The organism is Streptomyces sp. NPDC025793 (assembly GCF_055558375.1).
Genome location: NZ_JBVHMR010000018.1, coordinates 1 through 56,026, shown reverse-complemented (window position 1 = coordinate 56,026; position 56,026 = coordinate 1). Strand labels below are relative to the sequence as shown.

Here is a 56,026-nt window from a genome sequence, read left to right as displayed (position 1 = left end):
CGGGGAGGGTAGGTGCCCCCGACCACCGCCGGGACAGGCCACGGGGTCGGCAGTGGATCACAGAGATCCACAAGAACCACTCCTACGGTGCCTCGGCGGAAGTCGGCAGCGAGGGGGAGCACGGTGGATCGTTCACGTCGTCTGGGCGGACGCCACCGTTTGGAACACGTTCTGGGTCGCCGGGGGGGTGGCGGAAGTATGGCTGGCGTACGATCTGCTGCTGTTCCGCCCGGTCGCCGTGAAGACGCTCCGGTCGGAGCTGGCGGCCGATGCCGAACACTGGACGCGTTTTCGCCGTGAGGTCGTCTCGGCGCCCCTGCTGGGCCACGACATCGGCGGTCTGGATGCACTGTGACGGCGGGCTGCGCGTCGAGCTTCTTCTGCGCCGCGTCCTTGTCCCGCTGGGCCTCGTTGATCCACTGGGTGACGACGGCGGGGTCGGCTCCGGCGTTCACCGGACAGCGCATCGAGCTCGCCGGTGACGCCCCCACGCCCGGTGACATGGCCGCCACGTTGAGCACGGCGCTCGGTCGGACCGTTCGCCACGACGAAGTGCAGCTCGACGAGATCGGCAACGACGACATGCGGGCGATGTGGGCGTTCCTGCGTGGCCACGGCTACCGCGTCGACGTGCCGGCGCTGCACGCCGCCCATCCCGATCTGCCCTGGACGTCGTTCGCCGACTGGGCCGAGAGCACCTTCTCATCGGCACCATGACAGGCCGCCTCGCAGTTGACGATCACCGCCGCCACTGGACGCAGGTGCGCAGCCGCGGCCACCAGTCCTGATGGGCCGGATGTCGAAGCCCTCGAAGCCCTGGAGGACGTTGGCCCTCATGCGCCGTTGACCGGCAGGGATGCCGTGGCGCGCTCAGTCGAAGCGCAGATCGGAGAGCCGCTTCTTGGACCCGGTGAGGTCGTCCTCGGGCAGGGGATCGGCTGCTCTGGCAACCAGGATCGAGGCCATTTCCCGGCCCGCCCGGCGTATGCGCGCGGGCAGGCCTTCGGTGTGTGCGTCGCTGCCTGAACCCCAGTCCTCCGACGCCGCGTACACGCCGGTCGGGAGGACCACGGTCCGCAGGTAGGTGAAGAGCGGGCGCAGCGCGTGTTCCAGGACGAGAGAGTGGCGGGGAGTGCCACCCGTCGCTCCGATCAGGACCGGCTTGCCCGTGAGCGCGCCCGGATCGATCAGGTCGAAGAAGGACTTGAACAGCCCGCTGTACGAGGCGCTGAACACCGGTGTCACGGTGACCAGGCCGTCGGCGTCCGTCATCGCTTCGATCGCGCCGGCCAGCTGCGGCGGGGGGAATCCGGTGACGAGGTTGTTGGCGATGGCGACAGCCAGCGGACGCAACTCGATGACATCGACGTCCGCCTTGTGGCCTTGATCGGCGAGCTCGTCGCGGACCGTGTCGGTGAGACGGTCCGCCAGCAGGCGGGTGGCGGAGGGGGTGCTCAGACCTGCGGATACGGCGACGAGCTTCATGCGGCGGTCATCCCTTCCGAAGCGGCGTCCGAAGCGGCTTCCGGAGTGGCTGCCGCAGTCGCTGCGAGCAGGGACCGGTGGGTCGGCGCTTCCGGAGCGTCCGCCGGGCGTCCGACGGCGAACTCCTTGCGCAGTACTGGTACGACCTCCTCGCCCAGTAGGTCGAGCTGCTCCAGGACGGTCTTCAGTGGCAGCCCCGCGTGGTCCATGAGGAACAGCTGGCGCTGGTAGTCGCCGGCGTACTCGCGGAAGGTGAGCGTCTTCTCGATGACCTGCTGCGGGGAGCCGACGGTCAGCGGGGTCTGGTCGGTGAAGTCCTCCAGGGAGGGTCCGTGGCCGTAGACCGGCGCGTTGTCGAAGTACGGGCGGAACTCGCGCACCGCGTCCTGGGAGTTCCTCCGCATGAACACCTGGCCGCCGAGCCCGACGATCGCCTGCTCGGGCCTGCCGTGCCCGTGGTGGGCGTACCGGGTCCGGTACAGCTCGACCATGCGCTTGGTGTGGTCGGCGGGCCAGAAGATGTTGTTGTGGAAGAAGCCGTCGCCGTAGAAGGCCGCCTGCTCGGCGATCTCCGGGGAGCGGATCGAGCCGTGCCAGACGAACGGCGGTACGCCGTCCAGCGGGCGGGGAGTGGAGGTGAAGCCCTGCAGTGGGGTGCGGAACGTGCCCTCCCAGTCGACGACGTCCTCGCGCCACAGGCGGTGCAGCAGGGCGTAGTTCTCGATGGCGAGGTTGATGCCCTGGCGGATGTCCTGCCCGAACCAGGGGTAGACCGGGCCGGTGTTGCCGCGGCCCATCATCAGGTCGACGCGCCCGTCGGCCAGGTGCTGGAGCATCGCGTAGTCCTCGGCGATCTTCACCGGGTCGTTGGTGGTGATGAGGGTGGTGGCGGTGGAGAGGACCAGCTTGTCCGTCTTCGCCGCGATGTAGCCGAGCATCGTGGTCGGTGAGGACGGCACGAACGGCGGGTTGTGGTGCTCGCCGGTGGCGAAGACGTCCAGGCCGACCTCCTCGGCCTTCTGGGCGATGGCGGCCATGGCCTTGATGCGCTCGTGCTCGGTCGGGGTCCGTCCCGTGGTGGGGTCCGGTGTGACGTCGCCGACGCTGAAGATCCCGAACTGCAAGATTCCTCCAATTATCGGATGATTGAGTGGTGCTCGAACGGTAGGAGTTCACCGCGTGGCCGGGATGAACGTGCGTGCACGGGAAGTGGTCCCACAGCGTTCTTCTCGGGGTGCCCTGGTCATCGGGGAGGGGGTGCGGAGCCCCGAGCCGTCCCGCTGCCGTCAGGTGATGTGGCGCAGCAGCGCGGCGACCGCCGGTGGTGCCTCGCCGGGGGGCCGTACCACCATGATCTTCCAGTGCGGTGCGTGCCGGTCGAACCGGTACTGGGGCAGATCGGGGAAGCGGTCCGCGATCGACTTGGGCATGATGCAGACGCCCAGGTCACCCCGGACCAGTTCGGCCGCCGCGCCGATGTCGTTCACCTCGAACGTCGTGCTGCGATCGACGCCCGCGGCCCGGAAGGCCCGGTCGACCGCGTAGCGGATGGCCCAGCCGGGTGTGAAGTCCACCAGGGGCAACCGGGCGATGTCGGCGAGCCGGACCTCGCCGTGCGGTGTCGCCCCGGCGAGCACCCGCCGGGGCGCCGCCAGCAGCACCATGTCCTCGCGGGACAGCAGCCGGGTCGCGAGCCCGCGCTGCTGCTGGCGGTCCAGCGCGACCACGGCCAGGTCCACCGTGCCGTCGCGAAGTGCCTGCCGGATGTCGGCGACGGCCGCCTGCCGCAGGTGCACGACCACACCCGGATGCTCCGCACGCAGCGCGGCCAGGGCATGGTGGAGTCCCGCCCACACCCCCTGCATCGTGCCGACCGTCACCCGCCCGCGCAGCTGCCCCTGTACGGCATCGACGGCCTCCCGCGCCAGCTCGGCGGCCCGGAGCGTCGCGCGTGCGGCGGGGACGAACGCCTCGCCGGCCGGGGTGAGGGCGACGCGGTGTGTGGTGCGGTCGAACAACGGGGTGCCGAACTCGCGTTCGAGGGCGCGGACCGTGCTGGACACGGCGGACTGGACCACGTGCAGCCGCCGTGCCGCCGCCGTGAAACCGCCCGTGTCGGCCACCGCGACGACGACCTCCATCTGCCGCAGATCCATCATCCGCTCCCGGTCCAGCAGCGCCGGCTTCGATCTTCGCTGCATCGTATGCGGACGGCAGGGCTCACATCGGCGGGGACGGTGGGCGTAGGCCGACGGTCAGGCACGCACCAGCGGTGTGTCGACCAGATGTTCGGCCAGGAACCAGGACTGCCGTTCGCCGGTCCGGATCACCTGCGAGACCAGCAGGTCGATGGTGCCGTCGTCACCGCACTCGGCGGTCCGGGCGGTGGCGTCGTGCGCGTCGATGAGGATGGTCTCGTGGGCCTCCAGCAGCCGGGACAGCATGGCCGGCACCTCCTCCACCCCGTCCGGGGGCCGCGGGATCGACGTGATCTCGGCGACGTGCCGCGGATCTCCCACCGCCACGCCACCCAGCGACTGGACGCGTTCGGCGATGGTGTCGATGATCTCCAGCTGTTCACCCGCGTGCTTGTCCAGGACCAGGTGCAGTTGGTAGAAGGTGGCGCCGCGCATCAGCCAGTGGTGCTTCTTGTAGAGGCCGTAGAGGATCTGCGTGTCCGCGAGGACCTTGTTCAGGCGCTGGCAGGAGTACATCCGCGCCTCGTAGGACAGGGCGACCGGGAACTGCTTGACGGTTCCGAACTCCTGGATCACCTCGCCCTTCTGGTGCAGCCAGGGCTGGCTGCTGCGGGGGGATGGGAGATTGGTGGTCATGGTCCGCCTCCTGCGGTGCCGTGGTGTTCGTACTCCGGTGACGCTAGGCGCCTGGTCGAGGCGTGGCTTGACCCGCAGTGCATACGGTGCTGCCTGCCTGCGCACTGAGTCCGGTGCGCGTGCCGGGCGTTCGCTCTCGGACAAGCCTCCGTGCGCCGGCGGACTCGGGCGGTTCTCCGGCAGCTCTAGCGTCGTCGGGGCGGTCCATGGCCGCAGTGCCGGCGGAACGAGGAGAGGCATGAGTACGGACGAGCAGGCGGACGCGGTGGTCGGTGCGGGGTCGGCGGGCGGGGAGGTGTGTCATGGGCTGAACGTGACCGTCCGTGCGGAGGTACCCGTCGACCGGCTTCAGCGCATGATCTACGCCTGTCCCACCTCGCACCGGACGATCGAGGCGGCCCTGGGAGCCCTCCACTGAGCCGCGTCCCGGCCCTGCGCGCGGACCCGGGCGGCAGGCGGCGCAGCATGGCGGGCCGCGACCCCGGCGAGCCGCACCGGTCCGCCACCTCGCTGGAGCTGCTCTTCGACCTGTGCTTCGTGGTCGCCGTGGCGCAGACGTCCACGAGCCTGCGCGGGGCGCTGACGGAAGGGGACTACGCCGGGGGTGCCCTGCGCTTCTCGCTGGTGTTCTTCACCATCTGGTGGGCGTGGATGAACTTCACCTGGTTCGCCTCCGCCTACGACCCGGACGATGTCCCGTACCGGCTGACGGTGCTGGTGCAGATCACCGGATCGCTCGTCCTCGCCGCAGGCGTGCGCCGCGCGTTCGAGGACGGGGATCTGTACGTCATCACGCTCGGGTACGTCGTGCTGCGGACGGCGCTCGCCGCGCTGTGGTTGCGTGCCGCGCTGTCCGATCCCGCTCGGCGGAGCACCGCGCTACGCTTCGCCGCAGGGGTGACGGGATGTCAACTCGGGTGGGTGGGGCTGCTCTTCGTCCCGGCGTCGGCGCGGCTGGGCGGCATCGTGGTGATGATCGCGGTCGAGGTGGCCGTTCCCGTGTGGGCGCAGTCCGCCGGGATGACGCCCTGGCATCCGCGTCACATCGCCGAGCGCTATGAACTGTTCACCCTCATCGTCCTCGGCGAGTCCGTAGCGGCCGCCACCGTCGCCGTCCGCAGCGTCTTCGACCGGGATCACGGCACCGGTTCGCTGTATGTGCTGGCGGCCGGTGGCCTGCTCATGGCCTACGCCATGTGGTGGCTGTACTTCGCCCGGCCCGCGCACACGCTGCTCGCCACGACGCACCAGGTCGACCGCAGGAGATTCCCCTGGGCGTACGGTCACTACCTGATCTTCGCCTCGGCGACCGCCGAGGGCGCCGGCCTGGCCGCGTACGCGGATCAGGTCACGCGTCACACCGGGACCTCACCGACTGCCGCCGGCGCCGCGGTCACCGCTCCGGCGGCCGTTTTCCTGATCACGGTCTGGATGGTGCACCTGCGGCCACACCAACGGAGCGTGGCCGAACGCATCCTGTTTCCCCTCGCCGCGGTCGGTGTCCTGGCGGCCGCCTGGTCCCCGGCACCCGCGCTTGTCGCCGGTGTGGTTCTGGCGAGCCTGGTCGCGGTGGTCACGGTGCCGCGCCGGTGACCGGGGCCGGCGGCGGGGTCCCGCGCCGAGCCATGACGAAAGGGCCGCGCGGACGGACGCCGTGAAGGGAGTCCGTCCGCGCGGCCCCGCGTCGCACCCCTCGATGTGAGCGCGGAGCGCGCTGTCAGCCGGCGTGCAGCGCGCCGCGCAGGGTGCCGGTGGCCAGTGCGATGGCGGCCTCGGCGGCGTGGGTCTCGCGCAGCGCGTTGAGCATCACGAAGTCGTGGATGATGCCCTGGAAGCGGACGGCGGTGACCGGGACGCCGGCCGCGCGCAGCTTGTTGGCGTAGGCCTCGCCCTCGTCGCGGAGCACGTCGGCCTCACCGGTGATCACCAGGGCCGGAGGCAGGCCGGTGAGCTGCTCGGTGGTGGCGCGCAGCGGGGAGGCGGTGATCTGGGCGCGCTCGGCCCCGTCGGTCGTGTACTGGTCCCAGAACCACTGCATGCCGTCGCGGCGCAGGAAGTAGCCGGTGGCGAACTGGTGGTAGGAGCCGGTGTCGAAGTTCGCGTCGGTGACCGGGTAGAACAGCACCTGCTGCACCAGCGGGACGTCGCCGCGCTCCTTGGCCATCAGGGTCAGCGCCGCGGTCATGTTGCCGCCGACGGAGTCGCCGGCCACGGCCAGCCGGGAGCCGTCCAGGCCCTTGGCAGCGCCCTGCTCGACGACCCACTTCGCGACCGTGTAGTTCTGCTCGATGGCGACCGGGTAGCGGGCCTCGGGGGACAGGTCGTACTCGGGGAACACGACGGCGGCGTTCGCGCCCACGGCGAGTTCGCGCACCAGGCGGTCGTGCGTGTGGGCGTTGCCGAACACCCAGCCGGCGCCGTGGATGTAGAGGACCACCGGCAGGATCCCCTCGGCGCCGACGGGCTTGACGACGCGGGCCCGGACACTGCCCGTCGGACCGCCGGAGACGGTGATCCACTCCTCGTCGATCTGCGGCTTGGCGATCTCACCGGACTGCACCTCGTCGACCGCCTTGCGGCCCTCCGCCGGGGGCAGGTCGAAGAGGTAGGGCGGGTTGGCGGTGGCCTCGGCGAACGCGGCCGCGGCCGGCTCCAGGACCGGCTGCACCGGATCCACGGCGTCGGACATGTGTATCTCCCCAGTTTCATGTGGCGCGCCGGGCTCGCGGGCGCGGTGAGGCGACTTTCGCATCAGACGCGGGATCTGACGAGTCGTCGATCGCCACGCTAGGCCGCTCATGTGACGGCGAATGTCCCACGAGCGCACCGGAGTTGTCCTCGGAGCGCACGGACACGCAGTGCACTGTCGGAACGCATCCAGTGCACTGCCGGGACAAAGGGAGGCTTTGGCGCGAAATAGCCTGGCGGCCGCAGCAGTCGAGGTGCCGGGTACGGGCCTGTGCAGTGCACGGTAGCCCGCCCCGTGACGCGTCATGCGGACCCGCGACCGGCGCCGCACATGGAAGTCGATGCAGACGTATTCGACGTCGTTCATCCCGCAGGAGGTTGTCGAAAGGTGTCCACGATGCCCGTCGGTGGGCTGGTTCCCCGCGCCACCGACAACGCCGCGGACCTGGTCGTCCGCAACGCGAAGATCCACACCGCGGACCCGGTCCGCCCGCAGGCCGAGGCGATCGCCATCCGCGACGGTGTCATCACGGTCGTCGGCGGCGACAACGACGTCGCACCGCATGTCGGCCCGGACACGAAGGTGGTCGACGCCCTCGGCCGCCGGATGGTCCCCGGCCTCAACGACGCGCATCTGCATGTCATCCGGGGCGGTCTCAACTACGTACTGGAGCTGCGCTGGGACGGCGTCCCCACCCTGCGTCAGGGCCTGGCGATGCTGCGCGAGCAGGCCGCCCGCACCCCCAAGGGCCAGTGGGTACGGGTGGTGGGCGGATGGTCGGCCGAGCAGTTCGCCGAACGGCGGCTGCCGACCGTCGCCGAGCTGAACGCCGCCGCGCCGGACACCCCGGTGTTCGTCCTGCACCTGTATCAGGCGGCGGTGCTCAACCGGGCGGCGCTCAAGGCCGCCGGTTTCACCCGGGACACCCCCGACCCCAAGGGCGGACAGATCGTACGCGGCCGGGACGGTGAGCCGACGGGCATGCTGCTCGCCGCCCCCAGCGCCCTCATCCTCTACTCGACGCTGGCCAAGGCCCCGGTCCTGGAGGGCGAGGACAGGAAGACCTCCACCCGTCACTTCCTGCGCGAACTCAACAGGTTCGGCCTCACGTCGGCGATCGACGCGGCCGGAGGGTTCCAGAACTTCCCCGACAACTACAGCACGGTCACCGAACTGGCGAAGGCCGGTCAACTGTCGCTGCGCATCGCCTATCACCTCTTCCCGCAGACCGCCGGTCAGGAAATCGACGATCTCACCCGCTGGATCGAGATGGCCCGCCCCGAGGACGGCGACGAATGGCTGCGCCTCAACGGTGCGGGCGAGAATCTGACCTGGGCGGCGGCGGACTTCGAGAACTTCGCCGAACCACGGCCGGAACTGGGCGACTACGAGGCGGAGTTCGAGAAGGCCGTACGCCTGCTCATGGAAAACGGCTGGGGTTTCCGGCTGCACGCCACCTATGACGAGACCATCCGCCGGGATCTGGCGGTCTTCGAGAAGCTCGCCGCGGAAGGGCTCTTCCCGGCCGGCAACCGGTGGCTGTTCGACCATGCGGAGACGGTCTCCGCGGACAGCCTCGACCGAATCGCAGCCCTCGGCGGCGCCATGTCCGTACAGAACCGGCTGTCCTTCCAGGGCGAGGCGTTCGTACGCCGATACGGTCCCGGTGCCGCCGCGGACGCCCCGCCGATCCGGGCCATGCTGGAGCGCGGACTGACCGTCGGCGCCGGCACCGACGCGACCCGGGTCTCCACCTACAACCCGTGGGTCGCCCTGCACTGGCTCGTCACCGGCCGCACGGTTGGCGAATTGGTCGTCCGCCCGCCGCACAACCGGGTCGACCGGCGCACCGCGCTGGCCATGTTCACCGAGGCGGGTGCCGCGCTGACCGGGGAGACGAGCGTCAAGGGCGTCCTGCGTCCGGGCTTCCTCGGTGACCTGGCCGTCCTGTCCGAGGACTACTTCACCGTGCCCGAGCCGGACATCGCGCACATCGAGTCCCTGCTGACGGTCGTCGGCGGCCGGATCGTCTACGCCACCGCCGAGTACGCGGGCCTGGACGAACAACTGCCGCCGGTCAGCCCCGAGTGGAGCCCGGTGGCGCACTTCGGCGGCTACCAGGCCGCACCCGGTACGGGCCTGTCGGGCGCCCGCCAGGCCGAGCTGCTCGGCCAGGCCGTCGCCGAGTCGGAGCAGCACCGCCGGTGGCGTGCCCGCCACGGCCTCACCCCCGGGCCCGCGAGCACGTTCTTCGACCCCTGCTTCTCCCTCTGATCCGCAGTTCTCCCCCTGACCTCCCGGGAGGGGCCCGGTCACGAACCGCCCCTCCCGGGACGCCGCCCCAACTCGCGCCGTCCACCGCGCGGTTGCGCTGGACAGCGGACGCCCGTCCGCGATCACCACACACATGGAAAGGCCACTGTCATGGTCAACGTCTCCGAGGTCACCGCGGCCCCCAGCCCTGACCTGCTCACCCCCGACAACTGCGCGGTGCTGTTCATCGACCACCAGCCGCAGATGTTCTTCGGCACCGGTAGCGGTGACCGCACCGCGATCATCAACTCGACCGTCGGCCTGGCGAAGGCCGCCAGGGCGTTCGACGTGCCGGTCGTGCTGAGCACCGTGGCCGCCGAGTCCTTCTCCGGCCCGATCCTGCCGCAGCTGTCCGAGGTCTTCCCCGACCAGAAGATCATCGACCGCACCACGATGAACGCCTGGGAGGACGTCGACTTCGTCGAGGCGGTCAAGGCCACCGGCCGTAAGAAGCTGGTCATCGCCGGCCTGTGGACCGAGGTCTGTGTCGTCCTGCCCGTGCTCTCCGCCCTCGCGCAGGGCTACGAGGTCTACGTGGTCACCGACGCGTCCGGCGGCGTCAGCCCGCAGGCCCACGAACACGCCGTCCAGCGCATGGTCCAGGGCGGCGCGGTCCCGGTGACCTGGGTGCAGGTGCTGCTGGAGCTCCAGCGCGACTGGGCCCGCGGCGAGACCTACATGTCGGTCATGGACGTGGTGAAGGAGCACGGCGGGACCTACGGTCTCGGCGTGGTCTACGCGCAGGCCGTCATCGGGGCCCACGCCGCCGGCTGATCCCCGCGCCTTCACAGAGAAGTCAGGGACAGAGTGTCAGGAACAGGCAGGAGAAGATGAACGCTGGACTGCTGGTCCTCCGGCTGGTGACGGGACTCCTCATCGCCGGCCACGGAGTTCAGAAGGTGAGCTTCCGGCTGGGAGGTCACGGCTTGGCGGGCGGGACCGAGGAGTTCCGCCACGACGGGTTCCGCGGCGGTCGGCTGACCGCGGTCGTCGCGGGTGCCAGTCAGATCGGTGCCGGTCTGTTCCTGACCGCCGGACTGCTCACGCCTCTGGCCGCGATGGCGGCCATGGGCGTGATGACGGTCGCGGGCACCGTCAAACGGCCCAAGGGTCTGTGGGTGCAGAACGACGGCTACGAGTACCCGCTGGTCCTCGTCGTCGTCTCCGCGGCGCTGGCCCTCACCGGGCCCGGCCGGTGGTCGCTCGACCAGGCGCTGGGCGTCTCCCTCTGGCCGCTGTGGGTCGTCCTCCCCGCGATCGTGGCCGGCCCGGTGAGCGGACTGCTCACCCGCGTCGTGCTGCACCGTCCGCCCACCGAAACGGAAAGGAAGCGGTATGCGCAGGCTGCTGAATGACGCGGTACGCACACTTGTACCGACCGGAGAGGACCGCCACGGCCCGCTGCCTCCCCTGATGCTGACGCTCACGGTGGTCACCGGTCTGGTCGACGCGGTGAGCTATCTGGCGCTCGGGCACGTCTTCGTCGCCAACATGACCGGCAACGTGGTGTTTCTCGGGTTCGCGCTGGTCGGCGCCGCGAACCTCTCCGCGCTCGCCTCCGTCGTCGCGCTGGCGGCGTTCCTCGTCGGCGCGCTCGCCGGAGGCAGGCTCGGCACCCGGTTCGCGACGCACCGCGGAAACCTGCTGAAAACGGCCACCGCCGTGCAGACGGTCCTGGTCGCCGTCACCGTGGCCGCCGCCGCGGTCACCGATGGACGGGTCACCACTGCGGTCCAGTACACCCTGATCGTGTTCCTCGGGCTCGGCATGGGGCTGCAGAACGCGGTCGCCCGGCGCCTCGGCGTCCCGGACCTCACCACGACCGTACTGACCCTGACCCTGACGGGACTGGCCGCGGACTCCACCCCCGCCGGCGGTGCGGCGCCACGGCCCGGCCGCCGGATCCTGTCCGTGCTGGCGATGCTCCTCGGCGCCTTCGCCGGAGCCCAACTGGTGCTGCACGGCCACCTCGTGCTCACCCTCGGCCTGGCCCTGCTGCTCCTCGCCCTCGTCTCCGTGACCACCCACCGTCTCTCGGCCGCCGACCCGGCCTGGACCCGGTCACGGTCCTGAGACCGGCACCGCTCGCCCCACGAGGGCACCTGATGCGTCCGGCTCGCCGACGGCGCGAAGCCGCTGATCTGCTCGGTGGCGATCTTCGGGGGAACGGCGAGCGCGGCGGGATCGGTCACGACGTCGACCAGCGCGGGCCCCTCGTGGGAGAAGGCCTCCCGCAGGGCGACGCACACCTCGCCGGGCTTCTCCACCGGCAGGCCGTACTGGACGCGGGTCAGGGAGTCGCCCATCAGCATGGAGAACCCGCCGTCGCCGCAGAGGGAGACGACTTGCCGGCCGCGGTCGAGGAACTGGGCGCCGACGGCCCGGGGCAGCGCGTTGGCCATCGACCCGTGCACGCACGAACCGAGGATGCGGCGACGGCCGTTCGGAGTCGGACAACGGGCCGCCCCCACACAGCACATGCCCGTGTCCACGGTGAACAGCGCGTCGCCGGCGGCCGCTTCATACAACGGACCCACGACGGTCTTCCACTGCTCCAAGTGCGGCACGACGCTCACCCCGGACCTGACCGCCTTGCCTGCCGTCCCCACCGTTCCGGGACTCGAAGACCCCCGGCCCAAGGGAGCACGGCAGGCCCCGCCGACCGTTCCGAAGAGCTGCCACGCGATTGAAACGGAGCCCTGGGGAGCCCTCTTCGTCGTGCAGGACGACCCGGAGAACCCAGTGCCGTCGCAGCCCCGCGGGACTCTCATGGCCACCGAGGAACGCTTCGTCGCCTCGGGAGGGGGCCGCGTCAGGTGCCGAACAGGCGCACCGATCAGCTTGTGAACCGCCGCCTTGGTCAGCCGCTTCGCAGCCGTGACGGTCTGCTCCCCTCGCGGCCCCGAGGCCACCATGGCGTGGTTGCAGCCGTTGGCGGGAGGCATGCCCCGGGGCGTACGAGGTGGCGCATCTCACGTCCTATTCATCCGGGTCCCAGGCGCTGAGCTGCTCGAAGAGACGTCGGTCGCCGTCGAGCTTCAGGGAGTTGATCGGGATACGGTCGTACAGGATGAGGACCAGCTCGCTGGCCGTGCCCCGAGCGGAGAAGAAGGCGGCGGCCGCGTCCGGGTCCTGGCCGGCACCGGTGGCCGGCATGGTGCCGGGCCCGGGGAGGCGGGCGGTCCGTGCGCCGTCGGCGGAGAGCGAGAGGCGCCAGGAGCGGCCCTCGGAGGCGTGGAAGTCGAGGGCAGCGGGCTTGTGCGGCCAGGCACTTGTCGTTGCGACGCAGGTGGACAGGAACTCGTCGACACCGTCGAGCGCCACCTCGTCCGGCAGCGGCTGCGGGGCACCTACGGTGATCTGGGCGTCGTACGTGTGCACCGCCATCTGCTGGAGCTGGTGCCGGGCTACGGCACCGGAGGTCTGCGGCGACTGCGACGTCCCCCACCACGTCCAGCAACCGCGATCCGGGCCGGCCTTCCGCAACGCGTCCAGCAGTTGCTCCGTGGACTGCGCCAACCAGGCCAGCAGGGCCTCGCGCTCCCGAGGCGCAGCCGGGGCGCCCTCCGCTGCGGACTTGGCCGGAGCAGGCCCCGCGGCGACGGTGGCGGCCCAGTCGCGGCGCCCCTCGCCGATGTGCTGCGCCAGATCGAACAGCGTCCACTCGGGGCAGGTCGGCACCTGTACGTCGAGGCTGGGCGCGGAGGCGACCGCGGCGCGGAAGGCAGTCGACCGTTCGTCGATCAGCCGCAGCAGAACGGGGAACTCGAGTGTCACTGTCACCCTGAATCTCTATCACTGCGTTCCGACGATCGGACAGCAATTTTCACAGCCGCCATCGCATGAATGCTCATCTGCGAGAGTTCTGCGGCAGGCCTCGGAGTGACCGTGGGCGTCGGCCCCGAACACCCGCAGCCGCGGCTGCGGGGACCAGGCCTCGAACAGAACCCGGAACTCGCCGTGCGCGCCGATGGCGTAGGCCCGTACGGCTGTGACGTCCTCGTTGAGCATCGACGACGAACTCCCAGAACGCCGCGCTCTTCGGTCCGAAGGCGCCTCCGGTGTCCGGGACGACGAGGCGGATCCCGTCGGTGGACCAGCCGGGCAGCGCGGCCAGTTCACGGCGCAGCCGGTGCGGCATTCCATGGGCCTCGGCATCGGCAGGTTCTGGCGGTACGTGGCCTCGACGACGGCTGCGGCGTCCCGCCGGACCGACGGGGCGATGGGCTCTGCCGCCTCGCCCCGCAGCGCGATGTTGCCCAGCCCGTCGAACGGCCGGACCGAGTTGTCCGGCGCCGCGGAGGCGGTCACCACCGCGGGCAGTGGACCGGTGGTCGCGGTGACCTCGGCGACCCCGTCCTCGGCCCGGTACGGGTCTTCTCCGAGGACGACCGCCAGCGCCTCTCCTGGGTAGCGCACCCGGTCCTTCACGAGCGCCGGCCACTCCCGGCCCGCGACGGCTTCCTCCGTGGCGAGCCTGTCCGGCAGGGTGTGCGGAACCGCAGGGAGGCCCGGCAGATCCGCGGCCGACCAGGCGCCCACGACCCCGGGAACGTCACGGGCCGCCGTACAGTCCACGGCCCGCGGCAGACCATGGGCGACCCTGCTTCTCACGCATGCGGCATCGAGACATCCCGGCACGTCGATATCGGCGACGTACCGTCCTTTTCCGGTGAGCAGCCACTCGTCCTCGTGCCTCGTCCATTGCGTCGTGACAACCCTCGTCGGTCTCCTTGCGTGAGCCCTTGGCGAAGAGAGGACCCCGTTCACCGTGGGGCGAGAAGAAGACGGAACTGTCCATGCCGCGGCACGCGGCGTCGGCTTGCCAATCCGCTTCGCTTTTCTCCCTCGTCGTTCGTTTCGCCAAGGGATGTCTCTCAGTGCACCTCCGGCTGCACCTCCGGCCGATCCACGATTGCCGCCTGGGAAGTGGGCTTCAGCCGCAGGACCTGGGTGGCGGCGAAGGGCATCAGGTCGTCGTGCCGGTCCGGTAGGGCGATCACCAGGGCGCTGTCCGGCAGGGCGCGACGCACGCCCGTCAGCATCCGCACCGCCGTGGGCGCGTCGAGGCCGGTCGTCGGCTCGTCGAGCAGGAGGACCGCCGGTGTCCGCAGGACCGCTCTTGCGATCACCAGGCGGCGTCGCTGACCCTGTGAGAGCGCATGGCCCAGGGGGCCCGTCGGGGTGTCGAGAGGCAACCGCTCCAAGGCCGCGGCCGCCAGCGCGGCCCGAAGGGTGTCGTCGTCCGCGTCCGGGGCGGCCTGCCGGAGGTTCTCGGCGATGGTCGCGTCGGCGATCCAGTCCTCCGCCTCGACGAGGGTGAGGCAATCGGCGATCGCATGGGCGGGCAGGGACTCGACCGGGACGCCGTCGAGCAGCACCGACCGGGGCGCGGCGGGGGAGATGCGCCCCGCCAGAGTCTCCAACAGGGTGCTTTTGCCGCTGCCGTTGGGTCCGGTGACCATCACGACGCTGCCGGGTTCGATCACCGCGGACCACCGGGTGCGGTCGTCGCCGACGCCCACGGGCAGGTGGCGGGCCACCAGGGGTGCTCCTGTCGCGCCCGGGAGCGGCGACTTCGACGCGGACATGGTCGACGGTTCGTCCGGCGGGACGCGGTGCGCCAGGTCCGTCAGCCGCTGGGCGGCGTCGGTGGCCACACCGTGGTCGCGGAGCACGTGCGGGAGCGCCTCCATCAGCTCGTACGCGGCCGCGACCAGCAGCACCTCGCCGATGGCGTCGGCAGCCGACCGCGTGAGGACAGGACCGGACAGCGCCAGGACCAGGACCGCCGTCTGGCCGGCCACGGCCAGCAGCCGCAGCAGCAGCTTGGACCGGCGCATCAGTGACTCGGCCGCGGTCTCGGCCTGCCGGGCCCGGGCGACAGCGTGCGCGACCTGATCGCGGACCAGGTCGACGGCGTCCAGGCAGCGCAGCTCCGGAAGAGCTGAGCGCGCGCTGAGCAGCGCGGTGCGGGCAGTGGCCCAGGCTTCTGCGGCCGTCCGCCGATGGCCACGGGTCCGCCGCTCCGCGGTCACCGCCGTGGCTGCGCAGAGCGCGAGCAGCAGCAGTTCGGCCGCACCCGACGGCCGGCTCGCCGCCATCAGCAGAGTGACGACGACGGCGGCGGTCAGGCCGATCCCGGCCAGCGGTGGGACGACCTGGCCGGCCATCCCGCCCACCGCGCCGACGTCGCTGGTGAGCCGGCCCATCAGGGCGCCGTCGCGGTGGGTGCGCAGTTCGCGTGCCGGCACGGTGGTCGCGGCGCGGACCAGCCGTGAACGCAGTGAGACGGTCGCACCGAGCAGAGCGCCGTGGCTGACCAGGCGCTCCGAGTAGCGCAGACCGGTGCGGCCCAGGGCGAGAGCGCGGACCGTCCCCGAGGGATACATCCACGACCAGGTGGTGTTCGCCTGCGCGGTGACCACCGCGCAGGAGGTCAGGAACCAGCCGGAAACCCCCAGCAGACCGGCGGCACACAGTTCGGCGGTCCCGGCGAGCACCGCCGCGAACAGCAGGTCGCGGCGTGCCCGGTGGTCCGCCGCGGTCCACAGCAGCCTGAACGCGGTCACCGCGTCTCCCTGATCCGGGACGCCCGTCCCTGGCTCAACCGCACGATGTCGTCGGCGATGTCGAGGAGTGCCGGGCTGTGTGTCGTCAGCAGCACGGTGCGGGTGCGCGCGAGTGTCCGGATGGCGCCGATGATCCGGGCCTCGCCGTGCGGGTCCAGATGGGCGGTGGGTTCGTCCAGACACAGCAGCGGTGTGTCGTGGAGGAGCGCCCGGACCATGACCAGTTGCTGCGTCTGCCCGGAGGACAGCCCCCAGCCGCGCTCGCCGACCGGGGTCGCCAGTCCCTGGGGGAGTGCGGCCAGCAGGTCCTGGAAGCCCAGTGCCGTGAACGCCGCGGTCAGCTGCTCGTCGTCGGCGCCGCGGCGGGCCAGCAGCAGGTTGTCGCGCAATGAGCCCGGGAGGAGGTAGGAGGGCTGTCCGGCCCATGCCGTCGTGGCCGGTGAGGCGGGCAGGGTCGCGGAACCGATGGTGTGCAGGCACCGCCCGCGGTCCGGGTCACGCAGACCTGCCGCCACGGAGAGCAGCGTGGTCTTTCCGGCGCCGCTGGGTCCGCTGACGGCCACGATGGAACCCGGTCGCACGGTGACGGTGACGTCGGTCAGGGCCGCGTCGTCGCGACCCGGGTACCGGACCGTCACCTGCTCCAGGAGCACACCGGCCGGGCCCGGCGGGCGCAGGGCGTGCACACGGGTCGGCGGGCCGGCGGCCGGTGTGACGGCGGTCCGGTCGATGATCTCCGCGATCAGCTCGGCCGCCGCGGAGGCCTCGGCACGGGCGTGGTAGCCGCGGGCCAGTTCCCGGGCGGGCGCGAAGTACGCCGGGGTCAGGACCAGGACGAACAGCGCGGTGCCCAGGCTCATGGTGGACGGGACCACCGGCAGGTCGAGGTAGCCCAGCAGGGCGAGCCCGCAGTACGTGGCGACGACGGCCATGGCCACCGTGATGAGGAGCTCGATCCAGGCGGTCGAGAGGAAGGCCACCCGCAGTACGGCGTTGGTGCGCCTGGCCAGTTCCCTGTCGGCTGCCTCGGTCGCGCGTACCGCTTCCGCACCGGCTCCGAGGCCGACGAGCGTGGGCAGCCCGCGCAACTGGTCCAGCAGATGGGTACTCAGCCTCCGGGTGGCGGTGAGCTGGGCGTGCACGGCGGCACGGGTCCCCATGCCGATCACCTTCAGGTTGAACGGCAGCAGCGGGGTCGCCGACACCAGCATCAGCGTGACGGCCCAACTGCCCGCCAGGACGGCGGCCAGGATGACGCCGCTGCCCAGCAGCATCGCCCGCCGCGCTGGGACGTACGTCGTCAGCCACGGGCTCAGCCGGCCCACCTCGCTGTCCAGCGCCTCACCGAGAGCGGCGTCGGACACCTCCTCGGCGGGCGTGCCCGTGGACGGGAGTGCGGCCAGGAGAAGGCGGGCTCGGAGGTGGTCCCGGACGGCAGCCGCCCCGTCCTCGGCCACCCGGTCGGCCGCCGCGAGCAGAACCGCGCGCAGCAGCAGCCCGACGGCGACCAGGGCCGCACCGCAGAGCACGGGAGCCAGGGCCACATCCCCGTGCGGGTCCCGCAGCGCGGCCTGCGCCGTCCAGCCCAGCCCCGCCGCCCACAGCACATGACCCGCGGCCGCCAGTCCGCGCAGGGTGCCGGCGCGCCGGAACGCGGGTTCGCCGACCGCCGCCCATCGGGTGAGCAGTCCCGCCGCCCGCTGCTGACTTTCGTCGTCTCGGACGAGATGGCCGAGATGGTCGGGGATGTCGGTCACGGTCACTGGTCGGCTGCCTGGAGGTCGAACTCGCCGACGGCCGCCGAGCGGCGGTCGGACCAAATCCACACGGCCAGCGCGGTCACGGCGAACACGGCGACACCGACCGGGCCGATCCACACCCGCACGCCACCGAAGACGTCCTGCGAGACGGCGGCCACCGCGACGGCCAGAAGGCTCAGGAGTACGCGCCGGGCGACAACCACCGCCCATGGACCGTCGCCCGCGGCCGGGACCACCGCCGCGGCCTGCCCCGTGGCAGCCGCGGTGTCGGACGGCCGGCCGGCTGCGGCGGTGGAGGCCGGTGGCCGCGCGAACTTCCCTCGGATGACCCACCACGCGTAGATGTTGTAGGTCAGGACGACCGGCATGCATCCACCCACACCGATGAGCAGGAACAGCTGCGACCCGTGCGGGCCGGCGGCCGCGTGCACCGTCAGGTCGGGCGGGACGACGACGGGTGCGGTGACGGCGACGAGCGCGAGCAGGCCCGCGGCCTCCGTACCGGCCACGGCGGCGAACGGACGCCAGTCGGGCCGGCGGCCGAAGCCGTACCAGGCGATCGCCGCGCAGACCACGGCCACCGCCACCGCGAGGCCGAACAACGTCGCGCGGAGCGGCTGGTCGAGGCGCAGGGGCTGCGGGTCGGCGAGCCGGAGCCCGAATCCCAGGACCAGGCCGGCCACCGTGACCGCCAGGAGCAGCGGTCGCCCCAGCCGGCCCGCCCACTCGTGGGCGGTTCCCGTGGTCTTGTCCTGCAGCCATGCGGCACCCGCCAGCAGGTACACGGCCACCAGCCCCAGGGCGCACAGCACGCTGTAGGGCGTCAGCCAGTGCCAGGTCCCTCCGGCGAACTCCCCGCCGTGGTGGGGCAGTCCGGACAGGACGGCCCCGGCCACGAGCCCCTGGCACACGGTCGCCACCAGAGAAGAGATTCCGAAGACGAGGCCCCAGCCGCGCCGGTAGCCGGGGGCGGCGCTCTGCAACTCGATGGCCGTGCCGCGCAGCACGATGGCGAGCAGCATGAGGATGAGCGGCAGGTAGACCCCGGGCAGCACGGTGGCGTAGACGCCGGGCAGGCCCGCCCACAGCATCACACCCGCCAGGATGATCCAGCTCTCGTTGGCGTCCCAGGCGGTCGCGATCAGCTCGTTGTACTCCTTGCGCCGCCGGTCGCTGCGGTCGAACAGGCTCAGGATGCCGATGCCCAGGTCGTAGCCGTCGAGCAGGACGTAGGCGCCGAGCGCGAGCAGGACCAAGGCGTATGACGCGTACTCAAGCATGGCTGGTCTCCGTGGAGTGGACAGCGGCGCCGGCATCGGTCACCAGGTGCTCGGGGCCGGTGCGCACCGTGCGGACGATGTAGCGGATCCACAGCCCGAGCAGCAGAGCGTAGACGGTGACGAAGCCGGTGAGGCCGGCGATCGCCGCGCCGAGGGAGAGGTGCGAGACGGCGTCGCTGGTGCGGATCAGGCCGTAGACGACCCAGGGCTGCCGACCGGTCTCGGCGGTGATCCAGCCACCGCTGACGGCCACGACACCGGCCGGCGCCATCCAGACCATCAGCCGATGGAACCGCCGGGCGGTGTACAGCCTGCCGCGCAGCCGCAGCACCAGTCCGGCGAAGGCCATGCCGAACATCGCCAGGGCGGTGAAGTACATCGCCCGGAAGCCGTAGAAGGCGGACCACATGTCGGGGCGCTCGTTCCTGGGTGTCTGCAGCAGTCCGGGGACGTGTGCCTTTCCGGAAAGGTCCTTGCCGATGACGGCGCCCAGGTGCGGGATCTCGACATGGAACTTGTTCTCGCCCTTGTCCGTGTCGGGCACCACGAGCAGGTTGTAGCCGTTGTTGTCGGTCTTCCAGTTGCCTTCGAAGGCCTGGAGTTTCGCGGGCTGGTGGACACCCATGAATGCGGCGGTGGCGTCGCCCACGTACAGCTGTGCGGGCATCAGGATCGCCAGTACTCCCAGGGCGATGGACAGGGTGCGGCGTGCGAAGGGCAGTGCTCGCTGTTTGACGAGGTACCAGGCGGCGATCCCGCCGATGAACCAGCCGGCGCTGATCAGCACCGCCAGCAGGATGTGCGGGTACCGGTAGGCGAACGCCGGGTTGAACAGCACGTGCCACCAGTTGCTCGCCCGGAACTGGCCGTCGACCTCGGTGAAACCGGCCGGGTCCTGCATCCAGCTGTTGGCGGACAGGATCCAGGTCGTGGACAGCAGGGTGCCGACGACGAGCATCCAGCAGGCCAGCGCCATGGTCCGTGGGCGTACCCGGCCGTCGCCGTACAGCATGACGCCGATGAATCCGGCCTCCAGGAAGAAGGCCGTGATGACCTCCATGCCGATCGTGACACCGAGGATCGGACCGACCGCGTGGGCGTAGCTTCCCCAGTTGAGGCCGAACTCGAAGGTCATGACGGTTCCCGCGACCACGCCGAGGCCGAATCCGACCGCGAATATCTTCTTCCAGAAACGGAATATCTGGAGGTACAGCGGATTCCCCGTCCTGAGGTGGACCGTGTACATCACGGCCAGGAAGACGGAGAGCCCGACGGTCAGTGCGGGAAAGCTCATGTGGAAGACGGCGGTGATGGCGAACTGCCATCGTGAGATCTCCACCACTGCGGGCGATGCCATGGTGTTTCCCCTTGGTCGAGCGAGTCCTGGGGGCACCGTAGGGCCGGTCGGCGGGCGTCCTTTGTCTCTCGGCGCATGGCACGTGTTCCCGCAGCGCAACGCGCTCAGAGGCCACAGGCGGTGCGCTCTCGGTCAACCGGATCTCACCGATCGCTCCTATGGTGGCCCTCGTTTATGCCCGTACGGCTCCGGCAGGGATCAGCATGAGCGCTGCACCGTCACCGAAGGACCGCCCACGATCCGATTCGGCCTGGGCCCCGTTCGCGGCGCGCGTGTTTCGCGCGCTGTGGATCGCGCAGCTCGTCTCCAACATCGGCAGCTGGATGCAGACCGTCGGCGCACAGTGGCTGCTGGTCGGGCACAACGCCGCGCTGGTGACGCTCGTTCAGACCGCCTCCAGCCTCCCCTTCGTACTGCTGGCCCTGCCCTCGGGCGTCCTGGCCGACCGGTACGACCGTCGCCGGGTGCTGCTGACCGCGCAGTTCGTCATGCTCGGTGTGTCCACCGGGCTGACGGTGCTCGCGTTCGCGGATGAACTCACCCCGGGGCTGCTGCTCGGCCTCACCTTCCTGCTGGGATGCGGCACCGCTCTGATGGGCCCCGCCTGGCAGGCGATCCAGCCCGAGCTCGTGGAACGCAGCCAGTTGGGACAGGCGGCCGCGCTCGGCGCCGTGAACATGAACCTGGCCCGCGCCCTCGGCCCCGCGCTCGGCGGAGCGGTGGTCGCGGCGGCGGGCGCGGGCTGGGTATTCGCCTTCAACGCCGCGTCCTACCTCGGCATCGCGGCCGTTCTCCTGCTCTGGAGGCGTCCTCCGGCTCAGGCGCCCGCAGCTCAGGGTGAGAAGCTCCTGACGGCCCTGCACGCCGGCCGCCGCTACGTGTGGTACGCGCCCGGCGTCCGTCGGGTCCTGTTGCGTACGGTGCTGTTCATACCCGGCGGCGGCGCGCTGTGGTCGCTGCTTCCCCTGGTCGCGGGCCGCTCCCTGGGCCTGGGTTCGGGAGGGTACGGGCTGCTGCTCGGCGCGGTCGGCGTCGGTGCCGTCGGTGGGGCCTTCGTGCTGCCCGCCGTCCGCCGGGCTCTCGGCGCGGGCGGCACTCTCGCCGCGGGCGCGGTCGTCTTCGCCGGAGTGCTGGCCGTACTGGCGACGACCCGGGCCCCCTGGCTCGCGGTGGTCGTGCTGCTGCCCGCCGGGCTGGCCTGGATCGGTGTGCTGTCCACCCTCAACGCCGCCCTCCAGACGAGGCTGCCCGGCTGGGTCAGGGCCCGGGGACTCGCCGTGTACCTGCTGGTCTTTCAGGGTGGGCAGGCCCTGGCGGCACCTGTGTGGGGCGCACTGGCCGACGGACTCGGGCTGACCGTCTCCCTCCTGGCCGGCAGCGGGCTGCTCCTGGCCGGCGCGGTGAGCGTGCGCCGCTGGCCGCTGCATGACACGAAGGCCATCGACCCGACCCCGTCCGACCACTGGCCCGTTCCGCCCCTGGTGTTCGAGCCCGGCCCGGCCGACGGTCCCGTGCTGGTCTCGGTCGTCTACCGCGTCGGCCCCGGGAACCGGTCCGCCTTCACCGACTGCATGGATCACGTGGCCCGTTCACGGCGGCGTACGGGAGCCCTCACCTGGGGGCTCTACCAGGACGGCAACGACCCGGAGCGGTTCATCGAGAACTACCTGGTCGCCTCGTGGTCGGAGCATCTCGCCCAGCACCACGGCCGGCTCACGGCGACCGACCGCCGGTACGAGGAGCGGGCCCGCCGCCTGCTGGTGAAGGGCACGGCACCGGAGGTGACCCACGCATTCGATGCCGCCGCGGGCGCTGTGGTGCCGGAGACGGAGGAGACCGCCGACGCGATGAACACGTCGGGGTGACGCGCTCGTCCTTGGCATCGTCGTCTCCGGCGTCCTCGGCCCAGGCCGGCTCAGTCCCGCCTGTCGGTGAGCTCGGCGAGGGCACGGTCGATGTCGATGTGAAGGCTCTCCGTGCCCGGAGGCACGAGCGAGACCGTCCGCTGCACGAACGCGCCGACCGCTGACTCCGCGATGTCGATCAGCGCCGCGCCGGCGGCGGACCGCAGGACGACGCGCACGGAGTTCGGACGGCAACGGTGCCGGGGAATCACCAGCACGTCCCCGGCACCGGTAGGCCGGCGCAGGCCCTCCGTGAGCAGTGAGCGGGCGAACACCCAGTGCACGGGTCCGGCCGCGGGCGCGCCGAGGGAGAGTCGGACGGCGTAGGGGTCGGACACGTCGTAGTGCAGCTCCGCGGGCAGCGGGGCCGGCAGCTCGTCCGGGACACTGACGAGCACGGTCACCATGCACATGACCGAAGCTTCAGGCTGGATCATTTCATTCCCCAACAAGGGCTGCGGGAGCGGATTTCCTTGGAATAACCCTAAAATCCCGGAGTCGGGCCCTCTTGTCGCGGAATGCATGGAATATGACACGAGAAAGAACCGGGCAGAGGTACTGGCGCCAAGCTCTGTCCCGGGCATGTTACCCAGTCGTGCGCCGTTCACCGGACAGGCCGTGAATCTGCCAGTCGCGCGGCGCTATGCCATAAGCGGCACGGAAAACACGGCTGAAATGGCTGGGGCTCACGAACCCCCAGCGTCGGGCGACGGTCGCCACCCCGAGTCCGAGAGCCGGGGACCGCAGAAGGTCCCGACGGCACCGCTCCAGTCGCTCCGTCCGGATCCACTCCCCGACGGTGGTTCCCTCCGACTGGAACAACTTGTGCAGGTAGCGCACCGAAATGAAGTGAGCGGCGGCGATCGTGGTGGGTGACAGGTCCGGGTCGGAGAGGTTCTGCACGATGTGGTCCTTCACGCGCACCATCATGGCCGCGGCGCTTTCAGGAGCCTGAGGTCTGAAGCGGCCGCGCCGCTCGTTGATGAACAGTGCCAGCAGGTCGAGCCCGGTGGCGAGGAACTGACGGCCGACGAAGTCGTCGAAGCCCGCTGCTTCGCGCGCCATGCGCGCGAAATAGGTCGCGACCAGTGCGGCACTTCCGTCTCGACCCGAGAACGCTCTCGCAGTCAACGCCTGCAGGTCCTCGTCCCGCACGCGAAGTTCCTTCCGTGGGAACTGAAAGGAGGTGAAGTGGAACTCGCCCTCCACCTTCTTTCTGAACACCCGAGACGAATCAGAAATGGAGAAATCTCCCGGCTCTATCAGGCACTCTCTCCCGTCCTGCTCCTTGACGGCGCTGCCCCTGCGCTGAAGCGTGACGATGAGGTATTCCTTCCCGCCCCGGGCTATCAGGCGCTTGCTGCGCGTCACCTCCTGAGACCCCGCCCGGACGTCCGACACTTGTGTGGCACCCAATTGGTGGGTGACGATTCTTCCTGGCGACGGATCTTCCTCCAGGATATTGACATCGAGCGGTACGAACGTCTGGGACACCGCTTCATGCCAGCGCTCTATCCGGTCGGCTGCGGACAACTCCGCGGTGGAAAGGACGACGGACATCTGCCCCCCTTGGCATCGTGATCGACAGGCGAAGACCCGGCGTGCCTTCCAGAACACCGTGTCAGCCGGCCTGGGCCGGCACATCGCGTGAATCCGCTAGATCAGGGGTGCCGGACTGAGATGCCCCTCACGTGACGGCTCCGCCGGTGGCGCCGGCGGCGACGTAGCGCTGAGCGACGACGAGTAGTACGGCGGCGGGGACGGCCGCCACGACCGTGGTGGCCATGACGGCGTTCCACTGGTTGGTGTGGGCACCGATGTACTCGTAGATGCCCAGAGTGATCGGCCGAACGGTCTCCGTGGTGGTGAGTGTGAGGGCGAAGAGGAAATCGCTCCAGGTGAAGAGGAAGGTGAAGACGGCGGCGGTGATCAACGCGTTCCTGCTCACCGGGAGCACCACGGAGCGGAAGACGCGCAGCCGGCCGGCGCCGTCCAGGTGCGCGGCCTCGATGATCTCCCTGGGAATGTTCCGCATGAACGCACGCAGAATGACGATCGCAAAGGGGACCCCCGCGGAGGAGTCGGCGAGGATCAGACCGACGTAGGAGTTCAGCAGCCCCAGGTCGCTGTAGGCGCTGTAGAGCGCGTTGGCCACGACGATGCCCGGCACCATCTGTGTGACCAGGATGCCGAGGAGCACGAGGTTGGTTCCACGGATGCGGAACTGGGCCAGCGCGTAGGCCGCCGGCGCCGCGAGCCCGAGGCTGAGCGCGACGCTGCCGAGGGCTACGACGAGGCTGGTGACGAGGTTGCGTCCCTGATCGCGCAGCGCGGTGGCGTAACCGCTGAAGTCCGGGTGGAAGGGGAACCAGCCTCCCCGCAGCGTGTTTCCCGTCGGCTGGAGGGAGGCGTTCACCATCCAGTAGACGGGAAACAGCATCAGCGCGAGCAGGACGACCCCGACGACGGTGGAGAGCCGGCCACGGCCCGGTGCGCGCTTCACGTGATCGCCTCTCCGACGTTCCGGGCGCGACGGTTGGCGCGCAGGTAGACGAGGGCGAAGGCGAGCGAGAGGACGATCAGTACGTTGCTCATCGCGGCACCGCGCCCGAACTCGAACTGCTGGAAGGACAGTTCGTAGGACCGGGTGGCGAGGGTCTCCGTGGCGTCTGCCGGTCCGCCGCCCGTCACCACGAGGATGATGTCCAGCACCTTGATCGTGTAGACCGCGCCCAGCACCAGCACGACGCTCACCACGGGCCGCAGCAGTGGCCAGGTGACATGGCGGAACGACGTCACCGGGCCGGCGCCGTCCAGCTTCGCCGCCTCGTACAGGTGCGTGGGGATGTCCTGCAGGCCGCCGTACAGGATCGCGGTGTTGAAGGGGATTCCGACCCAGATGTTGATGAGGATCACCGACACCAGCGCCTGTGAGGTGCCGGTGAGCCAGGGGACGCCGGACGACGAGAGATGGAGGCCGCGCAGTGCTGCGTTGACGACTCCCGTGTCGGGGTCGAGCATCCACCGCCACGTCGCTCCGGAGACGACCAGCGGCAGCAGCCACGGCAGCAACAGGAGCGAGCGCAGAACGCCGCCGAGCGGGAAGCGGCGCTGGAAGAACAGGGCGAAGCCCAGACCGAGGACGAACTGCCCGCACAGCGAGCCGGCGGTGAACAGGAGCGTCGTCAGCAGGGACTTGGCGAACAGGTCCGAGGCCAGGACCTTCGCGTAGTTCTGCAGTCCCACGAACGGCGCGGCGCCCGTGTAGAACGTCGTGGTCGTGTACTGCTGGAAGCTCATCACGACGTTCTTGACGATCGGGTAGCCGAAGAACAGCAGCAGGTACGCCGCGGCCGGCACGAGGAACATCCACCGGGCCAGCCGCTCCCGCCAGCGCGGGTCAGTTGCCGGTCGCGATCCGCTGCGCATGCCTGAGGGCTTCCTCCGGTGTCTGCTCGCCCGTGAGCGCGGACTGGATCGCGGTGTACATGCCGGTCGCCGCCTTGGGCCACCTGACGCCGAGTTCGCCGGTACGGGCCCGTGCCGCTTCCACGCTCTTGGCGAAGGCGGCCATCGACGGGACCTGCTCTGCGTACTGTGCGGCCACCGCCGGGCGGGAGGGCACGGTGAAGTGCTGTTCGGCCAGGGCCAGCATGGTCGAGGAGCTGTTCAGGCAGGCGAGTACCTGAGCGGCCTTCTGCTGCCGGGCCTTGGAAGCGCTCTGCGGGACCGTCCACACCTCACCGCCGAGCGGTGTGACAGCGGTCTGCCCCGCCCGGGGGACGGGGAGGGGGGCCACTCCCCAGTGCAGGCTCTTGTCCTGGTCCAGGGCGGGGATCCGCCAGGGGCCGTTGATCATCATGGCCGTCCTGCCGGCGGCGAACTGATCGTGGACGTCGGCCTGTGTCCAGTTCAGCACCGACTTCGACATGGACCCGCTCCGCACCAGGTCGACCCACAGCTGAAGCGCCTGCGCCGCCTGCGGGGTGTCCAGATGCCTCTCGTCCCCGCCGTTGGACCACAGGAAGGGCAGGAACTGCCAGGTGCCCTCGAAGGTGGCGTTCGCGTCGACCGCCATGCCGTAGCGTCCGGGACGGGTCAGCCTGGCCGCCGCCGTCTTCAGCTCGTCCCAGGTCCTCGGTACGGCGACACCGGCCTTGGCGAGCATGTCCTTGTTGTAGAAGAGGGCGATCGTGCTGACGTAGGGGGCCAGTCCGTACACCTTCCCGTTGTAGGTGCCCGCCGACAGGATGCCCTTGGCGTAGCCGCCGGAGTCGATGCCGTACTGGCCCAGTGGGGTCAGCGCTCCGGTCTGTGCGATCTGCTGGAGGTCGGGGTTGTCCAGCATCAGCAGGTCGGGAAGGGTCCGGGACGACGCCCGCTGAAGGACCTTGGGGACGAGGGACGCCCCTGGAACGCTCGTCTGCTCGACCCGCACACCGGCGCTCTTGCCGCAGGAGGTGAGCATCTCGCCCCATTGGGAGTGTTCGGGTTCGTCGGTGTAGTAGTCGAGCGCGGTGATGGAGGTGACCTTGCCCGGGGCGGACCCGGCACCGGTTTTGCCGCCGCACCCGGTGGCGGTGAGCACCAGGGCGATGGTTCCGGCCAAGAGGGCGGCGATCCGACGCGCAGGCGGTCTGGCCGGTGAGATCATGCTGGTGCCTTTTCCGAGTGACGTGACGTCTGTGGGCGGGGTCCGTGTCGCGAGGGCGGGCGAACTGCAGGGCTGCCGTCAAGGACGTCCATACCGGCATCTTCCGTTCGCCTGCATGTTATCGGGTTTCACCTGCTCAGAAGGCCTGTCGAAGCACGTCGACGTCGCCGCGACCACGGCCCCGGTCGGCGGCCTCCCGGATCATCGCCGCGACGGCGGCGGGCTGCGACAGCATCACGGCGTGCGAGCCGTCCAGTATGTGTTCGGTGGCCGCCATACGCTGTGCCATGAAGCGCTGAGCGGTGGGGTTGAGTATCCGGTCGGCGGTCGCGATGGCGTACCAGGCCGGCTTGGAGGCCCATGCCGGCGGGCCCGATCTGGAGGTCAGCGCCCTGTGGGCGATCGGGCGTTGCGCCACGGACATCGCATCCTGCACGCGTGCCGGCAGGTCGGCGCCGTACACCTGCGGGAACTGTTCCCTGCGGATGTAGAGCTCGCTGTCCGGGCCGCCGGGTACCTGGGTGGGCAGGGCGGCGGTGATGGTCGCGTCGGCCACCGGCGCGGGGGCGAAGCGGTGCGTGATGTCCAGGACGCTCTCGCCCGTGTCGAGGCCGAACCCCGCGACGTAGCACAGCGCCACGACGTTGTCGGCGTCGGTGGCGGCGTGGGTGATGACCGCGCCGCCGTAGTCGTGGCCGACCAGTACGACGGGGACAACGATGTCGCGCACCACGCTCCTGATGTAGGCGGCGTCCTGTGCCAGGCCGCGCAGCGGGTTCGCCGGGGCGCGCACGGTCAGTCCGGCGGTGTGGAGAAGGCTGGTGACCCTCGCCCAGGACGAGGCATCGGTGAACGCCCCGTGCACAAGCACGATGGCCGGCGGTGGGGGGACAGGTGCCATGGCGGTGCCCTCCGATCGAGTTCGGTTCCCAGCCAAGTGGGTTCGGGCACGGCGGGCATCGCGCGAACGTACCAATCACCCGTGGCTCCGCTCAGTTGTCGGGCAAGGCCGTGACCAGGTTGGCCAGCTGAACCCGGGAGTTGACCGACAACTTGCGGAAGACCGAGGTCAGGTGAGTGTTGACCGTGTGCGGGGAGACGACGAGGACGTCGGCGGCCGACCGGTTGGTGTGGCCCTCGGCGATCAGGCGCGCGACCTTCTTCTCCGAGGCCGTGAGGGCCCCCCATCCCTGGACGGGGCGCTGTGCGGTCGCAGCCCTGTGGCTGTCGGTCCCCGCACCGTCCAGACCGCGCTGCAGGCGCGCCGCCGCGGCGTGGGCGCCTGACTCGGCGAACGTGTCACGGGCCTGAGCCAGGGCGGCCACCGCCTGAGGTCCGCGACCCGCCGTCAGGAGCGCCTGTCCCAGATCGGCGCAGGCGGCGGCCCGGACCAACGGGCGAGGGCCTGCCCTGAGGAGCTCCACGGAGTGTTCGAGCATGGCGAGATCGTTTTTCACGAGCCCGAGGGCCTGTGCCGCGATGCCCGTGGCGGTCGGCACGGCAGGGTTGCGCGCGGCGTGGGCCTCGGCCTGTGCTGCCAGGTCCTCGGCGAGGTCGTGCTCGGCGCCGCGCAGGGCCATGCGTATCGCGCAGTCGACCCAGTCGCGCAACAGCCGCCAACGCATGAAGGAACCTTCCTGCTGCACCTGTCGGATCTTGTCGACGGCAAGCCCGATGTCCCCGTCGGCCTCTGCGTGGACCGCCTCCAGGAAGCGCACCGCGGCCGTGTTGCCCGGGTTCGGTTTGGCCACCAGTCTTTCCCGCGCCGCGACCAGGTGGTCCCGCGCCGCCTCCCGGTCGCCGCGCAGCAGGGCGATCCGGGAGCGGATCACGCGACCGTTCACCTGCTGGACGGGTGTCTGTACGTCGTCTTCCAGGCGCTCCATGGTCGCGAAGTCGGCGTCGGCGTCATCGATCCGGCCGAGTCCCAGGTCGTACTGGCCCTGCGCCCACAGCATCATCGCCTGACGCATCGACCCGGTGTCGTCCGCCGCCCGCAGGAGGAGCCGTTCACCGGACGCGAAGTCGTCCACGTGCAGGTGCGCGACGATCTCTTCGGGAAGGAAAGCGGAATCGAGGGCGCTGAGCGCGGCAAAGCGCTCCAGCGCGACCGCGTTGTCACCCGCGTTCTGTGCGATCTCGCCGAGCCCGGACAGGGCCAGGACGTGCGCCTCCCGGTCACCGGTCGCGGTGGCGGCCCGCAGCGCGGTCTCACCGGCCTCACGCGCCGCGACAAGATCACGTCCCCGGGACAGAGCCAGCGCCCGCAGGGCGGCCAGCCTCGCCGCGACCTCCGGGGCCGCGCCCCCGATTCCGAGGGCCGATTCGGTCCGGCGACGCAGTTCCTCCGCGAGATCCAGGTTCCACAGCGTCCCGCCGAGGGCGGCCTGCAACCGGCTGAACACCTCCAGCGGCGGTCGGCCGGCCAGCAGCCGGTCGCCGACGGACAGCGCCTCTCGGTTCTTGCCGGCCCGGGTCAGGAAGAGGATCGCCTGCTCACCCGCTTCGAACCTCAGCGGCCCTGCGGACGGCGCCAGTTCCAGGGCACGCGTCATGAGGTCGGCCGCGAGACCGGGCGTGACCGGCAGCACGTCCTCGGCGGCTCGCCGCAGCAGTGCCACGCACTCCTCGTCTCCGGGCAGGGCGCCCCTGAGGATGTGCGGCACCGCGTCGGTCGGGCGGCGGCCCGCGGAGACGAGGTGGCCGGCGGCCTCGCGGTGCAGAGCCTTCCGGGCCGACGGCGGGATGTCGACGTAGACGGCCTGACGCAGCAGATCATGCCGGAAGACCAGATCGTCGCCGTCGTCGTCCAGGAGTCCGGCGCGGATCGCCTCCTCCAGCGCAGGGATCAGCGTGGCGGGCGGTTGGCCGTACAGCGCGGCTGCGTCATGGAAGCCGAACCTGCGCCCCAGCACGGCTCCCATCTGAAGGAAGCGCAGGGTGCTCGGCTGCAGGGATCTGAGTCTGCCGCGCACACCCACCACAAGTGTGGAGGGCACCAGATCACCCGAGGCCTCGGCGGTACCCAGTCCCGTGAGCATCTCGACCGCGAGAAACGGGTTCCCTCCAGCCCCGTCGAGCAGGTCCCGGACCCGCTCGTCGACGGCTGCCCCCAGGGTGTCGTCGGCCAGTTGACTGATGGCCGCGCAGGACAGCGGCCCCAAGGACACAGTGACCGTCGGGAGTGTGCCGGCCGCGGCTGTGACGATCTCTTCCGCCGGCCCCGTGGGATCCGGTCGCCCGGCCAGCATCCACAGGACGGGCGAGGTGCGCAGGCGTGCCGGAAGCTGCTTCAGGGCGAACCGGCTCAGCGGGTCGGCCCACTGCACGTCGTCCAGGGCGATCAGGACCGGCGCACTGCCGGCTCTGGATTCGATCGCCTCCGCGAGGCGCTCCACCAGCCAGATCCGCTGGTCCTGATTCCGCGCGAGATCGGCGAAGGCGACGCCGGACAGCAGTGGCTGGTCGCCGTGCAGGACGCTGGCCGCCAACGACGACAGCGGCACGATGTGATGCAACTCGTCGGCCTTGCCGAGGCCGACCGAGAATCCCGCCGCCCGGGCCCGGGAGACGGCCTCGGTGAGCAGCGTGGTCTTGCCGATGCCGGGTTCCCCTTGGAGCAGGGCCAAGGCGCCGCTTCCGGTGCGGGCCACCGAGGCGATCAGCGCCTGAAGCTCTTCGAGCTCGCCCTCTCGGCCGCGCAGACCGCTACGGGACAGTGAGCCGTTCGACCCCGACACCTTTGCCCCTTCCTGTCCGTACTCGCCTGCCGAAGCCCGGCTCGGCGCTCCCCCGAGTTGTCCGAACACACGGAGACGCGGGAGGGCGCCTGTGGAGTCCCGCAGGACGCCGCTCCCCACGAGCCCACCGTGCGTCGCCTCATCGTCGCAGGTCAAGCCCATCGTCTTCGAGTGCTTCGCCGCTGACGGCGCCCGGTCGTGCTTCTCGCTGCAACGGGGAGCGTGGCGGAGATCACCCGGCGTCATGCGATCGGTCCCCTCTGGAGTCGGGACATGCCCGTCGACCACGGGTGACGTGACGGACGACGCAGCGCCGCCGCGAGTGTCGCGCCAGCGGCTCGGAGGCATGCCGTACGCGGTGGGGAAGAGCCGGCTGAAGTGGCCGGACTGCTGAAGCCCCAACGGCGGGCCACGCAGGAGACCGAAGAGCTTGAAGAACTTGTGGAGGGACTGGACGGACGCGCCGTGCGCAGCCGCGATGGTCTCCGGTCCGGGCTCGGATCCCCGAGGTGCCGGTCCACGCCGGCGCGGACTTCCCGGGCCTGGGCGTATCGGGACCCGGCCGGGTCCGCCACGTCCCCGGCGGCCCGCCCGGTGACGAGGGTGGCCACCAGGTCGGTGATGTCGCGGGCCGGTCGGCCGGCCACGCGCTCGGGGCAGTCCGCTGACCTCGGTGGTCCTTCCGCCCTGTTGCGGCACAGCTCCGGCGTCCCCCACGACGGTGTACAGGCAGAGGCCCATGGGCCGTTCGCGTCTCCCGCCTTCCCTCCATCCAGGCGGACGCGCTGCTGGGCGCCTTGGAGTCCAGGCCACTCGCGGCCGGCTGAGGGACAAGCCGACCGCGAGCTGAGCCCGACCTGCGCGGACCAGAGTTACGGGCCTGCCGGGCTCGGCTCTGCTGCCGCTCCCCTGCGACGTTCGGTGGTCCAGTAGAGGAGGGCGAGGAGGGGGAGGGCGCCACCGAGTGAGGTGAGGCCGGTCCAGCCTCCGGCGTGGTAGACGACCGATCCGAGCTGCGATCCGACCGCGCCGCCCACGAAGAACATGGCGATGAAGGCGCTGTTGAGGCGGGCGCGGGCGGCGGGGTCGAGCTGGTACACGGTGTGCTGGCCGAGGATCAGGGTCGTCTGTACGGCCATGTCGACGACGATCGCTGCCAGGGCGATCAGCACGACGCTGTGTCCGCCGAACCCGGCGAGTGCGAAGGCCAGGGCGGCGGCCCCGAAGGCGATGCCGGTGATGGGGCGGACGAGCCCCCGGTCGGCCCAGTGCCCGGCGAACGGGGCGATGGCCGCTCCGGCCGCGCCGACGAGGGCGAACACGCCGACCCCGACGGGGGAGTAGTGGAAGCGGGGGCCGGTCAGGACGAAGGAGACGGTGGTCCAGAAGGCACTGAAGGCGCCGAACATCGCCGCCTGGTAGAGGCCGCGGCGCAGAAGTGCGGGGTGCGTGCGCACCAGCCGGACGGTGGAGCGCAGTACGTGGTGGTACGGGATGGTCGTGGTCGGCGCGTGCTGCGGCAGGGCGGCGCGCAGGGCCACGGCCAGCACGGCCATCAGCGCGGCGGAGCCGAGGAAGACGACGCGCCAGCCGGCGACGTCCGAGACCAGGCTGCTCAGCGTGCGGGAGAGCAGGATGCCGGTGAGCAGGCCGCTCATCACTCGGCCGACGACGCGGCCGCGGGCGTGGTCAGGTGCGAGGCCGGCGGCGAACGGCACGAGGATCTGGGCGACGACCGAGGTGGCGCCGCTGACCAGCGAGGCGATCAGCAGCATGGGGAAGCTGGTGGCGACTCCCGCCGCCACGAGGGCGAGGGTGGTGACCGCCAGCAGGACGGTGACGAGACTGCGCTTCTCCAGCCGGTCGCCGAGCGGCACGAGGAAGAGCATGCCGATCACGTACCCGACCTGGGTGAGAGTGATCAGTGCCCCCGCGGTGGCCGTGCTGGTGTGGAAGACACCGCTCAGCGAGGACAGGAGGGGCTGGGCGTAGTAGAGGTTGGCGACCGTCATGCCGGAGGCGACGGCCAGGAGCGCGACCAGCCACCCCGGCACGCCGTGCGGGGCCGTTGCGGTCGTGGGTCGACGCGAGGCCCTGAGGTCGGATGATGCGGACATGTGCACCTTCTTGGCGGGGCGAGCCGGGAGACCGGCGCGGGCGGTAGTGCCGTGGATGGCCGGCAGCTTCCTCGATGCCGTCACGCAGGCGTAAGCGTCGGCGCGCCCCGCATGCTTCCCCGTCCGAGGTGATGGTTCGGGATGTCAGTCATCTCCACCAGAGATGGGCGAACTTGCGGAGCCCGTACCGCTGGTGCCTCGGGTCAGCGCGCCAGCTCGGTCTCCAGCCATCGCAGGACTTCGGGGGTCACCGGATCGGCCACGTCGGCGAACTCGTCGTGCTTCCTGAGGAACTTCGCCACGTAAGGGCAGACCGGCACGATGCGTTTCCCGGCGGCACGTGCGTCGGTCAGGGCCTGCTGGACGAGGATCGAAGCCAGACCCCGCCCGGCGAAGGCGTCGTCGATCTCGGTGTGGTAGAAGACGCGCTGGCCATCGTGGTCGCGGTAGGCGGTGAGGCCTGCGGTGCTGCCGTCGACCAGTATTTCGTACCGGTGCCTGGCAGCCACACGCTGGACGGTCGGAGCGGCGGCGGGCTGTGTCATCGTGAGCCTTTCAGGGGCGTGTCGGGTTCTTGCGTGGCGCGATGGTGGCATGTGGAAGGGCGGGCGCGGGAAGGCGGTGGCCGTCGTAACCTTCGACGCTGCCGAAGCGGTCGGACGCGTTTTCCCAGGCTTCCCTGGCGTCGACGATGTCCTGGTGGCTGCGGCCGATGAAGTTCCACCACATGACGATCTGCTCCTCGAACGGCGTCCCGCCCAGCAGCACCGCCCGGGCGGGAGTGTCCGACTCGTTCGTCAGCGTCAGGGTGTCGTTTCCGGTGCCGAGGTAGCCGAGTTCCGCCGGGGTCAGGAGTGTTCCGCCCATGCGGATCTCCCCTTGGTCGGCGAGCAGGCCGTGCTCGAAGGCGGCATCCACCGGGAGTGCGGTCGTCGAGCGCGGGTCGAGGACGAGTTCGGCGCCGAGCAAGGGCGTGAACGTCCGGACGGGGGACGTGTCACCGGCGAGGGATCCCAGGAACACCCTGATGTCTGCCCCGCCCACCCGAACCGGGTTCGGCACGTGGTGCTGGAAGTCCCGGTGCGTGTTCCGGTGTTGTTCCGGCAGCGCCACCCACAGCTGGACGCCGTGCAGGATCGTGGTGCCGGCGGTGGAGACCTCCGAGTGGCTGATGCCGTACCCGCCCGTCATGAGGTTCAGCTCGCCGGGCCGTACGAACGCGTGGCTGCCCAGGCTGTCGCGGTGCTCGATCTCTCCGCTGAACAGCCAGCTCACGGTCTGCAGACCGGTGTGCGGATGGGGAGCGACGTCCATGCCGCCGGTGTCGGCGACGTCGTCGGGTCCGTAGTGGTCGATGAAACACCAGGCGCCGATCAGCGTCCGCGCCCGCTGCGGCAGCGTGCGCCGCACCGTCATGGCTCGTGGCCCGCCCAGCGGGACGTCCCGCGGGGGCAGCACGTCGACCTGCGGTGCGGCCTCACCGTGTTCGGCGGCACCGCAGCGCAGTGCGGCCGGATTCGTCTCGACGTCGCTCATCGAAGGCCTTCTCGCATCCAAGGTGATTTCATATTCAACAATCATGCCTGATAGTAAGTCCGTGTCCCCATACACGCACGGCACGGCGAGCAAGGGCCGGGAGCGGCCTCGAAGGGAGCCCACGTTGAGTGACACCACAGCGCAGCCCGTGAACCGGCGGGTCTTGATCGACAAACAGAGCCCCAAGGCCTACCACGCACTGGTCGAGACGGCCGATGCGGTCCGGGCGGTCGCTGCCGAGGCGGGGCTGGACCGCGGTCTGGTGGAGCTGATCAACCTCCGTGTGTCACAGATCAACGGCTGCGCCTACTGTCTGAACGTGCACACCAGGGCCGCGCTGCGCGCCGGGGAGACCACTCAGCGTCTGGGCGTGCTGGCTGCCTGGCGCGACACCGAGCTGTTCACGGAGAAGGAGCGTGCGGCCCTCGCCCTGGCGGAGGCGACCACCGAACCCGCTGACGCCGCCGCGCAGGAGAGCGCCTACGACAGCGCTCGCCAGTTCCTCGACGACGACGAGATATCCGCGGTGATCTGGGTGGCGATCACCATCAACGCGTTCAACCGCGTCTCCGTCCTGAGCAAGCACCGTGTCCGCAGGAACCCTTGACCGCCGGTTCCCGAGATCCGAATCGGCTCAGTGGGCGGTGGCCCGGACGGCCTCCTCGATCAACTCGATGACGCGCTCCGGGTGGGCGAGCATCACCAGGTGCGAGGAGCCGACCTCGACCGTGGTCATGCCGGCACGCGTGTAACCGTAGCGCTCCACCTCGGGGTTGATGGTGCGGTCGGCCGTGGCGACCAGACCCCAGGAGGGCTTGGTCTTCCACGCCGCCTTCGGCGCCTTCTCCGCGAAGGCCTGTGCGGCCAGGGGACGCTGGGAGACGGCGAGGACGGCCGCCAGGCCGGGATCGACATCGGCGGCGAAGACGGACGGGAACTTGTCGATCTCGACCGACACATCGGTGCCAAAAGTGGTGGAGCCGTCGATCGGGAACGGCGTGTGGACGAGCGCGCCGGCGAGGTCGGAATCCGGGAAGCCGCCCTGCAGCTCGCCCAGGCTCTCGCCCTCCTCCAGGGCGTAGCCGGCCAGGTAGACCAGCGCTGTGACGTTGTCCTCCGCACCGGCGACGGTGATGACGGCGCCGCCGTAGGAGTGCCCGACCAGGACGACGGGACCGGGTATCCCACGGATGATCGAGGCGATGTAGGCGGAGTCGCCGAGCAGACTGCGGTTGGGCACCGCCGGGGCCACGACATCCAGGCCGCGGGCGATCAGTTCGGGAATGACGCGGGCGAAGCCGGACGCGTCGGCGAAGGCGCCGTGGACCAGCACGACGGTCGGGCTGCCGGAACGGGACAAGGCACAACTCCCAGTGGGTGTCGGTCGTGGTGATCGGCTGATGCGGGCCGCGGGCTCGAACAGCACACTAGGGGCCGCCGGCGAGGACGCCTTGTCCGCCGGTGCACCGTCTGTGGTCCATCCGCGCCTGCGAGGGGTGCGGACACTCGTCCTCTTCCCGCTCTTCCTGGCACTTCCAGGCAAGCAGCGATGCGCTGAAGGACAACAGGCGGCGAGACGTCCGCCCTAGCGTGACGACATCCCGTGCCGCGCATGCCGCGAACACGCCAGTCACTCCGGAAGAAGGAACGACACCTTGCCGTACATCACCGTGGGCCAGGAGAACTCCACCACCATCGACCTCTACTACGAGGACCACGGCACCGGGCAGCCGGTCGTCCTCATCCACGGATTCCCGCTCGACGGCCACTCCTGGGAGCGGCAGAGCGCCGTGCTGCTGGACGCCGGCTACCGTGTGATCACCTACGACCGCCGCGGCTTCGGACAGTCCAGCCAGCCGACCACCGGGTACGACTACGACACCTTCGCGGCCGACCTGAACACCGTGCTGGAGACCCTCGACCTGCGAGACGCCGTCCTGGTCGGCTTCTCCATGGGCACCGGAGAAGTCGCCCGGTACGTGTCCACCTACGGTTCCGCCCGGGTCGCCAAGGTCGCCTTCCTGGCCTCGCTGGAGCCCTGCCTGCTCAAGAGCGACGACAACCCCGACGGGGTCGCCCCGAAGGAGTTCTTCGACGGCATCGTCGCGGCCGTCAAGGCGGACCGCTACGCGTACTACACCGACTTCTACAAGGACTTCTACAACCTGGACGAGAACCTCGGCACCAGGATCAGCGAGGAGGCCGTACGCAACAGCTGGAACGTCGCCGCGGGCGGCGGCTTCTTCGCGGCGGCCGCCGCGCCGTCGACCTGGTACACCGACTTCCGCGCCGACATCCCGGCCATCGACGTGCCGGCCCTGATCCTGCACGGTACGGGCGACCGGATCCTGCCCGTCGAGGGGACCGCGCGCCCGTTCCACAAGGCGCTCCCGTCCGCCGACTACGTCGAGATCGAGGGCGCCCCGCACGGCCTGCTGTGGACCCACGCGCAGGAAGTCAACGCAGCACTCCTGACCTTCCTGAGCAAGTGACCTCCCCCCCCCCCCCGCAGGCCCGCCCGGCGGGCCTGCGGGGGGGGAGGGGCGGCTCCTTCTTCCGGGTGACGGCGGGCAGCAGGAACACCGTCAGCCACTCTCGCTGGTCGATCAACTCCCGCATCCTGCGGGAGACATGGGTGTTCAGCCGGTCCCACATGAGCACGATCGGCGCCTTGACGAGGTGGTGGACGCCGTCGATCGGCGCGCCGAAGCCCTTCTCGCCCGTACCGCGCCGCTTGCCCTTACCCGCCGGGTTCAGCGGGGGCGCGTATGTCCAGGTCAGGGCCTTGTGTAAGGGCAGCGTCCAGGGGGTCTGTGATTCCTGTGTGATCCATGGTGATACGGCGGCGCCCGCCAGAAGCCGTTCCGATGGGGACATCCGCGTGGTGCCTGAGATGCCGTAGCCGTACGGGAGCGCTCCGGCGTGGCTTCGACGTGAGATTGGTTACGCTCGCACGAGTGGTTCCCGGGAGTGGTGCAGGAACGCCTGCCCGAGCAGCCGCCCCGCTGCAGGAAGGCACTCCCCGGTGCGAAATACTCTCCCGATGAGTTCACGCACTTCCCCGATCAGCCCGCCGATCTCGATACGGAGGGCAGTCGCGCGGGATGCCAAACGGCTCACGCGGCTCGTGCGGGGCTCAGCCGCCTACGAGGGTAAGTACGCGGCCGCAGTGGCGGGCTACCGGGTCGGTCCCGATTACATCGAAGCCCACCGCGCCTTCGTGGCCGTCGGCGCCGACGAGCAGGGAGGCCGGGTCCTCGGGTTCTACTCGCTCGTCCTCGCTCCACCGGAGCTGGACCTGCTGTTCGTCGCCGACGAGGCGCAAGGACGTGGCATTGGGCGGCTGCTCGTCGCACACATGCAGTCCGAGGCCCGTGCCGCCGGGCTCGACCGTGTCAAGGTCGTGTCGCATCGTCCCGCCGAGGACTTCTATCACCGCGTCGGTGCCGTGCGGACCGGGACCGCGCTGGCGAACCCGCCCGCCGTGCCGTGGGACCGTCCCGAATTCGAGTTTCGCATCCCTTCGGAATGACGCGGTGCCGGTTCGCAGGGCAGCGGCTTCGCCTGCATGGTGGCCGGCGTGCAGGAGCCGCTGTACGCCGCGCGCTCCGCGTGCGCCGTCGTCGCTGCCCTGGCCGGGGACATCGCCTGCGCCAGCGGCCTCTCCCGGCGGCTCCCTCGCCTCCGGCGCTCCCGGAGCCATCGAAATCGCGTAACCCTCGGCTCGTTCGACACACGATCCGCCTGCCCGCCTGCCCGCCCTCCGCGACCGGACCATGATCGTCGGTGCCTCACTCGGCGGCTTGAGCACCGCCGAGGCGCTGCGCCGGGCAGGCTAGGACGGCGCCGTCACCCTCGTCGGCGCCGAACCCCACCTGCCCTACGACCGCCGGCCGCTGTCCAAACAGGTCCTCGCCGGAACCTGGGAACCCGACCGCACCCAACTGCCCGCCGCGTAACTCGACGGCCTCGACGTCGAGTTGCTGCTGGGACAGGAGGCAGTCGGGCTGCGCCCTCGAACTGCGCGACGAGGAACCGCTGCGCTACGACACGCCGGTGATCGCCACCGGACTGCGGCCACGATGGCTCCCCGGCTCCCGACACCTGGGCGGGGTGCACGTGCTGCGCACACTGGACGACGCGCTCGCCCTGCGGCGGACACCACGGCAGGACCCGCGCCTGGTCGTCGTCGGCGGCGGTCTCATCGGCCTGGAGATCGCCGCCACCGCACGGAGCCTGGGCGTGGACACGCCGACCCCCTATCTGCGGTCGGACCAGTTCGGCTGCCGGATCCAGTGCTACGGCTGGGCCGATGAGGGCCAAGACGTACAGGTGGTCGAAGGAGAGCCCGAGCAACGCAAGTTCGTCGTCCTCCACCATGACCACGGCCGGGTCATGGCGGTGGTCGGGATGAACTCCGCCCGTGCCACGCGCAGTCACCTGGCCGCGCTCTCAACCACCGCTGATCCAGTCGGTCCAAGCAGCTCCTAGGCCGGTCAACCCGGCCTCCACCCGAGGCCAAACCGAGGACTGAGGTCCACCCGGCACCGCCCCGCCTACCGCCAATTCCGGTCGATGAGAACGGCGAGGGACAGCCGATCGACGAGAACTCCGACATCAAGGCAAGGGGACCCCATCATGTTCATCGCTCACTACATCGCCGGGTGGCTCGGCGTCCCTGCCGGAATCGTGATCGCCGCCCTGTTCATCCTGCGCAAGCGCGGCAAGGCACTTCACGCCCGCCGCAAGCAGGCCCGAGTCGCCAACACCAGCCAATCCACTCTCCCCGGTCACACCGAACAGTGAGGAAGACCAAGGACGGGCTCGCCTCGACGTGCTGGAGGCGATCAACAGCATGCTGCGCGCCCTCAACCCCGAGGCCGGAACCCTCCCCAGGCTGCACAGCCGCTCCTTCGAGGAGATTGTCGCTCCCCGCCGGGAAGCCATGAACCATGTCCTACGACGCGGCGTGGAACGAGGAGAGATCCGCCCCGACCTCGACCTCGACCTCGACCTCGTCCTCGGCGGTGCGGTGCCCGCGCCGGGGTGACGGAAGAGGAACGGCCTGGGACGCGGGCACGACACGTGGTGTGGTGGGCCGATGCCGGTCCGGCGAGCCCGGCGCCGGCGGTGGCGACACGGAGAGCGGGCACGGTGCTCCTCCTCGAAGGCGTGGTGGGCGGGTGTATGCGTTCCGGTGACCGCGTGTGCGTCGGCACGGCGATGTGCAGGACGCCGGGTGTGCGGGTTGCCGGTCTGTTCTGCGTGCGTGCCGCGGACGCTCGGGGTTCACCCCTGGGTCCGGCATCCCCCGGTGGCGGAGCCAGGGCCTGGCCCGCCACCGGTTCGTGCGGTTGGGCGTGCCGTCGGGTGTCGAACCGGCCTATGCCCGTGCCCGCGGGGAGGGCAGCGGGTTCTGGCCCACCAGGCGGTGTCCACGGGCGGCCGAGTCACGCACGGCGTCGAAGCCGTACCCGAGCATCTCCTCCTCGTAGGCATGGAGAGCCTCGTCGAGCGGCCGACCCTCGGCAGCCTGGACGAGGCGGTCGGTCAGGACACGGGCGTCACGCAGTGCCGTGTTCGCGCCGACGCCGATGGCGGGGCTCATGACGTGGATGGCATCGCCCAGCAGGGTGACCGCGGTGGTCTCCCAGGCGGCGACGGGCACGCTGGTCCGCACCGAGACCGGGAAGATCGAGGCGGCTTCCTGACGGGACACGGCCTCGATCAACCGCGGGTGCCAGCCTTGCACCAGGGACAGCGTCAGCGCCTGTAGTTCCGCGCCGCTCATGGTGAACAGCTCCGCGTCGCTGCAGGGGAACTGCTCCCGGCGAGCGCCGAAGACGCACGTGAGGTAGTCGCTGTCGTCGCTGAGCTCGATGCCGGGGGCCAGCCGGGTTGTCACCTGGTGCATCGGTTCGCGGTACTGCACGGGGGCGAGTCCGACGAAGCGCCGGTGCGGGCCGACCACGGTGGTCCACAGTCCGAGCAGTTCGGGCGGGAGCAGGGAGCAGGCCTCGTCGCGGGCGAAGGGGATCTTGCCGTAGAGCAGCCGCAGTCCGGCGTCGACGACCTGTGCCTCGGGAAGGTACTGCTTGCGGACCGCCGAGTTGACCCCGTCGGCACCGATCAGCACGTCGCCGCGGGCACTGGTGCCGTTGGCGAAGTGGGCGGTCACTGAGCCCGAGGCGTTGATGTCGTAGTGGGTGAGCCGGGCGCCGTGGTGCACCGCCTTGTCCAGGCCGGACAGCAGGATCTGGCGCAGCGTCATCCGGTTGACCGCCAGGTTCCCGTTGCCGGGCAGGACCGGTACGGGCGGGAGTTCCTGGGCGTGCAGCAGGTTGAGCCGGTGGTCGAAGGTGTCCATGCGCGGGCCGGGAGTTCCTGCGGTGGCGGCGAAGACCTCGTACATCGGCGGCGTCAGCAATGCCTTGAGGGCGGTGATGCCGTCGGAGCTGATCCGGATGCGGTAGCCCTGGTTGCGGAAGGCCGGGCCGGGGTCCTTCTCATAGACGGCGACGCTGATCCCCGCCTGGTGGAGCCCCTGTGCGAGGGCCAGGCCACCGAGCCCGCCCCCGGCGATGATGACGTGCAGATCCGGCACAGTCGTGTCCCTTCTCGATCATGAAACGAAAAGGGACGCACCGGATGTGCCTCAACGGGCACTGTACGAGCGACTGTTCGCCATCCGGACTACCTACCGGACCGTGACTTTCGTACGTCCGCCAAAAACGCTAGCACAGGTTCCCCGGCCGGCACCGGGGCGCGTCGACACCCGACAGGCCGCCGCGAGGCAAGCGGCGAGCTCAGCCGTCCGACCGTAGGTGGCCGACGCAACGGCACGCCGTCCGCGGCCGGAAACGGGCCAGGTCCGCAGGCCGGAGTCGGCGCGGAGGGCGCTTCACCCCCCGACGTTGCGTGATGTGGCAATGGGCTGGTCTCGCGAGTGAGCAACTGACGCAGGGGAGAGACCGAAGTGACCGCAGAAGGCACTTCGTCAGAGGAATCTGAAGACGTCGACGCGCTCGCCAACTCCGTTTTTGCCCGTGGTGAACGACCAGTCGCAGTCGACGACTGCGCCGATGTCCTCCACCATCGGCTTGCTGATCTTGTCCGGATGCCGCGCGGCGAACTGGTAGGCGTTCACCCCGCCCGGCGAGCGGCCCGGCACCGCCGCGGGGCCGACTTCCAGATGCTGGTGGAAGGCCGCGAGCGACGCGAACGCATCCGCTTCGTTGTGGTGCCCGTGCAGGACCACGAGCGGCCTGCCCGGACTGAGGACGAGTCCTCACTCACGACGAGCTGCGCCCTTCGTCGTTTCCACTCGGGCATGCCACCCACTCCACGAGCCAGCCGACCGGTGTGGCCATGTGCCCCGTGGAACAGCCCGGCGGGTGCGGGTGTCGGCGCCGGAAGGGCGGGGGAGGTCAGCTCTGGGCGGTGGGCCGGACGACGATCTCGTTCACGTCGACCGCGGCAGGCTGTTCGATCGCGAAAGCGATGGCGCGGGCGATCGCGTCGGGCGGGATCGCGATGTCGTCCCGCATCTTCGTGATCTCCGCTCTGACCTGGCTGTTGGTTGACGCCTCGGCGAAGTCGGTCGCAGTCGCACCAGGTGAGACGGTGGTCACCCGCAGGGAGTCGCCGGCTTCCTGGCGCAGCCCTTCGCAGATGGCCCGGACCGCGAACTTGGTGCCGGCGTAGACGGCCATGGTCGGCACGATGCGAAACGCGGCCGTGGAGGCGATGGTGATGAAGTGGCCGGTTCCCTGTGCCCGGAAGACCGGCAGCGCGGCGCCGATCCCGTGCAGGACGCCCTTCACGTTGACGTCGACCATGTGGTCCCACTCGTCGACGCGCAGATCGTCGAGCGGCGAGATGGTGCCGACTCCGGCGTTGCTGACGAGTACGTCGAGTCGGCCGAAGCACTCACTGGCCAGCGCGACCAGGGCCCGCAGGTCGTCCCGCCGGGTCACGTCGGTGCGGATGTGCACGGCTGTGCCGCCTGCCTTCTCGATCCGGGCCACCAGTTCCGCCAGGCGATCGGACCGGCGTGCGCCGAGGACGAGTCGCGCGCCGCGTTCGGCGAGCAGCAGCGCGGTCGCCTCGCCGATGCCGCTGCCGGCTCCCGTGATCGCCACCACTTTGCCCTTGAATCCGGACATGAGTCGCCCTCTCCATCCTCGGCACCGGGGCCGGGGTGTCGAGCGGCAGCGGGTCCTGGAGGAGCGTGACGGAAGCCGTTGCGCACTGGACGGCCGGGTGCCGGTGTGACCGTGTGAGGCCGTCGGCAGTGCCTCGGCCCGTGCTCGCACATCAGTCTGCGACAGGCTTAGCCTGGCATCCAGAACGTATTTATTCTGGAACTGGAGACACCACCCGTCATGCCCACGCAGCCGGACCGACGCCGTCAGCTGAGTGCATTCCTGCGCAGCCGGAGAGAGCGCCTGGCCCCTGACGAGGTGGGCCTGCCCGGACCGGCCGCCGCCGGACTCCGGGACTTCGCCGAGAGGAACTGGCACTGCTGGCCGGGATCAGCGCCACCTGGTACACGTACCTGGAACAGGGTCGGGAGATCGGCGTCTCCGAACAGGTGCTCAACGCCCTCGCCGCGGCGCTGCGGCTGGACCGGCACGAGCGCGATCATCTCCTTCAGCTCGCCGGTCACGCGCCCGTGGCCGAAGCCGAGGAACCCGAGCCGCTCACGGCCGAGGCGGGGGCCGTCCCGCTGTTGCTCCAGCCGAACCCGGCGTACATCATCGGCGGCACCTATGACGTCCTCAGTCACAACCAGGCAGCCCACGAGCTGTTCCCGAGGCTCATCACTGAGGCGGACCGGCCCGCCAACTTCGTCCGCTGGGTGTTTCTCGAACCGGTGGCCCGGGACGTTCTGGTCGACTGGGAAACCGAGGCACGCGGCCTGCTCGGCCGACTTCGCACGCTGGCGACACGCCATTCCGGCGACCCGCGGTACACCCGACTGATCGAGGACCTGAACGAGGGCAGCCCGGAGGTGCGGGAGTGGTGGCCGCAGTACGAGGTGCAGGCCCGGCACAGCGGTCGGAAGCGGCTACGACACCCCCGACGGGGAGCGATCGATTACGCGTACACCGCTTTTCACCTGGCCGAACAGCCGGAGCAGACGCTGGTCGTCTACTTCGACAGCGGCGAACCGCCCGAAGGGGGCGCAGCCGTGACCGGCCCGTGAAGGAGGAGGCCGGCGGCGGTATCGGCGCTCACGGCACGGCGGCGGAGGGCCACCGGCTGCGCGCCGAGCAACAGCAGAAGATGAGGGGACCGTTTCACCGCGGGTGACACGCGCCGACAGCCCCATGCGTGGGCTCAATCCACCTGCCGGTGCGAACTCGGAAAGCGCCGAGTCGTGTTGACGACTCTGAGCCGGCCACATGCAGGCAGAGGCCAGCCTGAACGAGACTCGTCATTCGGGTGGTCGAGCACCGGAGCTTGCGCTGCCTCCGGCGCCCCGGTAGGCCTTGTCGGCCCAGCGGGGACGTCGGCCTGGGGGAGTGCGTCGACGAGCCACGCGCGCGGGCCGCGCGGACATCGTGGACGGCGTCGGGCAGGCCCGGAGACACCCACAGCAGGCGACCGAGGGGTCTACGGCGATCCGGTCGATGGGCAGCAGCGTGCCGTCAAGCAAGTCGGAGCCAGATCAGCCAGGAGGCCGAAGGCCTCGGTGATGCAACGGTAGGCGGTGGTGGAGCCGACACCGAACCCGGCCGGCCCCGAGCTGGGCGTAGGGGTGGCCGAGGGCAGAGCCGGAGCACGACGTGGCGCAGTGCGGCTACTGCCGGCCCGGACGGATCGACAAGCACACGAAGCCTCTGGTGGAGAGGGCCAACTGCTGTAACTGAGCGCCCCAACGACGAGGTCCGTCGCTTGAAGCGCTGTGCGCTGTCCGGGAAGTCATCCGGGGCCGCTCCGTCTAAAACGGCTCGAAGCCCCGCTGGACGGGGCCGATCTCTCCGGCGGCGACCAGTTCTTCAAGGTCCTCCGGCTCCAGGTACTCCAGGGCTTCCGGCTCGATGCCGTGGTAGCGGTCCATGTCGAGCAGCCGCCGCACAAACACGAGCGCGAAGGTCGAGAACGGTCCGTCGAAGGTCTCGCAGCCCTCTTCATGGACCATCGTGACGACCTTCCACCGGTCCGGGTCCGGGCCGCAGGGCAGGAAGAAGTGCTCGTCACCACTGTGGTCGTACCCCCACGAAATCAGTCCACCGGGTTCGGGGTGAAAGGGGTACGGGAGATGCGCGGAGTCGCCCATGCTCAGGGCTCTGCCTCGACGCTCGGTGAACATCCGGTGCGTCTTGCGCATGCGCTCCAGCAGCGGACTTGATCCGTGCGGGTGGAAGACAACGAGCTCACCGGAGATGGACCCGCTGCCGTAGGCGTTGAGGAACGTCTTGAAGTCGCTGGGCAAGGCGGAACCTACGTATTGCTCGACTTCGTTCCAGTCGTCCGGGTTCGATGGCCGGCCGACGGGCGCGCCCAGCAGGGCCCGCAACTCATCCAACGAGGACATGCACTGCTCCAGGACCGGTCAGCAGGGATCTGCGCCGCCAACCTAGCCGCGCCGAGCCGATGGGTCGCGTGGCTCGAGCCTGCCGTCGGGCTGCTTGCCGGCACTCGTTGATGAGACCGCCGAGTAGGTGAGCGCGGCGCCCATGCTGTGGGACTGCTCCTCATGACCGCGAAGGACATCAACTCGCGCTCCACCGGATCCTCGCTCCATCGCAAGGACTTCAGTCCGCGCACGACGAGAAGCGCCGCGTTGCCCACGCGGTACTGCAGGGCGGTGCGCATGTCGAGGAGCAGCCCGGTACGGCCGGTGAGAGGAAACACTCGGCAGTCGAGGAGGCCGACCTCCTGCAGCGCATCGGGCTCCCGCAGCGGATCCCAGTCGATGGGGTCCGCCGACGCGCCGCCGGCGGCGCCGGTGAAAAGATCTTCGATACAGCTCATGGGACGGGGATGTGGCTGAAGGGGTCGGAATTGCAGAGCCGGTCGACGAACGACACACGGAGCCTGGGGTCGGTGAACCGCGCGGCGAGTTCCGGCACGGCGCCTCAGTATTTCTTGGCGCCGGCCACGATCGCTTCCCGGATGCGGTGGTACGTGCCGCACCGGCAGACGTTGCGGATCTCGTCGAGGTCGGTCTCGGTGATCTCCCGGCCCTCCTCGCGGGCCTGGCGGACCTTGGCCACGGCGGTCATGATCTGGCCGGGCTGGCAGTAGCCGCACTGCGCCACGTCGTGCTCCAGCCAGGCCTCCTGCATGGGGTGCAGATCCTTGCCGACGGTGGCGGGCAGGCCCTCGATGGTCGTGACCTCGTCGTCCGGTCCGACCGCGCCGACCGGCACCGAACAGGGGTTGAACGCCTTGCCGTTGATGTGGCTGGTGCAGGCCTGGCAGACGCCCAGCCCGCAGCCGTACTTCGGTCCGGTGACCCCGAGGACGTCTCTGAGCACCCACAGCAGCCGGACGTCGTCCTCGATGTCGACGGTCACCCGCTTGCCGTTGAGGATGAAGGTGTGTTCGGGCACGGCAACTCCTAGAAGGCGCGGTTGAGTCCGTCGGTCGGGGACGCGGGGATCGGCGGGGTGGTCGGCAGCGGCTCGAAACCGAGCGGTCCGGCGTGGTTGATCGGGAAGCTCGTCGGCATGGTGCCGGTGGCGCGGCCGTAGGCGCAGGCCACGGCGGCCGCCGCAGCCGCCACGGCCAGTTCCCCGGCGCCGCCCGGCCGCCCGGTGGTCGGCGGCATGACGACGATCTCCAGCTCGGGCGGGACATTCCACTGCCGGGTGTAGAAGTAGTTGTCCCAACTGCCTTCCAGGAAATGCCCGTTGTCGAGATGGAGGCCGGAGCTGAGGATGATCGCGATCCCGTCCATGATGCCGCCCATCATCTGTGCTTGAAGGCCCTGCGGGTTGACCGCCAGGCCCACGTCGACCGCGCACACGACCTTGGTGACTCGGGGACCGGTGCAGGCGTCGCGGACCTTGCGGCCGGTGGTCTGCGGGCGGCAGTCGATCTCGGCGAGGACGGCGACACAGGCGTGGTACTCGGGATGCAGCGCGATGCCCTGTGCCGTGCCGGCGGGCATGCTCCGGCCCCAGTTCCCGACGTCCGCCACCTTGTCGAGGACGGCCCGCGCCCGCTCGTCCTTCACGAACTCGCGGCGGAACCGGTACGGGTCCTTGCCCATCCGCCCGGCCAGCTCGTCCACGACCAGCTCCTGCGCACAGCGCACGTTGGGCGAGTAGATGTTGCGCATGGAGCCGGTGTTGAAGCCCTTGTCGGTCTCGCTGAGCAACTGGGTGACGACGCCGAAGTCGTACGGCGTCTGCTGGCTGAGGGCGAAGATCGTCTCGGAGAAGGCCAGATCACCGACCGGCAGCCGCGCGGCCTCGGAGGTGATGATCTCGCCGACCCCGTGACCGAAGTCGGTGGCGACGGAGGTGTGCCGCTGGTCGTAGGTGAGCACCTGGCCGAGGGCGTGGGTGGCGCGCACCCGCGAGGTGGCCATCGGGTGGGCACGGCCCTGCCGGAAGTCGTCGGTGCGGTGCCACATCAGCTTGACCGGCTTGCCCATCGCCTTCGAGACCTCCGCGGCCTCGGCGGCGGCGTCGTGGAAGAGCTTGCGCCCGAAGGAGCCGCCGCCCTCGGTGACATGGACCGTCACCGCCGGGACGGGCAGCCCCAGCTTCAGCGCGATCTGCTCCTGGGCGACGATCGGGGACTTCATGCTTCCCCAGATCTCGGCCGAGTCCTTCCGTACGTCGGCGATGGCGCAGTTGGTCTCCAGCGCGCTGTTGCTCGCGAAGTGGAAGGTGAACCGGGCGTCGACCGACTTGGTCAGCAAGTCCAGTGCGGGGAGCGGAAGTTCTGCCCTTGTCAGCTCGTCGCGGATCGTGGTGTCGGAGGCGTTCTCGGCACTGCCCGGCCCCCAGGAGACCCGCAGCGCGCGCACGGCGTCGATGCACTGGCCGAAGGTACGGCCGCGGAAGGCGACCCCGGTGGAGACGGCCACGACATCGGTGACGCCGGGCATGGACCGCACCTCGGCGAGGTTGTCCACCGAGCGCACGGTGCCGTTGATCGTCGGCGGTCGGCACACCATCGTCGGCAGGGCGTCAGGGACGTGCAGGTCCATGGCGAACTTCTTGCGACCGGTCACCGCTTCGACCGCGTCGACACGTCGCTGAGCGGTGCCGATCACCGTGAACTCCGCCGGTTCCTTGAGCGCCACCGAGACCCGGCCGGTCGTCACCGCCGCTGCCTTCGCGGCGAGTTCACCGTAGGTGAGACTGCGGCCGCCGGCCGAGGAGGTGATGACACCGGCCTTCGCCGTCAGGGTGCCCAGGGCCTCGCCGAGTTCCAGGGAGGCGGCCTTCAGCAGCCGGCCCCGGGCCACGGCGGCGGCGACGCGGATCGGCGTGAAGGTCGAGATCGTGGTGTTGGAGCCGCCGGTGAGCTGGTTGAACAGCAGCTCCGGCCGCGCGTCCGCGAGTGTGACCCGGATCCGCTCCAGCGGCAGGTCCAGTTCCTCGGCGATCAGCATGGCGCTGGACGTCGTGATGCCCTGCCCGACCTCCGCCCGGGGCAGCGCGAAGGACGCCGTGCCGTCGGCGTCGATCCGGATCGTGATCAGGTCGGCCGTCGGCAGCGTCGCATGGGTCAGCATGTCGTTGAGGTCGTAGATCTCCGCCGGACCCGGCAGGGACGGGACGACCGCCGCCGCCTCGTCCGGGGCGAGCACCGCCTCACCGAGTTCGGCGGCCACGGTCAGCGTCGAGGCGGCCAGCACGTAGCCGAGGAATCTCCGCCGCCCCAATCCGGCCGCCGCGGGTTCCTGCCCCTGCCCCCGTCGTGCGGAGTGGGTCTCCATGTCCGTCAACTGTCCTCCCGGCGGCGCGCGTTGCCTGCCTTCACCACAGCTCCTCGCGGTGCGTCCTGTCCCTGTACCCGCTTGAGGATCTCCCTGGTGGCGACCACCGGCAAGACCTTGGTAGAGCCGCACCCGCCCCCGACGGCGACGTGGCCACAGGTCTCACGTGATGTCCTTCAATCCGCCATGCCTTGCGCACACAGGGCTGTGAGGCCATGGCCAGGCCCGTCATGCGCACCGGCTCCGATCTCCGGCCGGGAACGCACGCTGGCGTCGTCGAGCACTCCGCGTATGCGTGGCCTTCGCCGGTGGGGAGACAGCGAAGGCCAGGAGGGAAGGCGGGGTGCCGTCCTCGCTCCAGGAGAGGACGCCGGGGCGGCCGTTGACGGTCACCGCATGTCCTCGTGCCGCGCCGCCAGGCCACTCGCGCGCGGGTGGCGACTTCGGTGACCCCGAGCGTGACGACCGTGCCGTTCGGGGTATGGACGGTGGACTTCGCTTCGGGGCGGAGAACCTGAAGCAGCAGCTCGAACCGGCCGTCGCGGGCGGCTGCCCGGAAGGCTCGCACCACCTCGCGTCGCTGTCGTCCGGCGCTTGCCGGCTGCTGGGCGGCTCGTACCTTCCCGCGGGCGCGGCCGGCGAGCATGGCACGGCACGTTCGCTCAGGCCGGCCGGCGCTTCGAATGCCACGCAGGGGACGTACCGGACGACGTCCCTGTGCCCGGCGGACCGGTCACGGAGATCCTGGACATCCTGCTGGACAACGCCCGCGTCCACGGCCGCGGCACGGTCCGCCTGGCCGTACGCGACCTCGACGACGCCCTCGCCTTCGATGTCACGGACGAGGGTGAGGTACGCGGCCCGGCGGCTCGGTTGTTCGACCGCGGCCACAGCGACGGCGGGCAGGGAACGGGCATCGGCCTCGCCCTCGCCCACGATCTGACGATCGCCCTCGGCGGCCGGCTCTCCCTGACCGGCAGCGCTCCGACCACCTTCACCCTGCTCGTCCCGGTCCACTGCGAGGAAGCGTCGCACGGAGCGGGGTGAGGAGCGGCAGCCCGCGGTTCCGGTCAGCCCGCGGTTCCGGTCAGCCCGGGGACGACGCACACGTGGGCGTCGTCCCCGGGCCTGTACGAGCTCTGACTGGTCACCGGCGCCTGCTGCCGGCGCATGCGCCGGCACCGCGACCGACCAGCCCGGGGCAACAGCGGGGCTTGTCAGCCCAGGTCCGCCAGGAGGGCGTTCAGCTCGCTCTCCTGCTGTGCCGGCGACATCGGCGGGTTCGAGTGATCGATACCGAAGGTCTTGAGCACCTTGTCCATCTGGGCGTCGATGGAGGTCCAGCCGGTATCGTCCAGCGGCTGCAGCGAAGCCTGGTCGGCATCCCACAGGTCACGCAGCGACTGGGCGGCCGTGTGGGCCCCGGCCGCGTTCCCCGAGCGGGCGTCCTTGAGCGAGGTGGAGGCGAGGGCCCGCAGCGCGCCGACCTTCGCGGGCGGGAACTTCTTCACTGCCTGGCCGGGAGCCATCTGGACGGCGGAGGTGGTGTCGGTCTCCGGCGCCGGGCCGACGTGCGGCTGACCGTGGGCCCAGACCAGCAGGCCCGCGGTGGCGACGGCCAGCACTCCGAAGCCGGCGAGCGCGACGCGTTCCTTGCGCGGGTCGCCGGTGGCCTGTGCGGCGTGGGTCGCCTGGTGGGTCTCGGTCACGTCCGAGCGCGTCACCGTCAGGTAGACCACCGTCGCCAGGATCAGGGCGAGGAAGATCAGGCTGGTGGTGAACGTGCCCAGCGCGAGACCGGTCGGGTCGCCCGGGTTCTGGGCGACCTTGGGGGAGGCGAGCCAGTCGCCGATGTTCGCGCCCAGCGGGCGGGTCAGGATGTAGGCGAGCCAGAAGGACAGCACCGGGTTCGCGCCGAACCTCCACAGCGCCGTGATCGCCGCGATGAGGCCGAGCGGCAGCAGCACGGAGACGCCCGGGCTCCAGCCGGTCAGCTCCAGAGTCCAGTCGCCGGTCGCGGTGCCGAGCGCGAAGGTGACCAGGACGGTCAGCCAGTAGAACGACTCCCGCGAGGGCGTGGTGACCGAGTGGATCGACAGCGTGCGCTCACGCGCCCACCAGACGCCGAAGACCACCGCGAGCAGCACCGAGAAGACCGCGGAACTGATCCACAGCGGCACGTTCAGCTGGTCGGTCAGGATGTCGGTGTACAAGGTGCCCGTGACGCTGACAACGACCACGGTCAGCCAGTAGGGGAACGGGACGTACCGCTTCAGCCGCAGCTGGACGGCCAGGACCACCACGAAAACCCCGGTGAAGATCCAGGCCGTGTTCACCAGGCCGACGCCCAGCTGGGTGTTGATCCAGTCGGCGAAGCTCTCACCGACCGTCGTGCACAGGACCTTGATCACCCAGAACCAGACGGTGACCTCGGGGACCTTGTTGAGCATGAGCCGCCCGCTGCGCGTGCGTGCTTCCGTTGTCGTTGTCATGCGGCGAGGTTTACGCGGGGAACCTGCACGCAACCTGACTACGTGGCCGCACCCGCGGCCGGGAGCGTCACCTCGACGTGACCGCGGCCGTCCGCGATCGCGCGGACCTCCACACCGGCCGAGGCGGCGATGCGCCGGACCACCGGCAGCCCCAGCCCGTACCCGCCGCCGCCGGTCACACCCGCGTCGAAGACCCGGTCGACCTCCGCGGGATCGAACCCGGGGCCGTCGTCCAGGACGTCGACCACGATTGCCTCACCCTGGATGCGCGCGGTGATCCACACACGCGAGCGCGCATGCCGCAGGCCGTTCTCCAGCAGGGGCGACAGCAGCGACACGGCGACGTCGGCCGCGACGGCGACCTCGACCTTCGCGGCGAAGGCGACCTCGACCGCGCGGCCGGCGATCGCCTGCCGCGCGGCGGAGCGCAGATCGCACCGGGTCCCCTCGTCCGTCCGTGCGCGCGCGGCGCGCAGAATCGTCCTGATCGCCGCATCGAGGCGGTCGACCTCGCTCAGCACCGCCTCCGGCTCCACCGGCTCGCCGGACAGCTGCGCCAGCTGCGCCTCGGCCCGCAGGACCGTGAGCGGCGTCCGCAGCTCGTGGGCGATCTCGTCGGTGAGCCGGCGCTCGTCCGCCAGCGCGTTGTCGACGCGCTCCAGGAGGTGGTCCAGGGTCCGCCCCAGTTCCCCGAACTCGTCGCGGGGGACTCCGAGGTCGAAGCGGCGCCCGGGTTCGTGATGGCTCCAGTCGTCGGCGAGGGCGGCCATCTCGTGCACGACCCGCAGCGCGCGGCGCACCACGAGGTGCGCGACGCCACCGGCGAGGAGGACCGCGAGGCCGCCGAGTATCAGCGACAAGGTCAGGCTGCGCCGCTCGGAAGTCTCGTAGGGCGTGAGGTCCACTCGGACGATCACCATGACGTGGTGGCCGTGGACAGGGACCTTCCGGGCGTACAGGAGGTAGTCGCCGACGGCGGCGGTCTGCGAGCGCCGCGCGCCTGCCAGCGCCTCGACGCGCTCGACCATGCCTGCCGGTACGTTTCCGTCGATCAGGCGGCCATCGGCGTACACCCAGGCGACCTCGTCCAGCGCCTCGCTGCGGTTCTCCGTCAGCACGACACGGCCGCCCACGGTGGTGACGTTCGCCCCGACCGCCTCGGCGCGGGTACGCGCCAGATCGCGCGCGTCGGCGTCCGTGACCCGGCTCAGCAGCACGTGCGAGACCACGACCAGAATCGCGACCACGGCGGTGGCGATCAGCACGGTGAGCGCGACGACTCGCTTGCGGAATCCCGTCACTGCCCTCGTCCCGTCACTGCCATCGGTAGCCCACGCCGCGGACGGTCGCCAGACGCTCGGCCACACCCAGCGGACCGAGCTTGGTCCGCAGCCGGCGCACGAAGGAGTCGAGGGTGTTGTCGTTGACCTGCGCTCCGTGCGGCCAGCCGGCAGCGATGAGGGCGTGGCGGCGTACCGCGTCGCCCTGCGAGGCGATCAGGCGGCCCAGCAGCCGGAACTCGGTCGGGGTCAGGCTCATGCTCACCGAATCGTAGGTCACCATGTGCTTCGCCGGATCGAGGACGACCTCGCGCGGTGCGGACGCGACCGTGGCCCGGCGCAGCAGCGCTCGGACGCGGACCAGCAGTTCCGGGATGTCGAAGGGTTTGGTCATGTAGTCGTCGGCGCCGGCCTCGAAACCGCCCACCTTGTGATGCAGGCCGTCCAAGGCGGTGAGCATCAACACCGGCGCGTCGACGCCGCGAGCGCGCAGGGCCAGGCAGACGTCGCGGCCGTCGGCGTCCGGGAGCCCCAGATCCAGGACGACCAGATGGGGCGCCGGTGCGAGCTGCCGCAGCAGGCTGTCGGCCGTGGCGGCGACGCAGACGGTGTGGCCGTCGTGCTCCAGGGCGCGCTTGAGGACGCCGCGGACCGCCGCGTCGTCTTCGCACACCATGATGAAAGCCACGTGCAGACCCTAGATACTCCCGCCCCGGTTCTCCATCTTCCCTGGTCAGCCGCCTGACGGACGGGAGCAGGCCGCTGATGCCCGCACGCCCCTGCCCTGCCATGAAGCCACGACGGTCGGCCGCGACCGGCCGGGGCAGCACCAGTCTTCCCGTCGGTGCCCGTCGCCTCCTGGGAACAGGCTGCGACAGCTCGCGCGCACCGGTGTCCTGCGGCCCCCGGCGTGGGGCCGGTGACCGCGATGTTCTGGGCAATGGGACGCAACACCGTGGGAGGCCGGAGCCGTACGACTCGGTTGGCGACTGTCCAGTGGAGCAGGCCGTGGGCGAGGACCGGGAGCAGTAGGTGCGGTTTGTCCGGGAGCGCGGCGGTGATCAGTACGGCGCCGGCGCTGCTGTTGTTCATGCCGCGGGCGAGGGTGAGCGGGGAGGCGGCGGGCGGGTCCAGCCGCAGCAGCCGCGGCGCGCACCGGCCGAGCACGAACGACAGCCGGCGGACCAGCGCCGCCACGACCAGCGCGGCACCCAGCAGCAGTGGCCGTGGCCGGGCGGCGAAGGAGCCGAGGGCGCCGCCGGCGTTGACATACGTCAGGACCAGCGAGCCGGCCGGGGCCGCAGGCACGACCGCGCCCAGTACTCGGACGAGCAGGGACGGGGGCAGGGCGAGGCGGACCAGAATGCCCGCCGCGCAGGGCCGGCGGTGTGGCGAGCGGGCTGAGCAGGGCGGAGGCGAGGACCAGGCCGACCATGGTGGGCTGGTCGCCGTCGCCCTTGCCGGTCCACACCGTGGCGCCGGCCGCCACGGGCAACGCCACGATCAGGAACAGCACCAGCCACAGCAGGCATGGTGCGGTGGACACCGGCAGTCGGATCAGCGGTCCGAGCGGCAGCGCGTGGGAGTGGCAGCGCGTGGGAGTGGCGCAGCCACAGGCCGGGGCCCGGCATGAGCAGGGCTGCGGCGCAGGACAGGACGACAGCCCGGCCCGGACGCCGTCGCAGCGGGTCATCAGAGGGGCCTGTTGCGGTCGCCGCTGCCGCAACCGTGTCATCTGGCGTGGCGACTCGTGCAACACCGGAGACTGCACACACTCCTACGATGCGGACAAACGGAAGAGCGACCGTGGTCCCTCCTGCAAGCGTGGCGACACTGTGGGCGTGGGCACGCTCGATCCGAGTGGACGCTGGTATGCGAGCGCCCTCCGGAACAACCGCCTGGCAATTCTCGACCTGGACCGGGGCACCTGCCATGAACTCGACGCAATGCCCACCACCGACTCCAGCGACTTAGACCAGACGTTCTCGGTGGCCTGGTCAGGACAGCACCTGATGCTGCTGGAACAGCGGTCCGGGGCACTCACCTCCATGGACACCTCATCCAACAAGATCGACAAGCGATCCGAGCCGCGTCGCCGTACGCGCGCGCGAGGCAATCACCTGATGCCGTCGCCGAGTTGACGTGGACGGACTCGGAGGCGCGTGACAACGACATCAGGGCCTCCCGGCGTTGCTCGGTTGGATTCCCATCCCCGAGCTACCGGGAGGCCCTGTCCTCAGGCGGGTACGGCTTCTCGCCCAGTGTGCCGGCCTGCACGCGTGAGCGGGTCCTGCTGGTGTGTCAGAGCTGGTAGAAGTCGGTGTAGTGGTTGGGGGAGTACCAGACCGCGCCGGTGTTGGAGTCGACGACGATCCGGTAGGCGTCCCGGTGGGCGCCGCAGGTGCGGGGGTAGACGTCGTACTCATAGAAGGTGTCGCCGGAGGGCAGCTGCCCGTCGTTGTTGTAGAACTCGCCGCCCGCGTAGCTGCACTGGCCGTCCGGCCAGTCGACCCAGCCCCGGGAGGTGGGGTAGCCGAGGTCGGACCAGGTCGAGTTGGCCGAGGCCGCGTCGGAGCATCCGGCGATGTTGCAGGAGCTGTAGACCGCCGCGTTCGCGGCGGGGCCGTTGATCGCGGACACGCTGAGCACGGACGCGATGGCGGCGAGCAGCACCGCGAATCGCCGAGCCCAGGACAGCTGGGGACGTCGCAGAGTCAGCAAGGAATCCTCCGGGTTTAAGGTACATGGATATGAAATGTGCATGACACTGTGATCCGCGTGCGTGACAACCGGGTGCACTGGTGGTTACGGGCGCGGGTCAATTGCCGTGCGGTTCTGGCGCATTGCGCTTCAGCCGCGGTGGCAGGCCGCCGGCCTTCGGTCGCTCGGCCCGGCGGAGTTCGGTGCCGTGGCGGTACAGGTGGCCCAGCACCGGCTCGGCGCCTTCTGCGTCACGCTGCCGCCGAAGTGGCTTCCCTGCGCAGTCCCGGGTGCCGGTGCGGCCTGGCCGCCGTGCGGACGGTTCGTCGGCCGGTGCTGGTGGGGGTCAGCAGGTGCGGTCGATGAGGTTGAAGGTCCTGTAGTGGTCGGCGGTGTAGTAGTCCTCCTGGGACTGCTGGCCGGTCACGATGCGTCGTGCGCCACGGGTCGGCGCACCGGGTGTGACCACGGTGTACTCGTGGTAGTAGTCGGCGGCGCTCTGGGGCGGGAGGACGCCTTCGGTGTTGGTGAAGACGGTCCCGTCCTGGGGGTAGGGGAAGGGGCCGCCCTGGTCGATCAGGCTGAGGGTGTCGTGCGCCTGGGAGGGGAGCTGGGAGTAGCAGATGTTCCCGATGTCGCCGGCGTGGACGACGGTGGTGTGCGCCGTCGTGGCGTGAGCGGTGGCGGCGACGGCGGGTGCCGCGGCCGCGGCGGTTCCGCCGAAGAGCAGGGCCGCGGTGAGGGCGCCCGCGGTGCCGATCCTGGTGATCTGTGGGGGGAAGTTCATGCCGCCCAGCATGACGCGCGTAGACATGCCCCTGTCAACATTAAGTGAGTGAAGTTTCCCGGGAGTTCACCGAGGCAGCTCAAGGCCGCCCTGATCGTCTCACTGTCACCGGCCGACCCGGCCTCGCCAGGGGCCCTCTGGTGTCCGGACTCCGGATCCGGGTGGCCGGACAGCGGTGTGAACGAGGTGTGGTGCAAGCGTGAACTTCTGTGCGTGGGACGGGAGTCCGGCCTTGTGTACGGGCGGGACAGGTGCGAATACTGAGGCGTGCTTGGCATGGACGTGACAGTCGCTAGGGCGGGTGACTCGTCCGTGCCAGGCATGTCACACCTTCCTCCCGGGCCTGCCGGACTCCCCACAGTCAGGGCCCATCCCCCCACGAGAGGCAGTCAGTTGAAGCACAACCGCATACGCCACCGCCGTACGATGCTGGCCGGCGCGGGCGCACTCGCGCTCGCCGCCACCGCGAGCCTCACCCTCGCCAACGCCCAGGCCGCCCCCGCGTCCCCGGCGGCCAGGCTCTCCCCGGCCGCCGCGACGACCCTGGCGTCCCAGCTCAAGAGCGGTACGGCCGGCGCGTTCTACGACGCCAAGGCCCAGAAGCTGGTCGTCGACGT

General features: G+C 70.4%; 50 protein-coding genes and 7 pseudogenes. 20 read left to right on the top strand and 37 right to left on the bottom strand.

Going from position 1 to position 56,026, the window contains the following annotated elements; genetic code table 11:
• Positions 1 to 187: 187 nt before the first annotated feature.
• Positions 188 to 355, top strand: a complete 168-nt coding sequence (locus ACZ4MF_RS29835) for a hypothetical protein (RefSeq protein WP_467494947.1) — start codon at positions 188 to 190, stop codon at positions 353 to 355.
• Between the two features lie 224 nt (positions 356 to 579).
• A pseudogene (locus ACZ4MF_RS29830) lies at positions 580 to 717 on the top strand (NmrA/HSCARG family protein); the annotation flags it as partial.
• Positions 718 to 870: 153 nt separating this feature from the next.
• Here ACZ4MF_RS29830 and ACZ4MF_RS29825 read toward each other — a convergent pair.
• The 4 genes from ACZ4MF_RS29825 to ACZ4MF_RS29810 all read right to left on the bottom strand — a co-directional run bounded on the left by ACZ4MF_RS29825 (position 871) and on the right by ACZ4MF_RS29810 (position 4,319).
• Positions 871 to 1,485 carry an FMN reductase gene (locus tag ACZ4MF_RS29825; protein WP_467494946.1) on the bottom strand — a complete coding sequence of 205 codons (615 nt, stop codon included), beginning with the start codon at positions 1,483 to 1,485 and terminating at the stop codon, positions 871 to 873.
• Positions 1,482 to 2,609: an LLM class flavin-dependent oxidoreductase gene (locus tag ACZ4MF_RS29820; protein ID WP_467494945.1), complete on the bottom strand. Its 1,128-nt coding sequence runs from the start codon at positions 2,607 to 2,609 to the stop codon at positions 1,482 to 1,484. Before ACZ4MF_RS29820 ends, ACZ4MF_RS29825 begins: the two co-directional genes overlap by 4 nt.
• A gap of 162 nt (positions 2,610 to 2,771) precedes the next feature.
• Entirely contained in the window at positions 2,772 to 3,686 is a 915-nt protein-coding gene (locus tag ACZ4MF_RS29815) for a LysR family transcriptional regulator (protein WP_467494944.1), read from the bottom strand.
• Positions 3,687 to 3,740: 54 nt separating this feature from the next.
• Positions 3,741 to 4,319 (bottom strand): Dps family protein, encoded by a 579-nt coding sequence (locus tag ACZ4MF_RS29810; RefSeq protein WP_467494943.1) that lies wholly within the window; start codon positions 4,317 to 4,319, stop codon positions 3,741 to 3,743.
• A 238-nt stretch (positions 4,320 to 4,557) separates the two neighbouring features.
• On the opposite strand from ACZ4MF_RS29810, the gene ACZ4MF_RS29805 reads away from it, so the two are divergent.
• Positions 4,558 to 4,737, top strand: coding sequence for a hypothetical protein (locus tag ACZ4MF_RS29805; RefSeq protein WP_467494942.1), 180 nt, complete (start codon positions 4,558 to 4,560; stop codon positions 4,735 to 4,737).
• A 47-nt stretch (positions 4,738 to 4,784) separates the two neighbouring features.
• Entirely contained in the window at positions 4,785 to 5,912 is a 1,128-nt protein-coding gene (locus ACZ4MF_RS29800; RefSeq protein WP_467494941.1) for a low temperature requirement protein A, read from the top strand.
• Positions 5,913 to 6,036: 124 nt separating this feature from the next.
• On the opposite strand, the gene ACZ4MF_RS29795 is transcribed toward ACZ4MF_RS29800, so the two are convergent.
• A complete protein-coding gene (locus ACZ4MF_RS29795) occupies positions 6,037 to 7,008 on the bottom strand; it encodes an alpha/beta hydrolase (protein ID WP_467494940.1) in 972 nt (323 codons plus the stop codon).
• A 396-nt stretch (positions 7,009 to 7,404) separates the two neighbouring features.
• Between ACZ4MF_RS29795 and ACZ4MF_RS29790 the strand changes: the two genes are divergently transcribed.
• The 4 genes from ACZ4MF_RS29790 (at position 7,405) to ACZ4MF_RS29775 (ending at position 11,394) form a co-directional block, all read left to right on the top strand.
• The gene (locus ACZ4MF_RS29790; RefSeq protein ID WP_467494939.1) at positions 7,405 to 9,282 is read left to right on the top strand and encodes an amidohydrolase; all 1,878 of its coding nucleotides are present in this window, start codon (positions 7,405 to 7,407) and stop codon (positions 9,280 to 9,282) included.
• Between the two features lie 150 nt (positions 9,283 to 9,432).
• A complete protein-coding gene (locus ACZ4MF_RS29785) occupies positions 9,433 to 10,095 on the top strand; it encodes a hydrolase (RefSeq protein ID WP_362819857.1) in 663 nt (220 codons plus the stop codon).
• Positions 10,096 to 10,151: 56 nt separating this feature from the next.
• On the top strand, positions 10,152 to 10,676 hold the full coding sequence (locus ACZ4MF_RS29780; protein WP_467494938.1) for a DoxX family protein: 525 nt from the start codon (positions 10,152 to 10,154) through the stop codon (positions 10,674 to 10,676).
• Positions 10,657 to 11,394: a YoaK family protein gene (locus ACZ4MF_RS29775; RefSeq protein WP_467494937.1), complete on the top strand. Its 738-nt coding sequence runs from the start codon at positions 10,657 to 10,659 to the stop codon at positions 11,392 to 11,394. The genes ACZ4MF_RS29780 and ACZ4MF_RS29775 overlap by 20 nt, the downstream gene beginning before the upstream one ends.
• Before the next feature lie 38 nt (positions 11,395 to 11,432).
• Here the strand turns inward: ACZ4MF_RS29775 and ACZ4MF_RS29770 are convergent.
• The 7 genes and pseudogenes from ACZ4MF_RS29770 to ACZ4MF_RS29740 form a co-directional block, all read right to left on the bottom strand.
• A pseudogene (locus tag ACZ4MF_RS29770) lies at positions 11,433 to 11,861 on the bottom strand (thiamine pyrophosphate-dependent enzyme); the annotation flags it as partial.
• A gap of 439 nt (positions 11,862 to 12,300) precedes the next feature.
• A complete protein-coding gene (locus tag ACZ4MF_RS29765) occupies positions 12,301 to 13,104 on the bottom strand; it encodes a maleylpyruvate isomerase N-terminal domain-containing protein (RefSeq protein ID WP_467494936.1) in 804 nt (267 codons plus the stop codon).
• A 12-nt stretch (positions 13,105 to 13,116) separates the two neighbouring features.
• On the bottom strand, positions 13,117 to 13,935 hold the full coding sequence (locus ACZ4MF_RS29760) for a hypothetical protein (RefSeq protein ID WP_467494935.1): 819 nt from the start codon (positions 13,933 to 13,935) through the stop codon (positions 13,117 to 13,119).
• A gap of 263 nt (positions 13,936 to 14,198) precedes the next feature.
• Entirely contained in the window at positions 14,199 to 15,893 is a 1,695-nt protein-coding gene (locus ACZ4MF_RS29755) for an ATP-binding cassette domain-containing protein (RefSeq protein ID WP_467494934.1), read from the bottom strand.
• Complete coding sequence (locus tag ACZ4MF_RS29750; RefSeq protein ID WP_467494933.1) at positions 15,890 to 17,656, bottom strand: ABC transporter ATP-binding protein/permease; 1,767 nt, start codon at positions 17,654 to 17,656, stop codon at positions 15,890 to 15,892. The genes ACZ4MF_RS29755 and ACZ4MF_RS29750 overlap by 4 nt, the downstream gene beginning before the upstream one ends.
• Positions 17,653 to 18,933, bottom strand: coding sequence for a cytochrome d ubiquinol oxidase subunit II (locus tag ACZ4MF_RS29745; protein WP_467494932.1), 1,281 nt, complete (start codon positions 18,931 to 18,933; stop codon positions 17,653 to 17,655). The genes ACZ4MF_RS29750 and ACZ4MF_RS29745 overlap by 4 nt, the downstream gene beginning before the upstream one ends.
• The gene (locus ACZ4MF_RS29740) at positions 18,926 to 20,290 is read right to left on the bottom strand and encodes a cytochrome ubiquinol oxidase subunit I (protein WP_467494931.1); all 1,365 of its coding nucleotides are present in this window, start codon (positions 20,288 to 20,290) and stop codon (positions 18,926 to 18,928) included. The genes ACZ4MF_RS29745 and ACZ4MF_RS29740 overlap by 8 nt, the downstream gene beginning before the upstream one ends.
• Positions 20,291 to 20,493: 203 nt before the next feature.
• Here ACZ4MF_RS29740 and ACZ4MF_RS29735 point away from each other — a divergent pair, with 203 nt between their 5' ends.
• Positions 20,494 to 22,155, top strand: coding sequence for an MFS transporter (locus ACZ4MF_RS29735; RefSeq protein ID WP_467494930.1), 1,662 nt, complete (start codon positions 20,494 to 20,496; stop codon positions 22,153 to 22,155).
• Between the two features lie 50 nt (positions 22,156 to 22,205).
• On the opposite strand, the gene ACZ4MF_RS29730 is transcribed toward ACZ4MF_RS29735, so the two are convergent.
• The 10 genes from ACZ4MF_RS29730 to ACZ4MF_RS29685 all read right to left on the bottom strand — a co-directional run bounded on the left by ACZ4MF_RS29730 (position 22,206) and on the right by ACZ4MF_RS29685 (position 34,241).
• Complete coding sequence (locus ACZ4MF_RS29730) at positions 22,206 to 22,607, bottom strand: SsgA family sporulation/cell division regulator (RefSeq protein ID WP_467494929.1); 402 nt, start codon at positions 22,605 to 22,607, stop codon at positions 22,206 to 22,208.
• A 172-nt stretch (positions 22,608 to 22,779) separates the two neighbouring features.
• The gene (locus tag ACZ4MF_RS29725; RefSeq protein ID WP_467494928.1) at positions 22,780 to 23,754 is read right to left on the bottom strand and encodes an AraC-like ligand-binding domain-containing protein; all 975 of its coding nucleotides are present in this window, start codon (positions 23,752 to 23,754) and stop codon (positions 22,780 to 22,782) included.
• A gap of 127 nt (positions 23,755 to 23,881) precedes the next feature.
• Positions 23,882 to 24,697 carry a carbohydrate ABC transporter permease gene (locus tag ACZ4MF_RS29720; RefSeq protein ID WP_467494927.1) on the bottom strand — a complete coding sequence of 272 codons (816 nt, stop codon included), beginning with the start codon at positions 24,695 to 24,697 and terminating at the stop codon, positions 23,882 to 23,884.
• Positions 24,694 to 25,623 (bottom strand): carbohydrate ABC transporter permease, encoded by a 930-nt coding sequence (locus tag ACZ4MF_RS29715; protein WP_467494926.1) that lies wholly within the window; start codon positions 25,621 to 25,623, stop codon positions 24,694 to 24,696. The genes ACZ4MF_RS29720 and ACZ4MF_RS29715 overlap by 4 nt, the downstream gene beginning before the upstream one ends.
• A complete protein-coding gene (locus ACZ4MF_RS29710; protein ID WP_467494925.1) occupies positions 25,595 to 26,803 on the bottom strand; it encodes a sugar ABC transporter substrate-binding protein in 1,209 nt (402 codons plus the stop codon). The genes ACZ4MF_RS29715 and ACZ4MF_RS29710 overlap by 29 nt, the downstream gene beginning before the upstream one ends.
• A 181-nt stretch (positions 26,804 to 26,984) precedes the next feature.
• Complete coding sequence (locus ACZ4MF_RS29705) at positions 26,985 to 27,749, bottom strand: alpha/beta hydrolase (RefSeq protein WP_467494924.1); 765 nt, start codon at positions 27,747 to 27,749, stop codon at positions 26,985 to 26,987.
• A gap of 91 nt (positions 27,750 to 27,840) precedes the next feature.
• Entirely contained in the window at positions 27,841 to 30,588 is a 2,748-nt protein-coding gene (locus ACZ4MF_RS29700) for a helix-turn-helix transcriptional regulator (protein WP_467494923.1), read from the bottom strand.
• A gap of 872 nt (positions 30,589 to 31,460) precedes the next feature.
• Complete coding sequence (locus tag ACZ4MF_RS29695) at positions 31,461 to 32,705, bottom strand: MFS transporter (RefSeq protein WP_467494922.1); 1,245 nt, start codon at positions 32,703 to 32,705, stop codon at positions 31,461 to 31,463.
• A gap of 203 nt (positions 32,706 to 32,908) precedes the next feature.
• Positions 32,909 to 33,250: a GNAT family N-acetyltransferase gene (locus ACZ4MF_RS29690; RefSeq protein WP_467494921.1), complete on the bottom strand. Its 342-nt coding sequence runs from the start codon at positions 33,248 to 33,250 to the stop codon at positions 32,909 to 32,911.
• Positions 33,251 to 33,260: 10 nt separating this feature from the next.
• Entirely contained in the window at positions 33,261 to 34,241 is a 981-nt protein-coding gene (locus ACZ4MF_RS29685; protein ID WP_467494920.1) for a pirin family protein, read from the bottom strand.
• Between the two features lie 124 nt (positions 34,242 to 34,365).
• Here ACZ4MF_RS29685 and ACZ4MF_RS29680 point away from each other — a divergent pair, with 124 nt between their 5' ends.
• Complete coding sequence (locus tag ACZ4MF_RS29680) at positions 34,366 to 34,848, top strand: carboxymuconolactone decarboxylase family protein (RefSeq protein ID WP_467494919.1); 483 nt, start codon at positions 34,366 to 34,368, stop codon at positions 34,846 to 34,848.
• Between the two features lie 27 nt (positions 34,849 to 34,875).
• On the opposite strand, the gene ACZ4MF_RS29675 is transcribed toward ACZ4MF_RS29680, so the two are convergent.
• Positions 34,876 to 35,601, bottom strand: coding sequence for an alpha/beta fold hydrolase (locus ACZ4MF_RS29675; protein WP_467494918.1), 726 nt, complete (start codon positions 35,599 to 35,601; stop codon positions 34,876 to 34,878).
• 295 nt (positions 35,602 to 35,896) lie between these two features.
• On the opposite strand from ACZ4MF_RS29675, the gene ACZ4MF_RS29670 reads away from it, so the two are divergent.
• Positions 35,897 to 36,733: an alpha/beta fold hydrolase gene (locus ACZ4MF_RS29670; protein ID WP_467494917.1), complete on the top strand. Its 837-nt coding sequence runs from the start codon at positions 35,897 to 35,899 to the stop codon at positions 36,731 to 36,733.
• Between the two features lie 52 nt (positions 36,734 to 36,785).
• Here ACZ4MF_RS29670 and ACZ4MF_RS29665 read toward each other — a convergent pair.
• A pseudogene (locus ACZ4MF_RS29665) lies at positions 36,786 to 36,995 on the bottom strand (IS630 family transposase); the annotation flags it as partial.
• Between the two features lie 289 nt (positions 36,996 to 37,284).
• Here ACZ4MF_RS29665 and ACZ4MF_RS29660 point away from each other — a divergent pair.
• From ACZ4MF_RS29660 to ACZ4MF_RS29645, 4 genes are all read left to right on the top strand, one after another.
• On the top strand, positions 37,285 to 37,773 hold the full coding sequence (locus tag ACZ4MF_RS29660) for a GNAT family N-acetyltransferase (protein ID WP_467494916.1): 489 nt from the start codon (positions 37,285 to 37,287) through the stop codon (positions 37,771 to 37,773).
• Between the two features lie 524 nt (positions 37,774 to 38,297).
• Complete coding sequence (locus ACZ4MF_RS29655) at positions 38,298 to 38,732, top strand: FAD-dependent oxidoreductase (RefSeq protein WP_467494915.1); 435 nt, start codon at positions 38,298 to 38,300, stop codon at positions 38,730 to 38,732.
• Positions 38,733 to 38,879: 147 nt separating this feature from the next.
• The gene (locus tag ACZ4MF_RS29650) at positions 38,880 to 39,047 is read left to right on the top strand and encodes a hypothetical protein (protein ID WP_467494914.1); all 168 of its coding nucleotides are present in this window, start codon (positions 38,880 to 38,882) and stop codon (positions 39,045 to 39,047) included.
• A 28-nt stretch (positions 39,048 to 39,075) separates the two neighbouring features.
• Positions 39,076 to 39,291, top strand: a complete 216-nt coding sequence (locus ACZ4MF_RS29645; protein WP_467494913.1) for a TetR/AcrR family transcriptional regulator C-terminal ligand-binding domain-containing protein — start codon at positions 39,076 to 39,078, stop codon at positions 39,289 to 39,291.
• Between the two features lie 333 nt (positions 39,292 to 39,624).
• Here the strand turns inward: ACZ4MF_RS29645 and ACZ4MF_RS29640 are convergent, their stop codons facing one another.
• The 3 genes from ACZ4MF_RS29640 to ACZ4MF_RS29630 form a co-directional block, all read right to left on the bottom strand.
• Positions 39,625 to 40,845, bottom strand: a complete 1,221-nt coding sequence (locus ACZ4MF_RS29640; RefSeq protein ID WP_467494912.1) for an FAD-dependent oxidoreductase — start codon at positions 40,843 to 40,845, stop codon at positions 39,625 to 39,627.
• 393 nt (positions 40,846 to 41,238) lie between these two features.
• The gene (locus tag ACZ4MF_RS29635; RefSeq protein ID WP_467494911.1) at positions 41,239 to 41,499 is read right to left on the bottom strand and encodes a hypothetical protein; all 261 of its coding nucleotides are present in this window, start codon (positions 41,497 to 41,499) and stop codon (positions 41,239 to 41,241) included.
• 169 nt (positions 41,500 to 41,668) lie between these two features.
• On the bottom strand, positions 41,669 to 42,406 hold the full coding sequence (locus tag ACZ4MF_RS29630) for an SDR family oxidoreductase (RefSeq protein WP_467494910.1): 738 nt from the start codon (positions 42,404 to 42,406) through the stop codon (positions 41,669 to 41,671).
• Between the two features lie 219 nt (positions 42,407 to 42,625).
• Between ACZ4MF_RS29630 and ACZ4MF_RS29625 the strand changes: the two are divergent.
• A pseudogene (locus ACZ4MF_RS29625) lies at positions 42,626 to 43,449 on the top strand (helix-turn-helix transcriptional regulator).
• Positions 43,450 to 43,543: 94 nt separating this feature from the next.
• Here the strand turns inward: ACZ4MF_RS29625 and ACZ4MF_RS29620 are convergent.
• From ACZ4MF_RS29620 to ACZ4MF_RS29605, 4 genes and pseudogenes are all read right to left on the bottom strand, one after another.
• Positions 43,544 to 44,010 (bottom strand): annotated as a pseudogene (locus tag ACZ4MF_RS29620) (hypothetical protein); the annotation flags it as partial.
• A gap of 177 nt (positions 44,011 to 44,187) precedes the next feature.
• Positions 44,188 to 44,784 carry an SMI1/KNR4 family protein gene (locus tag ACZ4MF_RS29615; protein WP_467494909.1) on the bottom strand — a complete coding sequence of 199 codons (597 nt, stop codon included), beginning with the start codon at positions 44,782 to 44,784 and terminating at the stop codon, positions 44,188 to 44,190.
• A 544-nt stretch (positions 44,785 to 45,328) separates the two neighbouring features.
• The gene (locus ACZ4MF_RS29610) at positions 45,329 to 45,805 is read right to left on the bottom strand and encodes a (2Fe-2S)-binding protein (RefSeq protein WP_362819835.1); all 477 of its coding nucleotides are present in this window, start codon (positions 45,803 to 45,805) and stop codon (positions 45,329 to 45,331) included.
• Positions 45,806 to 45,813: 8 nt separating this feature from the next.
• Positions 45,814 to 48,150: a molybdopterin cofactor-binding domain-containing protein gene (locus ACZ4MF_RS29605; protein WP_467494908.1), complete on the bottom strand. Its 2,337-nt coding sequence runs from the start codon at positions 48,148 to 48,150 to the stop codon at positions 45,814 to 45,816.
• A gap of 717 nt (positions 48,151 to 48,867) precedes the next feature.
• Between ACZ4MF_RS29605 and ACZ4MF_RS29600 the strand changes: the two genes are divergently transcribed.
• Positions 48,868 to 49,197 (top strand): ATP-binding protein, encoded by a 330-nt coding sequence (locus tag ACZ4MF_RS29600; RefSeq protein ID WP_467494907.1) that lies wholly within the window; start codon positions 48,868 to 48,870, stop codon positions 49,195 to 49,197.
• A 170-nt stretch (positions 49,198 to 49,367) separates the two neighbouring features.
• Here ACZ4MF_RS29600 and ACZ4MF_RS29595 read toward each other — a convergent pair whose 3' ends face one another.
• The 3 genes from ACZ4MF_RS29595 to ACZ4MF_RS29585 are packed head-to-tail and all read right to left on the bottom strand — an operon-like array spanning position 49,368 to position 52,610.
• Positions 49,368 to 50,642: a COG4705 family protein gene (locus ACZ4MF_RS29595; protein WP_467494906.1), complete on the bottom strand. Its 1,275-nt coding sequence runs from the start codon at positions 50,640 to 50,642 to the stop codon at positions 49,368 to 49,370.
• Between the two features lie 38 nt (positions 50,643 to 50,680).
• Entirely contained in the window at positions 50,681 to 51,943 is a 1,263-nt protein-coding gene (locus ACZ4MF_RS29590; RefSeq protein WP_467494905.1) for a sensor histidine kinase, read from the bottom strand.
• Between the two features lie 13 nt (positions 51,944 to 51,956).
• On the bottom strand, positions 51,957 to 52,610 hold the full coding sequence (locus ACZ4MF_RS29585) for a response regulator transcription factor (protein ID WP_467494904.1): 654 nt from the start codon (positions 52,608 to 52,610) through the stop codon (positions 51,957 to 51,959).
• Between the two features lie 344 nt (positions 52,611 to 52,954).
• Here ACZ4MF_RS29585 and ACZ4MF_RS29580 point away from each other — a divergent pair, with 344 nt between their 5' ends.
• The gene (locus tag ACZ4MF_RS29580; protein ID WP_467495068.1) at positions 52,955 to 53,326 is read left to right on the top strand and encodes a hypothetical protein; all 372 of its coding nucleotides are present in this window, start codon (positions 52,955 to 52,957) and stop codon (positions 53,324 to 53,326) included.
• 40 nt (positions 53,327 to 53,366) lie between these two features.
• Here the strand turns inward: ACZ4MF_RS29580 and ACZ4MF_RS29575 are convergent.
• A pseudogene (locus ACZ4MF_RS29575) lies at positions 53,367 to 53,615 on the bottom strand (hypothetical protein); the annotation flags it as partial.
• Positions 53,616 to 53,763: 148 nt separating this feature from the next.
• Between ACZ4MF_RS29575 and ACZ4MF_RS29570 the strand changes: the two are divergent.
• The gene (locus ACZ4MF_RS29570) at positions 53,764 to 54,063 is read left to right on the top strand and encodes a hypothetical protein (protein ID WP_467494903.1); all 300 of its coding nucleotides are present in this window, start codon (positions 53,764 to 53,766) and stop codon (positions 54,061 to 54,063) included.
• 160 nt (positions 54,064 to 54,223) lie between these two features.
• Here ACZ4MF_RS29570 and ACZ4MF_RS29565 read toward each other — a convergent pair whose 3' ends face one another.
• Together ACZ4MF_RS29565 and ACZ4MF_RS29560 are read right to left on the bottom strand one after the other, a co-directional pair.
• Complete coding sequence (locus ACZ4MF_RS29565) at positions 54,224 to 54,643, bottom strand: ribonuclease domain-containing protein (protein WP_467494902.1); 420 nt, start codon at positions 54,641 to 54,643, stop codon at positions 54,224 to 54,226.
• Between the two features lie 325 nt (positions 54,644 to 54,968).
• On the bottom strand, positions 54,969 to 55,409 hold the full coding sequence (locus ACZ4MF_RS29560) for a guanyl-specific ribonuclease (RefSeq protein WP_467495060.1): 441 nt from the start codon (positions 55,407 to 55,409) through the stop codon (positions 54,969 to 54,971).
• Positions 55,410 to 55,802: 393 nt separating this feature from the next.
• Between ACZ4MF_RS29560 and ACZ4MF_RS29555 the strand changes: the two are divergent.
• A pseudogene (locus tag ACZ4MF_RS29555) lies at positions 55,803 to 56,026 on the top strand (S1 family peptidase); the annotation flags it as partial.

What these genes read in the sequence shown, in the direction of transcription:
- ACZ4MF_RS29825 (WP_467494946.1), bottom strand. Translation starts at nt 1,485, where the DNA reads ATGAAGCTCGTCGCCGTATCCGCAGGTCTGAGCACCCCCTCCGCCACC.
- ACZ4MF_RS29815 (WP_467494944.1), bottom strand. Translation starts at nt 3,686, where the DNA reads ATGCAGCGAAGATCGAAGCCGGCGCTGCTGGACCGGGAGCGGATGATG.
- ACZ4MF_RS29810 (WP_467494943.1), bottom strand. Translation starts at nt 4,319, where the DNA reads ATGACCACCAATCTCCCATCCCCCCGCAGCAGCCAGCCCTGGCTGCAC.
- ACZ4MF_RS29805 (WP_467494942.1), top strand. Translation starts at nt 4,558, where the DNA reads ATGAGTACGGACGAGCAGGCGGACGCGGTGGTCGGTGCGGGGTCGGCG.
- ACZ4MF_RS29800 (WP_467494941.1), top strand. Translation starts at nt 4,785, where the DNA reads ATGGCGGGCCGCGACCCCGGCGAGCCGCACCGGTCCGCCACCTCGCTG.
- ACZ4MF_RS29795 (WP_467494940.1), bottom strand. Translation starts at nt 7,008, where the DNA reads ATGTCCGACGCCGTGGATCCGGTGCAGCCGGTCCTGGAGCCGGCCGCG.
- ACZ4MF_RS29790 (WP_467494939.1), top strand. Translation starts at nt 7,405, where the DNA reads ATGCCCGTCGGTGGGCTGGTTCCCCGCGCCACCGACAACGCCGCGGAC.
- ACZ4MF_RS29785 (WP_362819857.1), top strand. Translation starts at nt 9,433, where the DNA reads ATGGTCAACGTCTCCGAGGTCACCGCGGCCCCCAGCCCTGACCTGCTC.
- ACZ4MF_RS29780 (WP_467494938.1), top strand. Translation starts at nt 10,152, where the DNA reads ATGAACGCTGGACTGCTGGTCCTCCGGCTGGTGACGGGACTCCTCATC.
- ACZ4MF_RS29775 (WP_467494937.1), top strand. Translation starts at nt 10,657, where the DNA reads ATGCGCAGGCTGCTGAATGACGCGGTACGCACACTTGTACCGACCGGA.
- ACZ4MF_RS29745 (WP_467494932.1), bottom strand. Translation starts at nt 18,933, where the DNA reads ATGCTTGAGTACGCGTCATACGCCTTGGTCCTGCTCGCGCTCGGCGCC.
- ACZ4MF_RS29740 (WP_467494931.1), bottom strand. Translation starts at nt 20,290, where the DNA reads ATGGCATCGCCCGCAGTGGTGGAGATCTCACGATGGCAGTTCGCCATC.
- ACZ4MF_RS29735 (WP_467494930.1), top strand. Translation starts at nt 20,494, where the DNA reads ATGAGCGCTGCACCGTCACCGAAGGACCGCCCACGATCCGATTCGGCC.
- ACZ4MF_RS29730 (WP_467494929.1), bottom strand. Translation starts at nt 22,607, where the DNA reads ATGTGCATGGTGACCGTGCTCGTCAGTGTCCCGGACGAGCTGCCGGCC.
- ACZ4MF_RS29725 (WP_467494928.1), bottom strand. Translation starts at nt 23,754, where the DNA reads ATGTCCGTCGTCCTTTCCACCGCGGAGTTGTCCGCAGCCGACCGGATA.
- ACZ4MF_RS29715 (WP_467494926.1), bottom strand. Translation starts at nt 25,623, where the DNA reads ATGCGCAGCGGATCGCGACCGGCAACTGACCCGCGCTGGCGGGAGCGG.
- ACZ4MF_RS29705 (WP_467494924.1), bottom strand. Translation starts at nt 27,749, where the DNA reads ATGGCACCTGTCCCCCCACCGCCGGCCATCGTGCTTGTGCACGGGGCG.
- ACZ4MF_RS29695 (WP_467494922.1), bottom strand. Translation starts at nt 32,705, where the DNA reads ATGTCCGCATCATCCGACCTCAGGGCCTCGCGTCGACCCACGACCGCA.
- ACZ4MF_RS29690 (WP_467494921.1), bottom strand. Translation starts at nt 33,250, where the DNA reads ATGACACAGCCCGCCGCCGCTCCGACCGTCCAGCGTGTGGCTGCCAGG.
- ACZ4MF_RS29685 (WP_467494920.1), bottom strand. Translation starts at nt 34,241, where the DNA reads ATGAGCGACGTCGAGACGAATCCGGCCGCACTGCGCTGCGGTGCCGCC.
- ACZ4MF_RS29660 (WP_467494916.1), top strand. Translation starts at nt 37,285, where the DNA reads ATGAGTTCACGCACTTCCCCGATCAGCCCGCCGATCTCGATACGGAGG.
- ACZ4MF_RS29650 (WP_467494914.1), top strand. Translation starts at nt 38,880, where the DNA reads ATGTTCATCGCTCACTACATCGCCGGGTGGCTCGGCGTCCCTGCCGGA.
- ACZ4MF_RS29630 (WP_467494910.1), bottom strand. Translation starts at nt 42,406, where the DNA reads ATGTCCGGATTCAAGGGCAAAGTGGTGGCGATCACGGGAGCCGGCAGC.
- ACZ4MF_RS29615 (WP_467494909.1), bottom strand. Translation starts at nt 44,784, where the DNA reads ATGTCCTCGTTGGATGAGTTGCGGGCCCTGCTGGGCGCGCCCGTCGGC.
- ACZ4MF_RS29605 (WP_467494908.1), bottom strand. Translation starts at nt 48,150, where the DNA reads ATGGAGACCCACTCCGCACGACGGGGGCAGGGGCAGGAACCCGCGGCG.
- ACZ4MF_RS29595 (WP_467494906.1), bottom strand. Translation starts at nt 50,642, where the DNA reads ATGACAACGACAACGGAAGCACGCACGCGCAGCGGGCGGCTCATGCTC.
- ACZ4MF_RS29560 (WP_467495060.1), bottom strand. Translation starts at nt 55,409, where the DNA reads ATGAACTTCCCCCCACAGATCACCAGGATCGGCACCGCGGGCGCCCTC.